Below are 56,240 nucleotides of genomic sequence, written 5' to 3'. Positions count from 1 at the left end.
CCGCCGTCCGCGCCCTGCGAGAGGCCCATCTCCAGGGCGTCGCGCCGGGCCTCCAGGGCGGCGAGGCCGCGCTGCGCCTCCTGGTCGGCCGCGCGGGCCGCGGCCACCGCCGACCTCGCCTCCGCGAGGGCCTTCCTCGGGGCCTCGACGGCCGCCCTGGCCTCCTGGACCGCGGCCCTGGCCTCCTCGACCACCACCTCGGACTCGGCGACGCCCTCCTGCGCCAGGGCCAGCTCCTCGGCCAGGCCGGGCTCGGCGGCGGGCTCGGCGAGGCGCTCGGCCTCGTGGTCCTCGCGGGCGCGCTCGCTGCGCTGCCGCGCCTCCGCCAGGGCCTTGCCGAGACGCCCGATCTCCTCCTCGGCGGCCCGCGCGCGACCGCGCACCGCGGCGACCTCGCCCCGCAGCCGGGCCAGGCTCTCCCGCCGGTCGGCCGCCGCCCGCGCCGCGGCGGCCAGGCGACGCTCCTCGCCCGCCAGCGCCTCCTCGGCCTCCGTACGCCGCCAGACGGCCTGTTCGAGGACGGCCTCGGCCTCCTCCAGCTCGGCCTTGAGCGTCTTCTCGCGCTCGCGGACCTCGGCGGCCTCGCGCTCGTAGTCCTCCGGGTCGCGCCCGCGCCGCTCGATCGACGCCGCCTCGACGGCGTGCCGCTGCCGTTCGCTCGCCAGCGTCTCGACGCTGTGGAAGCGCTCCTTCAGGGCGGCCAGGCGGTAGTAGGTCTCCTGGGCGGCGGCCAGGCGGGGCTGGGCGGTGCTCTCGGCGACCTCCAGCTCGGCCTCACGCGTCTGGCCGGTCTCCAGCTCGCCCTCGACCTCGGCGCGCCGGACGCGCACGACGGCCTCGTCGGCGGCCTCCTGGTCCAGGCGGGTGCGCAGCCGCACGACGTCGTCGGCGAGCAGGCGCAGCCGGGCGTCGCGCAGGTCGGCCTGGATCACCGCGGCCTTGCGCGCGATCTCGGCCTGGCGGCCCAGCGGCTTGAGCTGGCGGCGCAGTTCGTTCACCAGGTCCTGGACGCGGGTGAGGTTGGCCTGCATGGCGTCGAGCTTGCGCAGCGCCTTCTCTTTGCGCTTGCGGTGCTTCAGGACGCCCGCGGCCTCCTCGATGAAGGCCCGGCGCTCCTCGGGGCCGGCGTGCAGGACGGTGTCGAGCTGGCCCTGGCCCACGATGACGTGCATCTCACGGCCGATGCCGGAGTCCGACAGCAGCTCCTGGATGTCGAGGAGCCGGCAGGTGTCGCCGTTGATCGCGTACTCGCTCTGGCCCGACCGGAACATCAGCCGGCTGATCGTGACCTCGGTGTAGTCGATCGGGAGCGCGCCGTCGGTGTTGTCGATCGTCAGCGTGACCTCGGCGCGGCCGAGCGGCGGCCGGGAGGACGTGCCGGCGAAGATGACGTCCTCCATCTTGCCGCCGCGCAGCGACTTGGCGCTGTGCTCGCCCATCACCCAGGCGAGCGCGTCGACGACGTTGGACTTCCCCGACCCGTTGGGGCCGACCACGCAGGTGATGCCGGGCTCGAACCGCAGGGCGGTGGCCGAGGCGAAGGACTTGAAGCCGCGCAGCGTCAGGTTCTTCAGATACACCGCGCCGCCGACCTCCCCGCCGAATCCGATCCGCCGAGGTCACCCGTGACCTGGACGATCCATGCGGGGCACACTACTCGCTCGGGCCCACGTGTGTGCCTAAGGCGCCGTCTTCGTTCACGCGGTGTGCGGACGCGAACCGGGCCCCCGTGGGTGCGCCAGGGGTGCCGGGGAGAACTGGCTGTACAACACGAAGGGACGCCTTTGAGGGGCGTCCCTGACGGTGTGTTGCCGTACCGATCCTCAGGTGAGGGCCGGCTCGCGATCCTGCAGACGGGTGAACTCCTCGTCCCGCGACTGTGCCGCGAGAGCGTCGTTCTGCGCCTGGAGCCTTGTGAGCTCAGCCTCCAGATCCCGGATCCGCTGCTGAAGACGGCGCATTTCCGAGACCATCCGAGGGTCGAGACCGCCGACGTGGCCGAGTAGAGCCTTCGCCATGGTTAAGGGTCCTCCACGCTGAGTGACCAAACTGGGTCGCGCACTTGTAACCGCGGGAGGGGTGCGCGTGTTTCCTCTCAAGAGTCGCACCGGCGATGGAGGCGGTCAAGTTGAACGCTCCCCATGAATGCACCAATGGGCACTCCCGACATGTAAATATACCGCATTTAGGGGGTTTAAGGGAAGCGGCTACCGCTCCACAAATCCACCAAAACCACCTCGAACCGGCGTCCAGCGCTCCACCACTGCATCTACCCGCCCCGGCGTCGTACCACCCCTGAGCAGGGCGAGGAGCTTCTCACACACGTCGCGAGGACCCTCCGCGACGACCTCCACCCGGCCGTCGGCCAGGTTCGACGCCGACCCCACCAGGCCGAGCTCCAGGGCCCGCGCCCGCGTCCACCAGCGGAATCCGACCCCTTGGACGTGGCCCCGGACCCACGCATTGAGACGTACGTCACCCGAGTCCGAAATGCTCATTGAAGTGTCCTGGGTTGACATCGCGGGCAACTGTAGGAGGACCTGTTCATGAACGCTTCGCGCAGGACTGGCGCGCCGCAGCGTCCGCACGGCTCGCCCTCACGGCCGTAGACGTTGAGCGACCGGTCGAAGTAGCCGCTCTCGCCGTTCACGTTGACGTACAGGCTGTCGAACGACGTGCCGCCCTGGCCCAGGGCCTCCCCCATGACCTCGCGCACCACCGCGAGCAGCTCGGCCGCCTTGCGCGCGCCCAGCGCCCGGGTCGGCGTGCCACCGTGCAGCCGCACCCGCCACAACGCCTCGTCCGCGTAGATGTTGCCGACCCCGCTGATCAGCGACTGGTCGAGCAGCGCGCGCTTGATCTCGGTCTGCCGGACGGCCAGCTTCCGCGCGAACGCGTCGTCGTCGAAGGCGTCCTCCAGCGGATCCGCCGCGATGTGGACGATCGTCTGGGGCACCGAGCGCGCCAGAGGCACCAGCGGCGCCACCAGCAGGTGCCCGAACGTGCGCTGGTCGACGAACCGCAGCTCGGGGCCGCCGTCGTCGAAGCTCAGCCGCACCCGCAGGTGCTTCTCCACCGGAGAGCCCGGATCCACGACCAGGAGCTGGCCGCTCATGCCCAGGTGGGCGAGCAGGGAGTCGACGGCCTCGCCCGGCCGCCCCGCCTCGCCGAGGGGCATCCAGAGGTACTTGCCGCGGCGCTCGGCCGACAGCAGGGTGCGGCCCGCCAGCCTGCCGGCGAACTCGGCGGCGCCCGGCACGTGCCTGCGGATCGCGCGGGCGTGCAGGACCTCGGCCTCGACGATCGTGCGGCCCGCGACCCAGCGCGACAGGCCGCGCCGCACGACCTCGACCTCCGGCAGCTCGGGCATGATCTAGCTAGCCGCCTTCTCCAGCTTCTCGCGGGCCTCGCTGCGCGCGCGGATCGCCGTCCACGCGGCCTCGGCGGCCTGCTGCTCGGCTTCCTTCTTGCTGCGGCCCGCGCCCGAGCCGTACTCCTGGCCGCCCACCCGGACGACCGCGGTGAACGACTTGGCGTGGTCGGGACCGCTCTCGTCCACGTGGTACTCGGGGACGCCGAGCATCTCGGAGGCCGTCAGCTCCTGCAGCGAGGTCTTCCAGTCCAGGCCCGCGCCGAGCGACGCCGAGCGGACGATCAGCGGGTCGAACAGCAGGTGGACCACGCGGAACGCCTCGTCCAGGCCCTTGTCGACGTACACGGCGCCGATCAGCGCCTCCAGGGTGTCGGCGAGGATCGAGGACTTGTCACGGCCGCCCGTGCCCTCCTCGCCTCGGCCGAGGCGCATGAAGCGGCCGAGGTCCAGCGTGCGGGCGACGTCGGCGAGCGCGCGCATGTTGACCACCGCGGCCCGCAGCTTGGCGAGCTGCCCCTCGGGCAGGTCGGGGTGACCCCGGAACAGCGTGTCGGTGACCACCAGGCCCAGCACGGAGTCGCCCAGGAACTCCAGGCGCTCGTTGGTGGGCAGGCCACCGTTCTCGTAGGCGTACGAGCGGTGCGTCAGCGCCCGCTCCAAAAGGGAATCATCCAGCCGGACGGCGAGGACGTTGAACAGCTCGTCCCTCGCGATCTCTACGGCGACCGGCTTACCACCTGCGGCCACGTCTCCTCCTCGGACGGTTTCTCCGGCCGTCACGCAGCACGTCACGACCTTGGTCGCGATGGCGGATAACGCGGGAAGTGCCCGAAAACGTGGTGGACGCCGGGAGATTGCGGCAACCCCGGCGCCCACCACGGCCGCGGGCGAACCGCCACCGCACGCCTTCACGGCGGACGGTCATGGGCCGGATGACGTCGCATCCGGCCGCATCACCGGCCACCGCATGGGCGTGATCAGGCCGACGGTTCGATGACCTGACGGCGGTTGTAGGTGCCGCAGGTCGGGCAGACGACGTGCTGCAGCTTCGGCGACCGGCACTGGTTACAGCTCACGAGCGCGGGCGCGGCGGTCTTCCACTGCGCGCGGCGGGCGCGGGTGTTGCTGCGCGACATCTTCCGCTTGGGGACGGCCACGTCAACCCTCCTGGTTTTTCTGGTCGTTTCCGTTCTGACTTTGCAAACTCCGCAGCGCCGCCCAGCGGGCGTCGACCTTCTCATGCCCGTGGTCAAGGCCGGCCTCGGCCAGCTTGGCCCCGCACTCCACGCACAACCCGGGGCAGTCTTCACCGCACACCGGGCTCAGCGGCAGTGCGAGCACCACCGCGTCGCGGAACGTCGGTTCCAGGTCGAGAAGCTCGCCATCGAGGAGCAGGTCGTCCTCGGCGGCGTCCTCCGCGGAGTAGAAGAAGAGCTCCTGGAACCCGACCTCGATCTCCGAGTTCAGGGGATCCAGACAGCGCGAGCATTCTCCGCTGAGCGGAGCCGTCGCCGTGCCCGTCACGAGCACGCCTTCCATCACCGCCTCGAGCCGCATGCGCAGCTCGATCTCGGCGCCCTTGAGGACGCCGATCATGCCGACGGAAAGGTTCGCCGGTGCCGGGAGCGCACGGGAGATCTCACGCATAGATCCCGGTCGTCGCCCCAGATCGTGAGTGGAAATCACCCAAGGGGCTCGGGGGTCGAGGCTATGCAGCGTCTTCCTGCTCTCTTGAGGCATGGCGAATCCCCGCCGTCGTACAAGGCCGATTAGAAAGGATACCAGGACTCAGCCGCGTAGCCGCTCGACGAGCATCTTGCGAACGAGCTCGGGCACGAGCCCGGAGATGTCCCCGCCATAGCGGGCGATCTCCTTCAGCCTGCTCGACGACAGGAACGAGTATTCCGGATTGGTCGACATGAACAACGTCTCGACACCCGACATCCGGTAGTTGAGCTGGGCCATCTGCAACTCGTAGTCGAAGTCGCTGACCGCGCGCAGCCCCTTCACGATCGTCGGGATGCCCTGCTGCTTGCAGAAGTCGACCAGCAGCCCGTGGAACTTCTCCACCCGCACGTTGCCGTACTCGCGGGTGACCGCCTCCAGCGTCTGGATACGCTCGTCGACGGTGAACAGGCTCTTCTTCTCGACGTTGATCAACACCGCGACGACGACCTCGTCGTAGAGCCGGGACGTCCGGCCGATGATGTCGAGATGGCCGTTGGTGACGGGATCGAAGGACCCCGGGCAGACGACACGACGCAAGGCTTACCCCCCAGTTTCACTGGTTCCCGGCGGCGCGACCGTACCAAACGGACGCTTCACCATATCGACGGACCCTCTCCTCTTCGAACCCCGAAGGCCAGATCAGATCCTTCCCGCGTGACTCGCGCTCCACCGCGACCAGGGCGTCCTCGGCGAGCCATCCGTTGTCGCGCAGCCGCTCGAGAACCTCCTGGACGGCCTCGTCGGTGACCGCGTACGGAGGGTCGGCGAACACGAAGTCGTACGGCTCCGGGCACGCGCCGGCCACCACCCGCTCCACCTTGTCACCCGTCACCACGGCCCCGGTCATGCCCAGCGCCGCGATGTTCGCCCGGATCGTCCGGATCGCCTTGGTGTCGTTCTCCACCAGCAGCGCGTGCGCCGCCCCACGCGACAGCGCCTCCAGGCCGACCGCGCCCGACCCGGCGTACAGGTCGAGCACCCGCGCGCCGTCCAGCGGGCCCAGCAGCGAGCCTACGGTCGAGAACAGGCCCTCCCGGGCGCGGTCGCTGGTCGGCCGCGTGCCGCGCCCCGGCGGGACGGAGATGCGCCGCCCACCGGCGGTCCCTGCGATGACTCGGGTCACCTGCCCATTCTCTCCGCCCCACGCGTGCGGCGAGTCCTCAGGTCAAGAGTGGCCAAGTGTCGGCGACGAATGCGCAAGGGTCGTTCCCCCGGGCCCCCCGAGCCCACATGATGAGTTCTGCGGCCTTCATGGTGACCCAGGGGAAGGCCGACCGGCGTGATCGTGAGCCCTTCCGCGCGCCGGTGCCCTCGGCACCTGACCCGAGGGTGGGCCCAGCCGGGGACGGCATTCGGGGGGAGGCCGTCCCAAGGCTGGGCCCTGGGTCATTTTTCGTTTCGGGGCCCCGGCCCGTCCCGTTTCGGGTCCCCGGCCCTGCCCGCCAAGCCCGCGAAATCCGTCCTCGACCGCGAGGACGTGCGTGTCAGCACAGGACGGTCGGCTGGTCCCGCGCCTGTTCCGGGTCGATGATCATCGGGTCCACCTCAGGCGAGGAGGGCCTCAGGTCTTTTCGAGGTAGTCGGAGCGGGTGTCGGTGAGGAGGCGGTCCAGCTCGGTCTTCAGCGGTTCGTGGGCTTCGAGTGTCGGGTCGGCGGCGAGCAGGGCGGTGGCCTCCTCGCGGGCGGATCTGATGATCTCTTCGTCGCGCAGGAGCTGGAGCATCTTCAGGGAGGACCGGCGGCCGGACTGGGCCGCGCCGAGCACGTCGCCCTCGCGGCGCTGTTCCAGGTCGACGCGGGAGAGCTCGAAGCCGTCGAGGGTGGCGGCCACCGCCTCGAGCCGGCCGCGCGCGGGGGTGTCCGGCGGGAAGTCGGTGACGAGCAGGCACAGACCGGGCAGCCCGCCCCGGCCGACACGGCCGCGGAGCTGGTGGAGCTGGGAGACGCCGAACCGGTCGGCGTCCATGATGACCATGACCGAGGAGTTCGGGACGTCGACGCCGACCTCGATCACGGTGGTGGCCACCAGCACGTCGATCTCGCCCCGCGTGAACGCGCGCATGATCGCGTCCTTCTCTTCGGGGGCCAGCCGCCCGTGCAGGGCCTCGACGCGGAGCCCGGCCAGCGGGCCGCCGGCGAGCATGGGGGCGACCTCCATGACCGCGAGGGGCGGCCGCCGTTCGTCGCCCCCGCGCTCGTCGCCGCCGAAGTCGCCGTCGAGGTCTCCCTCGTCGCCTTCCAGGTCGCCGATGCGGGGACACACGATGTACGCCTGCCGCCCGAGGCCGACCTCCTCGCGGATGCGGCCCCACGTGCGGTCGAGGTAGTGAGGCTTGTCGGCGGCGGGCACGACGTGGGTGGTGATCGGCGCGCGCCCGGAGGGGAGCTGGCTGAGGGTCGAGACCTCCAGATCGCCGAACACCGTCATGGCGACCGTACGCGGGATCGGGGTGGCGGTCATGACCAGCACGTGGGGACGCCCTCCCCCGGCCTTCTCGCGCAGCGCGTCACGCTGCTCGACGCCGAAGCGGTGCTGCTCGTCGACGACGACCAGGCCGAGGTCGGCGAACTGGACGTGCTCCTGGAGCAGGGCGTGGGTGCCGACGATGATGCCGGCCGCTCCGGAGGCGGCGTCCAGCAGCGCCGCGCGCCGCCCGGCCGCGCCCATCGACCCGGTGAGCAGGGTGACGGCCGTGCCGCCGAACATGCCGCCGGTGGCGAGGTCGCCGAGCATGCGGGTGATCGACCGGTGGTGCTGCTGGGCGAGCACTTCGGTGGGGGCGAGCAGCACGGCCTGCCCGCCGGCGTCGACGACCTGGAGCATCGCGCGCAGGGCCACGACGGTCTTGCCCGCGCCGACCTCGCCCTGGAGCAGGCGGTGCATGGGGTGGGCGCGCGCGAGCTCGGCGGCGATCTGGTCGCCCACCTCGACCTGGCCGTCGGTGAGCTTGAACGGGAGACGCCCGTCGAAGTCGGCGAGCAGTCCGTCGTCGCGACGGGGCCTCGGGGTGGCGGGCCACGCGGCCGCCGCCAGCCGCCGCCGCGCGAGCACGGCCTGCAGGGTGAACGCCTCGTCGAACTTGAGCCGCTTGCGGGCCCGCGTCACGTCCTGCTGGTCGCGCGGCCGGTGGACGGCCTCCAGCGCGTCGGCGAGGCCGGCCAGGCGATGGCGGGCGCGGACCTCGGAGGGCAGCGGGTCGGGCAGGGGGCCGAGCGTGTCGAGCACGACGCCGATCGCGCGGCGGATCACCCAGGACGAGATGCCGCCCGCGGCCGGGTAGATGGGCACCGGCGCGGCGGCGAACTCGGCGGCGGAGGCCTCGGTCTCTTCGAACGGCTCGAACTCGGGGTGGTTGAGCTGCCACTTGCCGGTGTCGCCGCGCCCGAATCGCCCGACCTTGCCGGAGAACATCGCGCGGGTGCCCGGCTGCAGCCTGCCCTCGACGACGTGCGAGACCCTGCCGAAGAAGGACAGATAGATCTTGTTGCGCCTGCCGTCGACGACCTCGACCTCCAGCCACGTGCCGGAGCGGTTGCGCATGGGCTTGCGCATCAGGCGGGAGACCTCGCCCACCACGGTGACGTGCTCGTCCACCTCGAGGGCGTCGAGCGTGGTCAGCTCGCCCCGCTCGGCGTACCGCCGGGGGTAGTGGCGCAGCAGATCGCCGACCGTGGTGATGTTGAGCGAGCTTTCCAGGGGCTTGGCCGTCTTGGGGTCAAGCGCCTTGATGAGCGGCTCGTCGAAACGCGTCACGTCAACCAGTTCTACCGCCCCGGGCCGACAAGAACGGCCGTCCGGCGCCACGTGGTCCGTGGCCGGTCACTGGACTCCGATGAGCAGCGGATAGCGGCCCTGGCCGCCCTCGTAGACGGCCACCTCCACGGCCACCCAGACGTGCCCGTGGCGGGTGTGCCCGGCGGCGTCGGTCATCGCGACCGCGTCGTCGTCGAAGCGGCGCGGAGGGACGGGGCGGAAGGGCGGGCGGGGTGGCGGGTCTTGGGGGTTGCTCTGGCCGGGTTGTGGGGCGCGGGGATGGCGGGGATGCGCTACGGTTGGTGGTACGAGATTATCCCCGTTCGCCGCTTCCCTCGTTTCGCGTGCCGGTGGTGGCATCGGATACCCTCGTGTAGCTAGCCGGTTGTCCCGGCGTGCCCGACCACCGCTTCTACCTCGGTTTCGGGCCTATCGACTGATCTAAGGAGCGATGACCGTGGCTTCCGTCTGCGACGTTTGCGGCAAGGGGCCGATCTTCGGCAACAACATCTCGCACTCGCACCGCCGCACCCGCCGCCGCTGGAACCCCAACATCCAGCGTGTGCGCGCCATGGTGGGCAGCACGCCGAAGCGGCTGAACGTGTGCACCTCCTGCATCAAGGCCGGTAAGGTCACCCGCTGACCCTGGCTTTCCGCTCGGCCCGTCGTCCTCTCGCAGGCGGCGGGCCGTCGTCGTTCACGGCCGCCTCAGGGCGTGGCGCGGGACGGGATGGGTAGCTTCTCTCTCGTGCTGAATCCGCCCATTCGCCTGAGCGTGAACGCCTCCACAGGCCAGAAGGTCACCGTGTCGGTCATCGGGCTGATCTTCCTCGGCGTGCTCGGCGGCATCGCCGGCGTCGCGGCCCTCGCTCTCAGAACGACCGAGCCCGGCTTCGCCGCCGACGGGTTCACGGGGTCGCCGTTCGACCCCGACGGGAGCGGATTCCCCTCGACGGCGATCAAGGGGCTGTTCCTCGTGGCCGCCGCGCTGATCGTCGGCTGCCTGGTGACCATGGTGCTCGGCACGTACCGGCGGCAGGCGATCCTCAACGGCACCGTCCTGGAGGTCCGGGACCTGCTGGGCACGCGCAGGGCCGACCTCGCGAAGTCCCGGGTGTGGATCGACTCCGAGCCGGAGTACGTCAGGAACCCGCACGGCGAGGGGAACATCCCCACCGGGCGCCGAGTCCCCCACCTGATGGCCGAGGACCCGCTGAGCGGCCGAAAGGTGCGGCTGCGCCTGCACAGCATGGCCCGCACCCTGCTGCCGCCGCACGAGCTGAACGCCCTCGCCGAGGCCGTGGAGTCCGGGTCCGGCTCGCGTCCCGACGCGGACGCCTCGCAGGCGGCCAGGACGGCGACGATGCTGCGCCGCCTGGCCGACGACCCGATCGCCCGCCTGCTCTAGGAGCCGGCGGCCCGTTCCCGGCGCCAGCGCCAGGCGTGGTCGACGGGGCCTATGCCCGCGCCCAGCGGGAACCCGTGCGCGATCGCCCCGGTGACGTACTGCTTGGCCTTGCCCACCGCCCCGGGGACGTCCTCGCCGAGCGCGAGGTGGGAGGCGATGGCCGAGGCCAGCGTGCAGCCGGTGCCGTGGGTGTGCCGGTTGTCGTGCCGCTCGGCGCGGAACCGGAACTCGCGCGTGCCGTCGGTGAGCAGGTCGACCGGCGGGCCCGGCAGGTGGCCGCCCTTGATCAGCACCCACGCGGGCCCGAGCGCCAGCACGGCCTCGGCGGCGGGGCGCAGGCCGTCCTCGTCCTCGACCTTCACCGAGGTGAGCTGCTCGACCTCCCACAGGTTGGGGGTGACGACGGTGGCGACGGGCAACAGGCGGTCCTTGACGACGTCCACCGCCTCGGGGTCGAGGAGCGGGTCGCCGTGCTTGGAGACGCCCACGGGGTCGACGACGACGGGCGCGTCCACGCCGGCCAGCACCTCGGAGACCACCGTGACGAGCCGCGGGGACGCCAGCATGCCCGTCTTGACGGCCTGGGCGCCGATGTCGCCGAGCACGGAGTCGAGCTGGGCCCGCACGGCCTCGGGCGGCAGTTCCCAGTAACCCTGGACGCCGACGGAGTTCTGGGCGGTCACGGCGGCGATCACGCTCATGCCGTGGACGCCGAGCGCGAGCATCGTCTTCAGATCGGCCTGGATGCCCGCGCCTCCGCCGGAGTCGGACCCTGCGATCGTCAGCACACGGGGAGGAGTCACGCGTCCATCAAACCAGGCGCGCGGCAGCGGCACGTCCCGGGACCGCCGCCGGGCTCAGCGGCCGGTGTCCCGCCGGATCCGCGTGGTGCTCGCGTCCACGCTGATCTGGCACTTGCCCTCGGCGAGCCCGCAACTGGCGGGGAGGGTCGCGTCGCCGTCGGCGGTGAAGGAGATGACGGTGGACTCGTTCACGCCCAGCCGACCGGGCGAGGTGAGCACCAGCGTGGCGCCGTCCTGCTCCCAGGTGACGCCACGCGCGGCGGTGACGACCCCGCCGACGGGCACCCGCAGCGTCCAGCCGTCCAGCGCCGGGCCGGTGTTGACGACCGAGAGCCTGCCGGTGTAGCCGGTGTCGCTGAGGTCGTCGACGCCGAAGGCGACGGCGACGCGGCCGGGTGCCGTCTGGCTGCCGCCGTCGGACATCGGGCTCGCCTGGGGCGACTGCTGGGGCTGCGTGGGCTGCGCGGTGGTGGACGGCTCGGCGGAGCTCACGGGGTCGGGGTCGTGCGCCTGGGGGTTCTCCGGGCCTCCGTTCATGTTCTGCTTGGGGCTGGGGTCGGACTCGGGGGTGTTCCGGTTCGTCGCACTGGGCTTCGGGGTCGGGGTCGCGCGGGTGTGCCGGGGGGTGGGGCGCGCGGAGGGGGTGGCGCGCCGCCGCGTGTCCTGCGTCGCCGTCGGGTCCGCCGAGTCCTCCGGGGACGCCGTCTCGTCGGGCGGGGCCGAGTCCGTGGCGGACGGATCGGCCGAAGCCGCGTCTTCCTCGCCGGTCCCGCCGCCGGGCGTGGGGTCGGCCTGAGCCACGGACGCGCAGGTCCGGCCCTGGGGGCACCCCGGGGTGGTGGTCATGTTGATCTGGCTGGACGAGAGCTTCACGCCGATGACGGTGGCGGTGACGGCCATCACGACGGCGACGGCGGACAGGACGGCGACGGTGCGTCCCCGGCCTCCCTTTCGCTCCTCGGTGCCGGTGTGGCGGTCCGCCCGCCTCGCGCGCCGCCGGCCGGGCTCGGCGCCGCGACGCCCCGGCTCGTCCTCGGGGGCGCGGCCGACCCGCAGGATCGTGCCCGTGTGCGGGTACGTGCCGGTGTCGGCGGACGGCTCCGTCCGCGTCTCACCGGCCTCGGGGAACGGCCCGACGGCCCTCATCTGCCCGGTGTGCGGGAACGCCTCCCCCGCCTCAGGGTAGGTGCCCACGGCCCGCATCTGCCCCGTGTGGGGAAAGGCCTCGCCCGATTCGGGGAAGGACCCGACCGCCTGCATCTGACCCGTGTGCGGGAACGCGTCCGTGGGCTCGGGGAAGGACCCCACGGCCTGGAACTGGCCCGTGTGGGGAAAGGCCTCGCCCGCCTCGGGGAAGGACCCGACCGCCCGCATCTGACCCGTGTGCGGGAACGCGTCCGTGGGCTCGGGGAAGGACCCCACGGCCTGGAACTGGCCCGTGTGAGGGAAGGGGCCGGTGTCAGGTGGCGGAAACTGTGAGCCCGTGGGATCGGTGACCGGCGATGGGCGCTCCCAGGCGCGCGGCCAGGGAGCGGCGGCCGACTCGGCGGACGTCGCGGGCGGCGCGGGGTCCGCGGGAAGGGCGGGGTCGTTCAGCCACTCCTGGGTGCCGCGCTCGTCGTCCCAGCTCGAATCATCGTGCTCGTCCCACCCATCACCGGCCCCCCGGCCTCGGCGTCCGCGTCCCATGAAGCGCCTTCCTCGAAAAATAGCAGCGCCCCACTTCATAACACCTTTAACACTTCTATGTCACAATATTCACGATATTCGTGGCTCTCACCTGCGGTCACACGCCCCGGGGAGCGGCCCGTCACGACCGGAAGTGGTCCCACCCTCCGTACGCCTCCTCATGGCCCCTGACCTGCACGCCTTTCCCCTCGGCGATCCTTCCGACGACGCGCCACTCCGCGGGCAGCGGCACCTCGGCGGGGAAGACCGCCGCGAGCGCGTGATCTTCGCCACCCGTGAGGATCCACCGCAGCGGGTCCTCCCCCAGCTCGGCCGCGGCCGCGGCCAGCGGCTCGTCCAGGGGGAAGGCGTCCGGGTCGATCTCGACGCACACGCCGCTCGCCTCCGCGATATGGCCGACGTCCTGCAACAACCCGTCGCTGACGTCCAGCATCGCGGTGGCGCCGAGCGCGGCGGCGGCGGGACCGCAGGCGTACGGCGGGCTGGGGCGCCGGTGCGCGTCCTCCAGTTCGGCGAACCGCTCGGAGGTCCCCGCGCGGCCCGCGAGGAACAGCGCCAGGCCCGCCGCCGCGCGCCCGAGCCGCCCGGCCACGGCGAGCACCTGCCTCGGCTGCGCGCCCGACCGGGTGACGGGCGGGCGTCCGCCCAGGTCGCCGAGGGCGGTCACGGCGACCACGACCTGCTCGGAGCGGACGATGTCGCCCCCGGCGACGCTCACGCCGATGGGCGCGCACTCGTCCCTGAACCCGTCGGTCAGGCCGTCGAGCCACTCCGTCGGCAGGTCTCCGGGCAGTCCGAGACCCACGACCAGGGCGGTCGGGGCGGCGCCCATAGCGGCGACGTCGGCGAGGTTCTGCGCCGCCGCCTTCCTGCCGACGTCGTACGGGCTGGACCAATCGCGGCGGAAGTGCCTACCCTCGAGTAGGAGATCCGTCGTCACGACCATGCGCCCATCGGGAGCACGAACGACCGCGGCGTCATCGCCGGGACCGAGCAATACCGCCGGAAATTGAGGCAAGCGTCCGACAATACGTGCAATGATCCCGAATTCACCAAGATCTGCGACTGTGATAGCACACCTCCAGGTGTGTTCCATGTACGGTGGCGAGTCGGCACTGATCTAGATACGGCATTGACACGATAGACAGCAGCGAGCTTCGCCCCCGCCGGGAGGACGTGATGGTGCACGCTTACATCCTTATCCAGACAGAAGTTGGCAAGGCCGCCGAGGTCGCGGGGGCGATCAAGGTGATCCAGGGTGTGACCCAGGCGGAGGACGTCACCGGCCCATACGATGTGATCGTCCGCGCCGAGGCCAACAACGTGGACGAACTCGGCAAGCTCGTGGTCGCCCAGATTCAGGCGGTCGAGGGAATCACGCGTACTCTTACCTGTCCGATCGTCCATATCTGAGCGACTTCATCCGGGGGTGACCGTGGTACGAGCCGTCGCCGCCGTCGCGGCCCTGGCTCTGCTGCTGACGGGGCTGCTGGCGGGGTGCGGCGGAGCCGTCCGGGTCGACCCTCCGGCTCCCGAGGGGGAGACGGCCGTGGCCTGCGCCGCCATGGTGAAAGGCCTCCCCTCCACTCTGGACGGCGCGGAGCGCGTCCCGTCCGAGCCCGCCTCGCCGTACGTCGCGGTGTGGGGCTCGGGGGAGATCGCGCTCCGCTGCGGCGTCCCGCGGCCCGCCGCGATGGACCCGATGCAGCAGATCCCCGAGATCGACGGCGTGCCGTGGTTCGCCGACCCGGTCAGGCCGTCGCTGTTCACCGCCATCTCCCCCCGCGGCTACGTCGAGGTGACGATCTCCCGGGCGCACCAGGCGGCGGTGGTGCTGCTCGACCTGGCCTCCCCGGTCAAGACGGCCTTCCCGCCCGCCGGCACGGGCTCACCACCCACCTGAGCCGCCCACCTGAGCCCACCCCACCTGCGTCCGCCTCGCACGAGGAGCCGCCGGTGAGCCGGCCGTCCGAGCGTCACCGCAGGCCCGCGGGCCGGTCGAGCGCCAGCCGGATCAGCCGGTCGACCAGCTCGGGGTACGACACGCCGGAGGCCGCCCACAACTGCGGGGCCACAGACACCGCCGTGAACCCGGGCATCGTGTTGATCTCGTTGACGATCAGCCGCCCGTCCGGGGTGTAGAAGAAGTCGACGCGGGACAGCCCCTCGCAGCCGAGAGCCTCGAAGGCCCGGACGGCCATCTGCCGCAGCTCCTCGCTCGCCGCCGCCGGGATGTCGGCGGGCACCGCGAGCGACATGTCCGACCCGATGTACTTGGCCGAGAAATCGAAGAACTCGTGGTTCTCGTTGACCAGCACCTCGCCGGGCAGGCTCGCGGCGGGCGGCTCGTCCCCCAGGGACTCCAGGACGGCGCACTCGATCTCGCGCCCGACGATCGCGGCCTCCACCAGCACCTTCGGGTCGTGCTCGCGCGCGTACTCGACCGCCCGCTCCAGCTCGCCGGCGTCCCCGGCCCGCGAGATGCCCTGGCTGGACCCGGCGCGGGACGGCTTGACGAACACCGGCCAGCCGAGGTCCTCGACGTCCTTGAGGACACGGTCGCGGTCCAGCCGCCAGTCGCGGTCGCGCACCACGACGTACGGCCCGACGGGGAGCCCGGCGGCGGCCAGCAGCGTCTTCATGTACGCCTTGTCCATGCCGACCGCGCTCGCCAGCACGCCCGAGCCGACGTAGCGGACGCCGGCCATCTCCAGCAGGCCCTGGATGGTGCCGTCCTCGCCGTACGCGCCGTGCAGCATCGGGAAGACGACGTCGACCTCGCCGAGCGAGCCCGGGATCCGTCCCGGGTCGAGCGTCACGAGTTGCCCGGTGCCCGACGGCAGCGCGAGGGCCGTGCCGCCGCCGTCGACCGAGGGCAGTTCGCCGCCCTCGATCGCGAAGCTCTGGTCCTCCGAGGCCAGCACCCACCGGCCGTCCGGGGCGATGCCGATGGGCACGACGTCGTACTTGGACCGGTCGATGGCGTCGAGGACGCTGCCGGCGCCCATGAGGGACACCGCGTGCTCGGAGTTGCGACCGCCGAAGACGACCGCCACGCGCACGCGCGGCCGGGATGGCTGCTGGTGGTTCATGATTCCCGAATCTACCTTGCGCCCCTGTCGTCACCGCTTGTCAGGTACGCGTGGCGGCGTTCGAGCGCAGCGCGTCGAGGGCGTCGGTGACGTCCGCGATCAGGTCCTCGGCGTCCTCGAGGCCGACGGAGAAGCGCACGGCGCCCGCGTCCACCCCGGACGCGGTGAGCCCGGCCTCGTCGAGCCTGCCGCGGGTGGTGGAGGCGACGTGGGCCACCTTGGTCCGCGTGCCGCCGATGGAGGTCGCGATGAGCGCGAGCCGGAGCGTGTCCGCCAGCATGACCCCCGCCTCGTACCCGCCGTGCGGGGTGACGGTGACCGACGCGCCGAACCGCGTGCCCTCGGGGCCCGCGTCGAAGAGCTGGCGGGCGAGCTGGTGGCCGGGATGGGAGGGCAGGCCGGGGTAGTCCACGCGGCGGACGGCCGGGTGCTTGGCCACGGCCGCGGCGAAGACCATCGCGGTCGCGCACATGCGGCGCACGCGCAGCGGCAGAGTCTCCAGGCTGCGGCGCAGCAGGAAGGCCTCGTCCGGGGACAAGGTGGACCCGGTGTCGATGCGGACCTCACGGACCTTGCCGATCAGGTCGGGACGGCCCACCACGGCCCCGCCCGTGCAGTCGTCGTGCCCGCCGAGGTACTTGGTCGCGGAGTGGAGCACCAGGTCGGCGCCGTGCTCCAGGGGACGGCAGACCACGGGCGTGGCCAGCGTCGAGTCGACCACCAGCAGCGCGCCCGCGTCCCGGGCGATGCGGTAGAGGCCCCGGATGTCGGCGACGGCCATCGTCGGGTTGGTCAGCGTCTCCGCGTATATGATCTTGGTGCTGGTCTTCACGGCGGCGTGCACGCGGCGCAGGTCGGAGTAGTCCACGAAGTCCACCGACACGCCGAAACGCGCCAGCACGTTCGTCAGCAGCGAGTACGTGCCACCGTACACCGGTGCGGGGGCGACGACGTGGGAACCGGAGCGCAGGAAGGCCAGCAGCACGGCGTTCACGGCCGCCATGCCCGACGCGAACGCCTGCCCGGCGACCTCCTCGGGCGCCGCCGCGCCCTCCAGCGAGGCCACGCCCGAGGCGAACGCGGCCACCGTGGGGTTGTCGATCCTGCTGTAGGCGAAGCCGGGCGCCCGCTCGCCCAGCACGTCGGCGTACTCGGCCGAGTTCTCGAAGCTCCAGGACGCGCTGCGCCACACGGGCAGCCCGATCGGGAGCTGGCGGGGGGTGGGCGCGGGGGGCAGGTGGATCGCGCGGGTGTTCTCGCCGAGTCTCCTGCGCATGCGTCGGGAAGGGGTCACACGCCGTACCGTTCCGGCTTGGGAGTCCGCGACATGAGCAGCATCGCGGCCTCGCTGGGGGTCATTCCGTCGTGGACGACGCCGACCACCACCTCCGTGATGGGCATCTCGACATCGTGCTTCCTGGCCAGGTCGAGAACCGACTCGCAGGACTTGACCCCCTCCGCCGTCTGCCTGGTGGCGGCGATGGTCTCGGCGAGGGTCATGCCCCTGCCAAGATTCTCCCCGAAGGTGCGGTTTCTCGACAATGGGGACGTGCAGGTCGCGACGAGGTCCCCCATGCCGGCGAGCCCGGCGAAGGTGTGCTGGTCGGCCCCGAGCACCGCGCCCAGCCGGGCGATCTCGGCGAGGCCGCGCGTCATCAGCGTGGCCTTGACGTTGTCGCCGAGGCCCATGCCCGCCGCCACGCCCACGGCGAGCGCGATGACGTTCTTGACCGCGCCGCCGAGCTCCACCCCGACGACGTCGGCGTTGGTGTAGGCGCGGAACCACGGCAGGTGGCAGGCCTCCTGCAGCCGCGCGGTGACCTTCTCGTCCACGCCGGCGACCACGGCGGCGGCCGGCTCGCGGCGGATCAGCTCGCCGACCAGGTTCGGCCCCGACACGACCGCGACCCGCTCCTCGGGCACGCCCGCGACCTCGCAGATCACCTCGCTCATGCGCTTGGACGTGCGCAGCTCGATGCCCTTCATCAGGCTCACCAGCACGGAGTGGTCCGGGATGTGCGGGCGCCAGGCGGCGAGGTTGCCGCGCAGGGTCTGCGAGGGGACGGCGAGGACGACGAAGTCGGCCCCCTCCATCGCCTCGGCGGGGTCGGTGGTGGCGCGCAGCGACGAGGGCAGGGCGACCCCGGGCAGGTACTCGGGGTTCTCGTGCCTGCGGGCGATGGCCTCCACCACCTCGGCGCGCCGTCCCCAGAGCGTCGTGGAGGTGCCGGCCTCCGCCAAGATCATCGCGAAGGTCGTCCCCCACGAGCCTGTTCCGAAAACGACGGCCTTGGTCATCTACTCACCGTACGCCCAGCCCGGCGCTCCGGCGGACGGCCGACGGCGTCACCCGGCGCGGCTCTCGGACTCGTCGAAGGGAGTGTCCGGTGCCTTCTCGCCGCGCAGGTCGGAGAGCAGGCCGACGACGTCGGCCATGATGTCGGCGGTCGCGTCCTTCAGCACCTGGCCGCGCATCGGCAGACCCTGGTACTTCGAGAGGTCGACCGGCGGGCCGGCGATCACGCGGAAGGTCTTGCGGGGGAACAGCCGTGGCTTCTTCTGGCCGTACGGCAGCAGTTCCTGGGCGCCCCAGTGCGCGACGGGGATCACCGGCGCGCCGGTGGCCAGCGCCAGCCGCGCCACGCCGGTCTTGAACGCCATCGGCCAGTAGTCGGGATCGCGGGTGATCGTCCCCTCGGGGTAGAAGATCACGCACGAGCCCTCCTTGAGGGCCTCCTCGGCGTGCTTCAGCGAGCGCGCGGCGTCGGTGCTGCCCCGGAACACCGGGATCTGCCTGCAGGCGCGCACGACCTTGCCGATCAGAGGGATGTCGAAGACCCCGGATTTGGCCAGGTAGACCGGCCAGCGGCCGTTGTTGTACGTGAAGTGGGCGAGCAGCAGCGGGTCCGTCCACGACAGGTGGTTCGCCGCGATGATGACGCCGCCGGTGCGTGGCACGTTGGCGCGGCCGCGCCAGTCCCTTTTCGTGAAGAGCAGCAACACCGACTTGACGATCACCGTGACGAGGGCTTCCCAGAAGATGGGCGGGCGTCCGGGGCGGCTCAATTGACTCCTCCAGTCATGCCTGTGCGCCATCAGTCTCCCGGTTGGCTCCACGAGATGTCGAGGCGGGATGCTAAGGCTATGCGTACGGCAGACGGTTCGGCAGACGGTTCGGCAGACGGTCGGCACAGTCACGGCAGCGGACGTAGCGGACACGGCACGAAACCTCACTGGACCATCGTGGTCCCGGTGAAGACTCTGATCGCCGCCAAGACACGCCTGGCGGCGCACGCGGGGCCCCACCGCGCGGCGCTCGCCGTGGCCATCGCCTGCGACACGGTGTCGGCCGCGCTGGCCTGCCCGGACGTCGCCCGCGTCATCGTCGTCACCGGCGACCCGGTGCCCGCCGAGGCCCTGGCCGCGATCGGCGCGCACGTCGTCCCCGACCCGGAGGCCGGGCTCAACGCGGCGCTGCGGGCCGGCGGCGCCGAGGCCGTGCGGCTGGCGCCCGGGGGGCCGGTCGGCGCGCTCCAGGCCGACCTGCCGGCGCTGCGGCCCGCGGAGCTGAGCGTCGTGCTCGACTGCGCCACCGACTTCGACCAGGCGTTCCTGCCCGACGCCGCCGAGATCGGCACGACGTTCTACGGCGTGCGGCCCGGCGTGCCGTTCCGGCCGCGCTTCGGCGGCGAGTCCCGGGCCAGGCACCTCGGGAGCGGCGCCAAGGAGCTGACGCCCGACGGCGTCCCCTCGGTGCGGCGCGACGTCGACACGCCGTCCGACCTGGAGGAGGCGCTGGCCCTCGGCGTCGGCCGGTACACCGCCGAGGTGGTGACGACGATGAGGGGGCCCTCCGCGTAGGAGGACCCCCTCGGTGGCCCCGTGACGGCCCCCGTGTCCGGCGCCACGGGCGTTCGCCCCGGTCAGTGCCCGGCGGCCTCGCCCTCGCGGGCGTGCTTGGGCAGCAGGAAGGCGACGAGGAACGTCAACGCCAGCATGCCGTCCACGACCCAGAGGATCGTCTTCATCACCTCACTGAAACCGGTCTTGCCCGCCTCGGCCCCGGCGGACGCGAGCGCCTTCTGGACGGCGGCGCCTGCCTGCGGCGAGGTGACGGCGGCGCGGGCGTCGGCCTCCAGCCGGGCACAGGACGCGGGCACCGCCTCGGAGTCCTTGGCGACCGCGCGGTCGTGGCCGCAGGCGCGCAGGCCCTCGACGACGCGATCCTGCGCCGGGCCGGTGACCTGGACGGCGGCCAGCTCGGCGCGCAGCTTGGGCGTGACGTCATCGGCGGCCGAGGCGACGCTCGTGCCGAGCATGCCGAAGAACAGCGTGCCGAGCAGCGCCACGCCGAAGGCGCTGCCGAGCTGCTGGACCGCGGTCAGGGTGCCCGAGGCCGAGCCGTTCTCGTGGGGCTCGACACCGGCGAGCACGATGTCGAAGAAGGGCGCCATGAGCAGGCCCATGCCGGTGCCGGTCACGAGCAGGGCGGGGCTGAGCTGCCAGGGGTTCACGCCGATGCCGGCGAGGTTCAGCGTGAGGATGACGGCCAGCACGCCGGCCGCCATGAGCAGCGTGCCGCCGTGCAGCAGCTTGCGCCCGTACTTCTGCAGGGGCTGGGCGAAGCCGAAGCCGATCACCATGCCGATCGACCACGGCACCATCGACAGGCCGGCCTTCAGCGGCGAGTAGCCGAGCCCGATCTGCACGTACAGGTTGAATACCAGCGAGAAGCCGACCATGCCGGAGAAGAAGACCAGGCCGGTGACCAGGCCTCCGGTGAACGCGCGCTTGCGGAACAGGCTGGGAACGACGAGCGGGTCGCCGCCCTTGGCGCTCTTGCGCCCCTCGAACCAGCCGAAGCCCACGAAGACCAGCACGGCGGCGGCGATCATCAGGAAGGACCAGAGCGGCCAGTCGTGCTCGCGGCCCTGGACCAGCGGGAAGATGATCAGGAAGCCGGCCACCGAGACGAGGACGACGCCGGGGACGTCGAGCTTCAGCGGGTGCGGGGAGCGCGACTCGGGCAGGAACCGCATTCCGGCGAGGACGGCGGCGAGACCGAGGGGCAGGTTGATCAGGAAGATCATGCGCCAGCCGGTTCCGAAGAAGTCCGCGTCCACGAGCCATCCGGCCAGGATGGGGCCGGCCACGGTGGACAGGCCCATGATCGGCCCGAACAGGCCGAACGCCTTCTGTGTCTCGGCGGGCGGGAACATCTCCCTGATCATGCCGAGGCCCTGCGGCAGCATGACCGCGCCGAACAGGCCCTGGACCACGCGGGCGGCGATCAGCACCTCGGGCCCCTGTGCGACGGCGCACAGCAGCGAGCCCACGGTGAAGCCCACGGCTCCGATGACGAACATCCTCTTACGCCCGAAGATGTCGCCCAACCGGCCGCCCGTGATGAGGCCCACGGCCATCGACAAGGTGTAGCCGGCGCCGAGCCATTGGATGACGGCGGCGCTGCCGCCGAGTTCGGCGCGGATCGCGGGAGAGGCGATGTTGGTGACCATCGCGTCCAGCAGGTCCATGATCTCGGCGGCGAGGATCACGAAGAGCGCCGCCCAGCGCCACCGATAGGGCGTCGCCACGGTCGGCGACTGTTTCAGGGGGATTTCGAGCGATGTCATTGCGGTTCCTCCGGCCGCCCACCAGGGGCAGAACAGTGTTCAGCAGAAGCGAGCGCTGTTCTATCATTGAACTGCGTTCGTCGTGCAGTGAGACGTCCTCAAGATATGTCGCAAGTGCGGCAAAGACAAGATATATCGCGAAGCAGAGTGGTGTTCTGCTCAGACGAGCGGTGTTCTCCAGGCCGACTAGACTGCTCGGGATCCACGCGAGAACGCCTGAAGGCGGGGGTTACGCATGACAGGACAGGACAGCGACGACGCCGTGCCCGCGCCCCCCTGGGAGCGGTCGCGCAGGCGGCCGGCGCAGGTCCGCGTCCCGCTCACCCGCGAGCGCATCGTCGACGCCGCGTTCACCGTCCTGGACCGCGAGGGGTACGACAGGCTGAGCATGCGGCAGGTCGCCGGCGAGCTCGGCGTCGCCGTCTCGGCGCTCTACGCGCACGTGGCCGGCAAGAACGACCTGTTCCAGCTCATGTACATGCGGCTGTTCGACTCATGGGAGCTGCCCGAGCCCGATCCGGAGCGCTGGCAGGAGCAGGTCAAGGACTTCGCGCGGTTCGGCCGCGCCCGCCTGCTGGAACACCGCGACATGGCCCGCATCTCCATGGCCCAGATCCCGTTCCTCCCCGAGCTGCTCCCCCAGGTCGAGCGCATGATGGCCCTGTTCCGCGGGGCCGGGCTGCCCGACCCCGTCGCCGCCGCCGCGGGCGACATGCTGTCCACCTTCATCGACGGGTTCGCCTACGCCGAGGCGATGTGGGAGGAACGCCGCCGCAACACCGACGCCGGCTCCTGGGACGAGATGCGCGAGACGATCAAGGGGTACTTCGACGCGCTGCCGCCCGAGCGCTTCCCCCACCTGCTGGCCCTGTCGAGCATGATGTTCGAGGAGACCAACGACGAGCGGTTCGAGGTCGGCCTCGACATCATCGTCCGGGGCCTGGCCTCCTACATCGAGCCGAAGGACGCCTGAGTCGAAGGACGCCTGAGCGGAAGGCGCCGTCCCCGGCCCACCGGACGGCGCCGCTGTAGACTGGCGCGCGTGCAGGCGACGGTGCGGACCTTCGACCAGCGGACCCGGTCGGGGTCGGTGTTCCTCGACGACGGCACCGAGCTGCCGTTCGACGCCCCCGCCTTCGACGCCGGTCCCCTGCGCCTGCTGCGCTCCGGCCAGCGCGTGAACATCCGCGTCGAGGGCGCCGTCATCACCGCGATCACCCTGTCCACGTTCCCGCTGCCGGACTAGCGCACCGCTCGTGTCCGACGGGGCGGACACGCCCAGGCATACGGACGCCCGGGACCTGTGGTGGCCCCGGGCGCCGGTCGATCGTCGTCAGACGGTCGTCACTTCTTCTTGGCGGCCTTCTTGCCGGCCGCGTTGACCTGTTCCTTGAAGTCGGCACCGGCCCTGAACTTGGGCCCCCAGCTCTCGGACACCTTGATGGGCTCGCCGGTCGAAGGGTTCCTTGCCTGGCGGGCGGGCTTGTGAGCCATCTCGAAAGCACCGAACCCGGTGATCGAGACCTTCTCCCCGTTCGCGACAGCGTGCTGGATCGCCTCGATTATCGCGTTCACGGCCTCGGTGGCCGTCTTCCTGTCGCCGACCCGATCAACGATCGCGTCCACGAGTTCTCGCTTGTTCATCTCGGTTGTTCCCCCTGGTTACCGCTGTCTGAGGATGAGCGCCGGGGCCGACGGCCCGCGGCCGATCTCACCCGGTGTGGCCAAGCGCGGGGTTCCGGCACGCGCCCACCAGTCAGCGGTCAGAAACCCCTTACCCGCTTGAAATTAAGGTACACAGGGCTAGGACTCAATCACATCCGGCGATGTTTCGGCTACTCGGCGTGTCGGATTCTGCTTCCAGAGCGGCCAGGAAGTCGTCCAGGCGCGTGCAGGCGTGATCGACGTCTCGCTTGGCGAGGTCACAGATCGCCACGAAACGGCGCGCGATCCGCTGCTTCTCGTCCGGGGGAAGGCGTGCGGCGGCCACGCGACGATAGGCGTCGCGCAGCCGCCGCGCCAGCATGTCCTCGCGGCTCTCGGCCTGCGAGGCTCTCGTGTGCGGCCCGGCGGTCCCGGGCGTCGCGGCATCTGTCAAACGGTCGTCGGCAGCCATGGCTGCCGACCATTCTCGTACTCCGTTATGTCATCCGCGTGCGTCAGGGTCAGGCCGATGTCGTCGAGCCCTTCGAGCAGGCGCCAGCGGGTGTAGTCGTCGATCTCGAACCCGGCGACCTCGCCGCCCCAGCGGACCTGACGTTCGACCAGGTCGACGGTGACCTCGATGGACGTGTCGGCCTCGACGGCGTTCTGCAGGGCCTCGACCGTCTCGGCGGGCAGGACGATCGGCAGCAGCCCCATCTTGGTGGAGTTGTTGCGGAAGATGTCGCCGAAGCGCGCCGCGATGACGGCGCGGAAGCCGTACTGCTGGAGCGCCCAGACGGCGTGCTCACGCGAGGAGCCGGTGCCGAAGTCGGGCCCGGTCACCAGGATCGAGGCGCCCGCGTAGGCCGCGTCGTTGAGGACGAACTCCGGGTCCTCGCGCCAGGCGGCGAACAGGCCCTTCTCGAAGCCGGTACGGCTGACCTGCTTGAGCCAGACCGCCGGGATGATCTGGTCGGTGTCCACGTTGCTGCGGCGCAGCGGCACGGCCCGGCCGGTGTGGGTGGTGAAGGCTTCCATCTGTCCTGGCTCCTTACAGGTCGGCGGGCGCGGTGAGACGGCCGGTCACGGCGGTGGCGGCGGCGACCGCCGGGGACACCAGATGCGTGCGCCCGCCCTTGCCCTGACGGCCCTCGAAGTTGCGGTTGGAGGTGGAGGCGCTGCGCTCGCCCGGCGCGAGGGTGTCGGGGTTCATGCCGAGGCACATCGAGCAGCCGGCCTGGCGCCACTCGGCGCCCGCGGCCTGGAACACCTCGTGCAGCCCCTCGGCCTCGGCCTCCGCCTTGACCTGCATGGACCCGGGGACGATCAGCGTGCGCGTGGTGACCTTGCGTCCGCGCAGGATCTCGGCGGCGGCGCGCAGGTCCTCCAGCCGGCCGTTGGTGCAGGAGCCGACGAAGACGGTGTCGACCTGGACCTGGCTCAGCGGCGTGCCGGGTGTCAGGGCCATGTAGTCGAGCGCGCGGCGGGCGGCGGCGGGGTCCGAGGTCTCCTCGGGCGCGGGGATCGCGGTGTTCAGCGGCGCGCCCTGCCCCGGGTTGGTGCCCCAGGTGACGAACGGCGAGAGCGTCGAGGCGTCGATCTCGACGACCGTGTCGAAGACGGCGTCGTCGTCGGTGCGCAGCGACTTCCAGTACTCGACCGCGGCGTCCCAGGCCTCGCCGGACGGCGCGTGGGCCCGGCCCTTGAGGTAGGCGAGGGTGGTCTCGTCCGGGGCGATCATGCCCGCCCGGGCGCCGGCCTCGATCGACATGTTGCACACCGTCATGCGGCCCTCCATGGAGAGCTTGCGGACGGCCTCGCCGCGGTACTCGATGATGTGGCCCTGGCCGCCGCCGGTGCCGATCTTGGCGATGATGGCGAGGATCAGGTCCTTGGCGGTGACGCCGTAGGGCAGCTCGCCCGAGACCTCGATGGCCATCGTCTTCGGCCGGTACGCGGGCAGCGTCTGGGTGGCGAGCACGTGCTCGACCTCGGAGGTGCCGATGCCGAACGCGATGCCGCCGAACGCGCCGTGGGTGGAGGTGTGCGAGTCGCCGCAGACGATCGCCATGCCCGGCTGGGTGAGGCCGAACTGCGGGCCGATGATGTGCACCACGCCCTGCCCGGCGTCGCCCATGGGGTGCAGCCGGATGCCGAACTCGGCGGCGTTCTTGCGCAGGGTATCGACCTGGGCCTTGGACACGGGGTCGGCGATGGGGCCGAGGACGGTCGGCACGTTGTGGTCCTCGGTGGCGATGGTCAGCTCGGGACGGCGCACCTTGCGCCCCGCCATGCGCAGGCCGTCGAACGCCTGCGGGCTGGTCACCTCGTGGATGAGGTGGAGGTCGATGTAGAGCAGGTCCGGCTCGCCGTCGGCACGCCGGACGACGTGCCGCTCCCATACCTTTTCGGCCAGTGTGCGACCCATGTCGTGAACGCCTCCTTGCGTTTCAGGCCCCCGGCACGTCTCAGAAAATAAGACGGAAATTTCGGGATATGGACAGCCTACCGATCGTTCGCGTAGATACCCAGTTGCATCTCGGATAGCGAGACGGCAGTATCGGGGTATGGACAACTCTAGCGGAGTCGGCGTACTCGACAAGGCCGTGCTCGTGCTCAACGCCCTTGAAGCGGGCCCCGCGTCCCTGGCACAACTCGTCCAGGCCACCGGGCTGGCCCGCCCCACCGCCCACCGTCTCGCCGTCGCCCTGGAGCACCACCGCATCGTCTCCCGTGACACGCAGGGCCGCTTCATCCTCGGCCCCCGGCTCTCCGAGCTGTCCGCCGCCGCCGGCGAGGACCGCCTGCTCGCCGTCGCCTCCCCCGTCCTCACCCAGCTTCGCGACCAGACCGGCGAGAGCGCCCAGCTCTACCGCAGGCAGGGCGACGAGCGCGTGTGCGTGGCCGCCGCCGAGCGCGCGAGCGGCCTGCGCGACACCGTCCCCGTGGGCACGGCCCTGCCGATGACCGCCGGGTCCGCCGCCCAGGTGCTGCTGGCCTGGGAGGAGCCCGACCGCCTCCACCGCGGCCTGCGCGGCGCCAAGTTCACCGCCGCCACGCTGGCCAGCGTGCGCCGGCGCAGCTGGGCGCACAGCATCGGCGAGCGCGAGCAGGGCGTCGCCAGCGTCTCGGCGCCGATCCGCGGCGCGGGCGGCAAGGTGATCGCCGCGGTCTCCGTCTCCGGCCCGATCGAGCGCCTCACGCGCACCCCCGGCCGCATCCACGCCGCCCCCGTCGTGGCCGCCGCCGAGCGCATCACCGAGGCGATGCGCCGGGCCAACTGACCCGCTGTTCGCGCAGGGCAGAGGGCAGTACGGGCCGGTCGGCGACCCGCTCGCCGATTGAGTCCGGAAGCAGGGCCAACTGATTAGAGACGGCCGCCGCCAAGCACTAGCCTGGCGGAGTGACAGATCGCATCGAGGCAGCCGCATCGGAGCTGCGCCCCCTCCTTCAAGAGTTCATTCTCTGGGCACCCCAACACGCACCGGACAGTGATCCCGACATGGTGGGACCGGCCGCTCTCTGGCACCGCCTGATCGCCCGCGACGACGTCCACCTGTGGAAACGCGGCGACCTTCGCCCGGTCCTGGTGGAGCGCATGCCGCAGGTCGTGGAGGATCCCGACACGGCGGCAGACGGCATGATCCCGGCAGTCCGCGCCTATCTCACCTTCCTGTCCGAGACCGGCCGGCTGGCCAAGGACTCGGACGACCTCGACGACCTGCTCGACGGGCTCGACGCGATCGAGGACGACTTCGTCGAGGCCATGGAGGAGGTCATCGGCGAGCGCGAGTGGGACGAAGAAGACGAGGACGAAGATCTCGACGAGGAGGAGGTCGAGGGCCTCGGCGACTTCGAGCCCTTCGCCGACGAGCTCGCCGACCTGCCGACCATCCGCCTGCGCCCCGACGCCCAGCTGGCCGACGAGGCCCGCGCCGTCCCGCTCATCTCCAAGGCCCGCGATCTGGCCGCCTGGGTGGGCACCGCGCGCAAGGTCGGCGAAGAGACGCTGCTGAGCGACGACGAGATCTGCGAGGCGCTCGCCATCGTCGGCCTGCCCGAGCCCGCCGAACGCCCGCTGGCCCAGGCCGTCCCCGCGCTGTGGAACCTGTGGAACCTCGCGGTCGACCTGGAGTTCCTCACCCCCGACGGCGAGGACACCGTCAGCGTCGACGAGGACACCGCGGCGTGGCCGTTCGAGAACGACGAGGACGTCCTGGACGCCTGGATGCTCGGGCTCCACTCCGTCGACTACGGCGACCCCGAGCTGGACGACGACGATCTGACGCTCGCGCTGTCCGGGCTCACCCGCGCGCTGCTGGTCCGCCTGCTGCTGGCCGGCGGCGAGCGTCCGCTCGGCGAGCTCACCGAGGAGCTCTCCGAGGCCGCCGCCGAGTTCGACGACCTCGGCGCCACCGCCTGGGCCGAGGCGGGCGACCCGCTGGCCTCCGTCGTCGAGTGGCTCACCGGCTACGGCATGGTCACCGCAGACGCCGGGCGCGTGCGCCTGACGCCGCTCGGCACCGAGGGCGTGGTCCACCTGCTGGACGACGACGACATCGAGGTGGACGCGCGCCCCGCGATCGACGCGATGACCGCTCTCGACCTGCTGTCGCTCAGCGCCGACCTGCCCGAGGAGGAAGCCGACGCCGAGTTCGCCGCCTGGATGAAGCTGCGCGACCCCGCCACGGCCGCCGAGGAGCTCCTCGCCGCCGCCGCCGAGGACGAGGCCGACGCACTGATCCGCGTGCAGGCGGCCAGCCTGGTCGGCTCGCTCGGGCCCGTCGCCGTCCCCGCCTGGCAGGAGGCGCTCAAGGAGGCCTCGCTGCGCCCGTACGCCGCGACGCACCTCGCCCAGCTCGGCGTCGTCGGCGCGCCCGAGCCGAGCCAGAGCGACACCCACTGGCTGATCCTCGACATGTGGACGATCTCGGCGGGCCTCGGCACGCCGGAGTTCGTCAGCAGCCTGCACGACATCGGGCCGGCGCCCGTGCTGGGCAATCTGCTGGAAGTCATCTGGAAGGTGCCGCACCCGCACGTCGAGGAGCTGCTGGAGGCGATCGGCGAGGCCCACCCCGACCGGCAGGTCGCCAAGGCGGCCAAGCGGGCGCTGTTCAAGGCGCGCTCGCGCTCCGGGCAGGCCGATTAGCCGCCGGGCGCGCCGTTCACGCGGCCTGGGGGACGCCTCCCAGGCCGCGGCCGTGAGCGGGACCCCAGAAACGCCGTGGGCGGGACCCCGGGAACGCGAAAACCCCCGGAAATGCGTTTCCGAGGGTTTTCGACCTTGTAGCCCCGACCGGATTCGAACCGGCGCTACCGCCTTGAGAGGGCGGCGTCCTAGGCCACTAGACGACGGAGCCTGGCCTGCTTGATCTCGATCTCTCGACACCGCGGCGTGGTAGTCCCGACCGGATTCGAACCGGCGTTACCGCCTTGAGAGGGCGGCGTCCTAGGCCACTAGACGACGGGACCTCGCGCGCTGCGTATCTGGACCCAAATCTCTGGATCCGAGATCTCGAACCGAGGGAGGCGCCCTTCCGGACGCCTCGCAACGGGCGTAACTCTACCGCACCCGTGAGAGCACGGCCAAACCGATGGTCATGACCTGGCGACCCGCTCGGCCGGATCACCGGAAAACGAAAACGCCTATGTCTCTGAGAGACATAGGCGTCGTTGCGGATGACCGCTGGGGTACCAGGACTCGAACCTAGACTAGCTGAACCAGAATCAGCCGGGCTGCCAATTACCCCATACCCCATTGCTCGCGGGCCCTACTTGCCGTGGGCCTCGCTCGCGACTCCGAAAGAATAGCCCAGCTTGGGGGCCAAGACCAAAACGATTGCCGAACCGCCGGATTCCTCCTGGTGAGCCCGTCGTTCGGCCGCCCGGGCGCCCTCCGCCGCGCGCGGCCCTCACGTCTCCAGGCGCCCGAATCGGCGGTACCGAGCATGCCCAGGCTGTGTAACCCTTCAGGGAAGACATTTGCCACGTGAGGAGCAGGCGCGTTGACCGATAACCCGTTCTTCGTCCAGAGTGCCCTGCCGTACCGGCTGCCCCCGTACGCGGAGATCCGCGAGGAGCACTACGCGCCCGCGTTCGAGCGCGGCATGGCCGAGCAGCTCGCTGAGGTCGAGGCCATCGCGGCCAGCGCCGACCCGCCGACGTTCGAGAACACGATCGAGGCGCTCGAACGGTCCGGGGAGCTCCTCACCCGCGTCACCACGGTGTTCTTCAACCGCGCCTCCGCGGACACCAGCCCGGGGATCCAGGAGATCCAGAAGGAGATCACCCCGCGGCTGACCCAGCACAGCGACGCGATCCACCTGAACCCGCGGCTCTTCGCCCGGGTCCGCGCGGTCCCGGCCGACGGCCTGGACCCCGAACGCGCGTGGCTCCTCCACCGGTACGTCACCGACTTCGTCCGGGCGGGCGCCGAGCTCGGCCCCGAGGACCAGAAGCGGCTGAGAAGCCTGAACGAGGAGCTCTCCACCCTCTCGACGACGTTCGAGCAGAACCTGCTCGCCGACACGAACGCCTCCGCCATCGAGGTGGACGACGCGGCCCGGCTCGACGGCCTGTCCGACGACGCGATCAAGGCGGCGGCCGAGACCGCCAAGGCCCGGGGCCTCGACGGCAAGTACGTCATCTCGCTCGCGCTTCCCACCCTCCAGCCCGTCCTGGCCGAGCTGACCGACCGCGAGCTGCGCGAGCGGATCCACAAGGCGTCCGTCGAGCGGGGCGCCCGGGACAACGCCGCGCTCGTGCTCCGCCTGGCCGAGCTACGGGCCGAGCGGGCCGCCCTGCTCGGCTACGGCAACCACGCCGAGTACGTCGTGGCCGACCAGACCGCGCCCAGCACCCGGGCCGTCACCGAGATGCTCAGCAAGATGGTCCCCGCCGCCGTGAGCAACGCCCGCAGGGAGGCCGAGCAGCTCCGCGAACTGACCGGCTTCGACCTGGAGCCGTGGGACTGGTCGTTCTACGCCGAGAAGGTGCGCCAGGCCCGCTACGCCGTCGACAGCCGCCTGATGCGGCCGTACTTCGAGCTGAACCGCGTCCTGCGCGACGGCGTCTTCTACGCGGCCCACAAGCTGTACGGCCTCGACTTCGCCGAGCGGCCCGACCTGGTCGGCTACCACCCGGACGTGCGGGTCTTCGAGGTCTTCGACGAGGACGGCTCCGCGCTCGGCCTGTTCCTCGGCGACTACTACGCCCGCGCCTCCAAGCGGGGCGGCGCGTGGATGAACAGCCTGGTCAAGCAGTCGGCCCTGGAGGGCACCCGGCCGGTCGTGGTCAACAACCTCAACATCGTCAAGCCCCCGGAGGGCGAGCCGACGCTGCTGACGTGGGACCAGGTCAACACGATGTTCCACGAGTTCGGCCACGCCCTGCACGGGCTGTTCTCCGAGGTCGGCTTCCCGTACTTCTCCGGCACGGCCGTGCCGCGCGACTTCGTCGAGTACCCCTCGCAGGTCAACGAGATGTGGGCGGTCTGGCCGGAGGTGCTGGCGAACTACGCGCGCCACCACGAGACCGGCGAGCCCATGCCGCAGGACCTCGTCGACCGGATGCTGGAGTCGCAGAAGTTCGACCAGGGCCGCGGGACCGTGGAGTACCTCGCGGCGGCGCTGCTGGACTGGGCGTGGCACACGCTGGACGAGAAGCCCGCCGACGCCCTGGAGTTCGAGCGGCAGGCCCTGCGCAACGCGAACATCGATCTTCCGCTGGTGCCGCCGCGCTACCGCAGCACGTATTTCGCCCACATCTGGTCGGGCGGGTACAGCGCCGGCTACTACTCCTACATCTGGAGCGAGGTCCTGGACGCCGACACCGTCGAGTGGTTCAAGGAGAACGGCGGGCTCACCCGGCAGAACGGCGACACCTTCCGCCGTGAGCTGCTGTCCAAGGGCGGCAGCGTGGACCCGATGACGGGCTTCCGCGCCTTCCGCGGGCGCGACCCGCGCATCGAGCCGCTCCTGGAGCGCCGCGGCCTGCTCTGAGCGTCTCTGAGACGGCGGACGGCGGCCCGGAAACCACTCCCCGGCCGCCGTCCCGTGTCTCGGCCCTCAGACCGCGCTCAGGCGGGCGTCGTGGTCGGCGTCGCCCCGCTGCGCAGCAGGTGGAGGGCGGCGCGCAGCCGGTCGAGGGACTTCTCTCTGCCCAGCACCTCGATCGACTCGAACAGCGGCAGGCCGACCGAGCGCCCGGTGATCGCCACCCGCACCGGGGCCTGCGCCTTGCCGAGCTTGAGCCCGTGCTCGGCGCCGACCTCCTCCAGGGCGGTCTTCAGCGACTCGGGGTCGAACGAGACCGTCTCCAGCCGCGCGAGGTAGCCGGCGAGGATCTCCTCGGCGCCCGGCTTCATGGCCTTGGCCCAGCTCGCCGGGTCGAACACCGGCTCGTCCAGGAACAGGAAGTCGACGTTGGCCGTGATCTCCGAGAGCACCGCGATGCGGGTCTGCGCCAACGGGGCGACCTTGGCGAACGTCTCCCGGCCCCAGCTCGGGTCCAGCCACGGCTCGCACCGCCCGATGAACACCTCCAGCGGCAGCGCCCGGATGTACTCGCCGTTGAACGCCCGCAGCTTCTTCTCGTCGAAGAACGCCGGGGACGGGTTCACGTCCTCCAGCTTGAACAGCGGCACCATCTCGGACCAGGGCATGATCTCGCGGTCGTCCCCCGGGCCCCAGCCCAGCAGCATGAGGTAGTTGACCATCGCCTCGGCGAGGTAGCCCTCGTCGCGGTAGGACTCCAGCGCGACCTTGTCGCGGCGCTTGGAGAGCTTCTGCCGCTTCTCGTTGACGATGACCGGGACGTGCGCCCAGACGGGCGGCGCGACGCCGAGCGCGTCCCAGAGCATCTGCTGCTTCGGGGTGTTGGACAGGTGCTCCTCGGCGCGCACGACGTGCGTGATGCGCATCTCGATGTCGTCCACGACGTTGGCCAGGACGAACAGCGGCGAGCCGTCGCTGCGGGCGATGACGAAGTCCTCCATCGCCTGGTTGGGGAACTCCACCCGGCCCCGCACCAGGTCGTCGACGATCGTCACGCCGGAGTCGGGGGTGCGGAAGCGCACCGCTCCCTCGGCGAGCCCCCGGTCGCGGCAGAAGCCGTCGTACCCCTGGTGCTCGGAGCCCGTGCGCGCCTTCACGTCCTCGCGCGTGCAGGAGCAGTGGTACGCCCGGCCGTCCGCGACCAGCTTGGCGACGGCGGCGCGGTGCTGCTCCTCGTACGCGGACTGGAAGTACGGCCCCTCGAAGTGCGGCGAGTCGCCGTTGACGCCGATCCAGGCCAGGGCCGAGATGATGCCCTCGGTCCACTCCGGCCGGTTGCGGGCGGCGTCGGTGTCCTCGATGCGCAGGACGAAGCGGCCGCCCGACTGCTCGGCGAGCGCCCAGTTGAACAGCGCGGAACGGGCGCCGCCGACGTGGAACATGCCGGTCGGGGAGGGCGCGAATCGCACCCGCAACGTGGGCTCGGCGGAGCCCTGCTGATCAGTCACGCGGAACCACCCGGTTGGTGAGAGTGCCGATGCCTTCGATGCCCACGCTCACCTCGTCGCCGTCCTCCAGCGGGCCGACCCCCTCCGGCGTGCCGGTGAGGATGACGTCGCCGGGGATCAGCGTCATGACGTCGGTGATGTAGGCGATCAGCTTCGGGATGTCGTGGAGGAGCTGGGACGTGCGCCCGCTCTGCTTGAGATCGCCGTTCACGGTCGTGGTGATCGCCAGGTCGGCGGGGTCGAGCTCGGTCTGGATCCACGGGCCGAGGGGGCAGAACGTGTCGAAGCCCTTGGCGCGCGTCCACTGCCCGTCCTTGCGCTGCAGGTCGCGGGCGGTGACGTCGTTCGCGCAGGTGTACCCGAAGATCACCTCGTGGGCGCGCTCGACCGGCACCTCGCGGCAGAGGCGGCCGATGACCACGGCCAGCTCGCCCTCGAAGTCGACGCGCTCGGAGAGCTTGTGCGGGTAGACGATCGCCTCGCCGTGGCCGATCACCGAGGTGGACGGCTTGCCGAAGATCAGCGGCTCGGCCGGCGGCTCACCGCCCATCTCGCGGGCGTGCGCGGCGTAGTTCTTGCCGACCGCGATGACCTTGCTGGGGAGCATCGGCGCGACGAGGCGCACCTCCTGGAGCGGGTAGCGCTCGCCGGTGAACTGGATCGTGCCGAACGGGTGCCCGTCGACCCTGGAGATGAACTCCTCACCCTGAGCGCCTTCGACCACCCCGAACGCGACGCCTTCACCTGTGGAAAACCTTGCGATACGCACCCCACAAGGCTAGTGCCGCCACGCTCCCCCGAGCACATCGGCCGCTCCGCCGGACCGGCCGTCGGGAGGGCGGACGAGGCGGATCATAGGGTGGGCTCAGTGGGGCGGCCGCGCGGCCGCCCCAGGGATGGATCCGTCCGGCGAGGGAGTGGTCATGTCGGTTGTGAAGATCAACGTGCTGTCGGTTCCGGCCGAGATGCGGGAGGCGCTGGAGAGCCGGTTCGGCGGCCGCGCGGGCATGGTGGAGTCGTCGGACGGGTTCGAGTGGTTCGAGCTGCTGCGGCCGGTCGAGGGCACCGACAGGTACCTGGTGTACACCCGCTGGCGCAGCGAGGAGGACTTCCAGCGCTGGCAGCAGAGCGAGGCCTTCCAGGCGGGCCACGCCCGCGCCGCCGCCGAGGCCGCCGCGCAGGGCCAGGGTCACGGGCAGGGTCACGGGCAGGGACACGGGCACGGCCAGGGCGGTCCGGCCGCGACGGGCTCGGAGCTGTGGACGTTCGAGGTCGTCCAGTCGGCCGGGCGCAAGAAGGACTGACAGTTCGGGGCGCGGCGGTGTTCTGGAGGAGGAGGGAGGAAGGGGTGAGGAACGAACCCCTTCCGAGTGACGACGGAAGAACGCCGCCTAAAAGAGCGCCCCGAACCGCCGTGCCGGAGGCGCGGCCATGAGCACGGTTCGGGACGCGACGGAAGAACGCCGCCTGAAGTGCGCCCCGGACACGCCGTGCCGGAGGCGCGGCCGTAGGCACTGCCCTCGGGGCCGCGTCCCGGCGGGCGCCCACATTCACGCCTGGGCCCGCCGGGCCGACCGGCCGGTGCAGGATTCAGGGGATCTTCCCGGCCGCGGCACCGGGGCCCGTTTCAGGCGGTCTCGCCGGTGCTCCCGGTCCCGGTGCTCCCGGTGGAGCGCAGGAAGCGGGCCGACCACTCGCCCAGCCGGTCGGTGAGCTCGGGCGGGTGTACCACTTCGAAGTCGGCCCGAGTGACGCCCAGCGCGAACACCGGCCACTCCAGGTTCTCCGCGATCATCCGCAGGCGGCACCGCGTGGCGTCGATCTCGTCGATCGTCGCCCACTCCCCGAGCCGGCCGCGGAGCTCGCCGGCGGGCGCGTGCACGATCACCTCGACGCTCACCGGTGCGACGATCGTGTCGATGCCCGCGCGGACGAACGCGGCGGCGTCCTCGGCGGGCAGCTCGCGCGGCCGGAAGCGGTCCCGCGTGCCGCGCGGCTCGCTCAGGCGGTCGAGCCGGAAGCTACGCCAGTCGTGCCGGGTGAGGTCGTAGGCCACGAGGTACCAGCGGCGGCCGAGCGAGACGAGCCTGTGGGGTTCGACGTACCGCTCGGTGACCTCGCCCGCCCGCGCGGTGTAGGAGAACCGCAGCTGTTCCTCGTCGCGGCAGGCCTGGGCCACGGTGGTGAGCGTCCCGGCGTCGACGGTCGGGCCGGCGCCCCAGACGGTCGGCTGGGTGGCCGCGCGCAGCGCCTCGATCCTGCGCCGCAGCCGGGGCGGCATGACCTGCACGACCTTGGCGAGCGCGCGCACAGAGGCCTCCTCGATGCCGGCGACCGCTCCCTGGGCGGCCACGCGCAGGCCGATGGCGAGGGCGACGGCCTCCTCGTCGTCCACCACCAGCGGGGGCAGGGCGGCGCCCGCGGCGAGCTGGTAGCCGCCGTCGACGCCGCGGTGGGCCTCGACGGGGTAGCCCAGTTCGCGCAGCCGGTCGACGTCGCGGCGCAGGGTGCGGACGGAGATCTCCAGCCGCTCGGCGAGTTCGGCTCCCGGCCAGTAGCGGTGGGTCTGCAGGAGGGAGAGGAGCCGCAGCGTACGGGAGCTCGTGTTCGCCATGACTCCAGCGTGCCCGACATTGAGGCCGGAAACTGACCGCTGGTCCTCCCGGTACCTCTCGGGAGACGCCCGCGCCCCTAAGAGGCCCCGCCTACGGCCTCGGGACGGCCGCCGTACGCATCCGGTTGTTAACGATGTGACAGAAGTGATGCGCGCCACTTGACCATACCGGTGTGATTCGGACACCATGATCCGCCTCCACCCCTGGTCAAGGAAGGAAACTGGCGTGCGCCGCCGCACACGAGCCCTCGGTATTCTCACGACTCTCCTCCTGGCCGGTGGAGCGCTCTCCCTCGCCGCCCCGGCCGGCGCCGGAACCTCCGACGCCCGTACGACAGGGGCCGCCTCGGCCACGAAGGCGGCCGCGAGGACCACGGCCGAATGCCAGGGCGACTGGCTTCCCGCCACGCCGACCTCGGCCGACATCATGGCCGGTCAGGTGCAGTTCCTCGACCTCCCGCCGGTCAAGATCGGCAAGACGATCGACTGGAACTGGAGCCCGTACAAGAACCGCTCCTGGGACATGGTCTTCTCCTCGCTGCGCTGGATCGGCCGGCTCGTCGCCGACTACGAGACCTCCGGCGAGCAGGGCCTGCTGACCCGGGCCACCGAGCTGACCAAGAGCTGGGTGGAGAGCAACCCCCGGGGGAGCTCGCGCGCCAGCAAGTACGCCTGGGACGAGCACCCCATCGCGCTGCGCGCGCCCGTCCTGGTCTGCCTGAGCAGGCACGTCTCGGCGTCCTGGCTCACCGGCAGCCTCGCCGACCACGCCGTCATGCTGGCGAACCCGGCCCTGTACGAGAAGGGCCACAACCACGGCCTGGACCAGGACATCGCCCTACTGCGCATCGGCTGCCGCACCGGGCACAAGGAGTGGGCCGACCTCGCGATCCGCCGCATGATCGGGTCGGTGAAGCTCGACATCGACGCGCAGGGCGCGCTCCAGGAGCAGGCGCCGCGCTACGGCATCTACGTGCACGAGCGGCTCAAGGTCGGCATGGACGCGATCAAGGACTGCGGCCGCGCGATCCCCGCCGAGATTCAGAAGCGCTGGGAGTCGCTGCTCGGGTACATCACCCACGCCACCGAGCCCAGCGGGTTCATGGTGCCGATCGGCGACGGCGGCGCGGACGTCAAGCCGTCGGGGTACGAGCACCCGAAGAAGACCGTGCAGGTGTTCAGGGCCGGATACGTCTTCGGCCGCACGGCCTGGGACAAGCCCGAGTCGGCGTACTACTCGATCCGCTTCGGCCCGGGCCTGAAGTTCCACGGCCACGAGGACCACATGGGCGTGACCTACTACGCGCAGGGCCGCGACGTGCTGGTGGAGGCGGGCTTCCACTCCTACGAGCAGACGGCGTACCGGTACTGGACGATGTCCCCGGAGGCGCACAACGTGCCGGTCGTGGCCGGCAAGCCGTTCCGCGGCCGTACGGCGACCTCGCTGGTGCGCTCGTCGATCGGCGGCGACCGGCAGTCGTACAAGCTGGCCGACAAGGCGTACGGCGTGACCCGCACGCGGTCCGTGCTGGTCAATCACGGAGACGACGTGATGGCCGTACTGGACACGGTGCCCGCGGGCGCGAAGGCGCGGAGCTACTGGCACCTGGACCCCGCGCTGACCCCGGTGTCCACGAGCGGCGGGCGCGTCGTGGTGAAGGACAAGTCCGGCTGGAAGGCCACGGTCGTGCAGGTCGCGATGCCGTCGTGCAAGCCGGTCTCCGGCCAGTCGGTGGTGCGCGGCCGGACGAACCCGTACCAGGGCTGGATCTCCCCGTCCTACATGAGCAAGGTGCCCGCCTCGGTCGTCGTGTCACCGCCGGCCGGGTCCCTGCTGACCATCGTCGTCCCCGGCGCCGGCGACCCCGAGGTGACCTGCGCGGGCACCCGCGTCAAGGTCACAACCTCCGGCGGCACGGTCTCCTTCCGCGCCGCCTCGGGAAACCTGTCCTAGCGTCCCCGCTCGGGTGATCGCTCCACCGGATATAGCCAGATATGCGGGGTAATGCTCGCCTGACCGTGCGAGAAGCCGGCACGCCCCTCGCACGGTCTGTACCTTGCCGTAGGTTCCTGGTCAGGCGTTGTGGCCCACAGAGGTGGTCGCCGGGTCGGCGCCGTAGCCCGCGCGCAGGAGGCCGTAGGTGACGGCCTGCTCCAGGGCCTGCCAGGACGCTTCGATGATGTTCTCGCCGACGCCGACCGTCGCCCACTCGCCCGCCGCGTCGCTGGAGGCGATGAGCACGCGGGTGATCGCGTCCGTGCCGTGGGTGCCCTCCAGGATGCGGACCTTGAAGTCGATCAGCTCGACCTCGGCCAGCTCGGGGTACAGCTTCTCCAGCGCGACCCGCACCGCGCGGTCCAGGGCGTTGACGGGGCCGTTGCCCTCGCCGGTCGCGACGATGCGCTCGCCCTTGGCGTGCAGTTTGACGGTCGCCTCGCTGACGACGTCGCCGCCGGGGCGCCGCTCGACGATCACGCGCCAGGATTCGACGCCGAAGTACCGCCTGCGCTCGCCGGCGACCGTGTCGCGCAGCAGCAGCTCGAAGGACGCGTCGGCGGCCTCGAAGGTGTGCCCCCGGGACTCCAGCTCCTTGACGCGCTCGACCAGTTCGCGGGACTGCGCGGAGGTGAGGTCGTACCCGAGGGCCTTGCCCTTGAGCTCGACCGACGCCCGCCCGGCCATGTCCGAGACGAGCATGCGCATGTCGTTGCCGACCTTGGCGGGGTCGATGTGCTGGTACAGGTTCGGGTCGACCTTGATCGCGCTGGCGTGCAGGCCGGCCTTGTGGGCGAACGCCGAGACGCCGACGTAGGGCTGGTGGGAGTTCGGCGTGACGTTGGTGACCTCGCTGATCGCGTGCGCGATGCGGGTCATCTCGGCGAGCGACTGCTCGGGCACCAGGTCGAACCCGCGCTTGAGCTGCAGGTTCGCCACGACGCTGAACAGGTTGGCGTTGCCGGAGCGCTCGCCGTACCCGTTGGCGCACCCCTGGACGTGCGTGGCGCCGGCCTTGACGGCGGCCAGCGTGTTGGCGACGGCGCAACCGGTGTCGTCGTGGCAGTGGATGCCGATGCGCGCGCCCGTCCCCGCCGCCTCGTGGACGACGCCGGCCAGCTCGTCCGGCAGCATGCCGCCGTTGGTGTCGCACAGGACGATCACGGACGCCCCGGCCTCGGCGGCCGTGCGCAGGACCTCCAGCGCGTACGCCGAGTTGGACTTGTACCCGTCGAAGAAGTGCTCGGCGTCCAGGAAGACGCGCTGGCCCTCCGCGCGAAGGTGGGAGACCGTGTCGCGGATCATCGCGAGGTTCTCCTTGAGCGTCGTGCGGAGGGCCAGCTCCACGTGCCGGTCGTGGCTCTTGGCGACAAGAGTCACGACCGGCGCGCCGGATTCGCGCAGCGCGGCGACCAAGGGGTCGTCGGCCGCCTTCACCCCGGCCCGGCGGGTCGCGCCGAACGCGGCGAGCTGCGCGTGCTTCAGGTCGAGCTCTGTTCGAGCCCGCCGGAAGAACTCGGTGTCCTTCGGGTTGGCACCCGGCCATCCCCCCTCGATGAAACTGACGCCCAGATCGTCCAGATGGCGCGCGATGGCGAGCTTGTCGGCGACAGTGAGGGACAGCCCCTCCTGTTGCGCGCCGTCGCGCAGCGTCGAGTCATAGACGTGGAATCGGTCGTCAGCCATGGTTTTCTCGTCTCCTTCGCGGATGCGATCGTTTCGCCGCGCGCGGATCCTCGGGGCGGAGGTTCGTGCCCAAACAAAAAGACCCCTCACGGACGTGAGAGGTCTGCGCGCCGGCGGTGTCCCTGTGTCAGCCGGCGCGCCTGCTGATAATGAGCAGACCGTAGAGCATGGTGTTCCGAAGTCTGCCACAACTCCCCACCATGTGGCACATCGATCTCACCATCCGGGATCTAGGCCTGGTGAGGCACCCCGCTCGACCACACAGCACCTGGCCCTCCATCGCCGACGGCCTGAATTTCGTCAGGAAGATCTGACGATTTCCGGGCAGGCCGCAACCCTTTGCCATTACTTTGCGTGATAGCAAAACCACGTTACGGCAACCCGCCTGGAGGGGATGACGGCCTCATGGTCAAGGTCTTGGACAAGCCCGCCACCGCACCGAAGAGAGGAGAGCGGCGGATGTCACCCGTCGATCAGCGGCTCGATCCCGAGCCCGACATCGAGTCCGCCACGCGATCCGGCACCGGGCCGGACGAGCCTGCCACCGGGCACGAGGAGCCCGGCGCAGACGCCGCGGCCCTGGACCACGGCCTCGAATTGGAAGGGCTTTATCGCGATCTCGGCACTCGTCTGGAAGGCCGGTACAAGGTCGAGGTCATCGACGGCCGGGTCGTGGTGAGAGAGATGCCCACCGCCGACCACGCCAAGTTGGTGTACCACCTGCTGGTCCAGCTCATCCCCATCGTGGTGGAGCGCGGTTGGCAGTTGTGGCCCGACATCGCGCTCTTCCTAGGCCCTCAGATGGACCGCTACCGTCCGGACGTGACCGTCGTGCCCGCCGATCCCCCCATGTGGCAGCCCGACGAGGTGTACGGCCACGCGACCCGTCTGGTCGTGGAGGTCGTCTCCAAGAGCAGCGCGCATGACGACCACGTGGTCAAACCGGCTCAGTGCGCGCTCGCGGGCGTGCCGCTGTACCTCGTCATCGACGGGTTCGACGAGAAGGCCAGGCTGCTGAGCCGTCCGGTCGAGGGCAGGTACGACGTGGAGATCACCGTCGCGTTCGGCGAGCCTCTGCACCTTCCTGAGCCCTGGAACGTCGCCATCGACACCGGCAAGCTGATCGGTGGACCGGCCTGAGCCGATAGTGGTGCTGCCAGGAGGGAACCCGGCCGCGAGAGAGCGGCCGGGTTCTGCCTGGTGGGTCGGGGGTCAGCAGATCTTGTGGACCCAGCCGTGGGGGTCGGGGCGGGTGCCGTACTGGATGCCCATGAGTTCCTCGCGCAGGCGCATCGTGAGGGCGCCCGGGGTGCCCTCGCCGACCGTCCAGCCGCCCTCGACGCCCTTCACCGAGCCCACGGGGGTGATCACGGCGGCCGTGCCGCACGCGAAGACCTCGGTCAGCTCGCCGGAGGCGCAGCCCTCACGCCACTCGTCGATGGAGATCTTCCGCTCCTCGGCGGCGAACCCGAGGTCGGCGGCCATGGTGAGCAGCGAGTCGCGGGTGATGCCGGGGAGCAGCGTGCCGGTCAGGTCGGGGGTGACGAGGCGGTCGCCGAAGACGAAGAACAGGTTCATGCCGCCCATCTCCTCGATGTAGCGGTGCTCGAACGCGTCCAGCCAGACCACCTGGTCGCAGCCCTGGGCGACGGCCTGCCGCTGGGCGACGAACGCGGCGGCGTAGTTGCCTCCGCACTTGGCGAAACCGGTGCCGCCGGGGGCGGCGCGGGTGTAGTCCTGGGAGAGCCACACCGAGACGGGCTTCACACCGCCGGAGAAGTACGCGGCGGCGGGCGAGGCGATCACCATGTACTTGTAGGACTTCGAGGGGTAGTTCACGCCGAGCCCCGTCTGGGTGGCGATCATGAAGGGCCGTAGGTAGAGGCTGTGGCCCTCGGTGGTGGGCACCCAGTCGCGGTCGGTCTGCACGAGCAGTTCCAGCGACTCGACGAACGCCTCCTCGGGCAGCTCCGGCATGGCCATGCGCCGGGCCGAGGCGTTGAAGCGCGCCGCGTTGGCGTAAGGCCGGAAGGCGACGATCGACCCGTTCGCCTGCCGGTACGCCTTCAGGCCCTCGAACAGCTCCTGGGCGTAGTGGAAGACCGCGGTGGCCGGTTCGAGCGTGAGGGGACCGTACGGCTCGAGGCGGGCGTCGTGCCAGCCGCGGCCCTCGGTGTACTCGATCGTGATCATGTGATCGGTGAACGTCTGCCCGAATCCGGGATCGGCCAGTACCCGCTCGCGCTCGGCCGGGGTACGAGCTGCGTGGGAGAGCTGCGCGTCGAAGCTGAGCTTGGGAGCGGTGGTCATGTCGAAGATCCTTCTCTTCCGTGGTCTCGCCTGCATCCATTGTGCGACTGACCGGGTAACGGGAAACTACTGCATCATTTGGACACACGGGAGTGTGCGGGCGGGGTCTTCGACGCGAATGGTTGTACGGGCGGCCTCGGTACGCGAAAAACGCGCACGGCGGCCCGTCCGGGGGCCACCATGCGCGTCGGTCGGCGTCGGGAGGCCCCTAGCCGGTTACTCGTGCGGTGATGTCGTCGCCGATCTCGCGGGTCGAGCGCCTCGCCCAGGCCGTCTGGCGCCCGACGAGGTCGTCGGCGACGGCCTGCTCGACGCGGGCGGCCTCCTCGGCCAGCCCGAGGTGGTCCAGCAGCATGGCGGCGGACAGGATGGTCGCGGTCGGGTCGGCCTTGCCCTCGCCCGCGATGTCGGGCGCGCTGCCGTGCACGGGCTCGAACATGCTGGGCGCCCACGACTCCGAGCCCGGGGTGGCCGGGTTGACGTTGCCGCTGGCGGCGAGGCCGATGCCACCCGCGATGGCGGCGCCGAGGTCGGTCAGGATGTCGCCGAAGAGGTTGTCGGTGACGACGACGTCGAACCGCTGGGGCTGGGTGACGAAGAACATCGAGGCGGCGTCGATGTGGCAGTAGTCGGTGGCGACCTCGGGGTACTCGGCCGAGACGCGCTCGACGACGCGGGACCACAGGTCGCCGGCGTAGGTGAGGACGTTGGTCTTGTGGACCAGCGTGAGCTTCTTGCGGGGCCTGGCCGCCGCCTTCTCGAAGGCGTACCGCACGACGCGCTCGACGCCGAAGGCGGTGTTCAGGCTCTCTTGGGTGGCGATCTCCTGGGGAGTGCCGCGCCGCATGACGCCGCCGGCCCCCGCGTACAGGCCCTCGGTGCCCTCGCGGACGACGATCATGTCGATGTCCTCGTGGCGGGCCGTGGCGATGGGGGTCTCGACGCCGGGGAAGAGCTTGACCGGGCGCAGGTTGACGTAGTGATCGAGCTCGAAGCGCAGCTTGAGCAGCAGGTCGCGCTCCAGCACGCCGGGCGGCACGCTCGGATCCCCGACCGCGCCGAGCAGGATCGCGTCGAACCCGCGCAGCTCGGCGAGGGTCTCGTCGGGCAGCGTCTCGCCGGTGGCGTGGTAGCGCGCGGCGCCGAGGTCGTACGTCGTGGTCTCGAGCTTGAGGCCGACCGCGTCCAGGACCTTGAGCCCCTCGGTGACCACTTCACGGCCGATGCCGTCGCCCGGGATGACCGCCAGACGGATGTTGTGGGAATCCCGCATGCACGTACCTTACCGGCCCGTCTCGGTGGACGAACACACTATCTCAGCCACCGGACATCGAGCGCCCGCGTCAGCCGGGGGGCGCCTGGGCGACCGTGCGCTCGAAGACCAGGTCGCGGGCCGTGGTGAGGCCGACCGCCATGGCGCCGAGCAGCACGGCCTCGGTGCCGAGCGTGGAGGCCTTGATCATGGGGACGCGCAGGGCCACCAGGTCGCGTAGGACGTCGGTGACCGGGCCGATCAGCAGGTCACCCGCCTGGACGCCGATGCCGCCGCCGAGCACCACCATCTCGGGGTCCAGCACGGCGATCACGCCGGCCAGGGCGTGCGCGAGGTGGTCGGCCTCGGCCGCGACGACCCGGCCCGCGAGCTCGTCCCCGGCGCGGGCGGCGTCGAAGACGTCCTTGGCGCTGGTCACGCCGCGCATGCCGAGCCGCGTGGCGAGGGCGACGACCCCGTCGGCGGAGGCGACGGACTCCAGCATGCCGCGGCCCCGGTTGACGAGCGGGTCGCCCTCGCCGACGGGCATGTACGAGATCTCTCCGGCCGCCCCTTGGTAGCCGCGGTACAGCTTGCCGTCGATGACGATGCCCATGCCGATGCCCGTGCCGATCCAGACCAGGGCGAAGTGGGCGATGCCCTGGCCAAGGCCGTAGGCCCCCTCCCCCACGGCGGCGAGGTCGACGTCGTTCTCGACGAGGTAGGGCGCCTCGCCGGCGACTCCCGCCAGCAGCTCGATCGCGCCGGGCCGCTCCCACCCGGGGAGGTTCGGCGCGAGCTGCAGCGAGCACGTCTCCTTGTCGTGGATGCCGGGGGTGCCGAAGACCGTGAGCGTGATGTCGGCGAGGTCGACCCCGGCCTCGTCGACGAGCTCGCGGGCCAGCCCGGCGAGCCAGGAGACGAGCTCGCCGGGCGTCTCGCCGCCCTTGCGGTGCTCGTCCCTGCGCGCGGCGATGTCGCCCACGAGATCGGCGAGGGCGAGCCGGACGAACTCGCGGCCGACGTCCACGGCGAGCACCCAGCCCGCCTGCGGCCGGATCTCGTACAGCAGGGCGGCACGGCCGGCGTTGCCGGTGCGCAGGCCGATGGGACGGACGAGACGCGCGCGTTCGAGGTCGGCGAGGGCCATGGATATGGTCGGTTTGGACAGGCCCGTGGCCTGGGCCAGCTCGGGCCGGGAGACCTTTCCCAGCTTGAAGATCTCCGCGAACACAGCCCGTTCGTTCATGACACGGAGCACCGCTGTCGTGCTGGCCGTCCCGCCGATTCTCACCACGCCCCCAGACTGGCACATTTGCTCGGGCATGGACGACGCCCCTCTGTACGGGGCCCTGGCGCTCACGCCGACCGCGCGAGCCTGAAGGACGCCGTAACCGGCCGGAGCCTCTGAACCGGGCGCGGGGCGGCGTACACCGTCGTCCCGCGGCCCGGGGCTCCCGCCTGGGCGACTCAGCGGGCGGGGGCTCCGCCGTTGTCGCGCCGGTCCAGGGCCGTCTGGACGGCGTGCGGGGCCTCGTCCTCGTACTGGTGCTGCTCTTCGGGGGCGTCCCAGTGGTACATCTCGTACATTTTCGCCTCAATCCCTGAGAAGCGCACGCTGCGGCGTACGCGATGGTCGGGAACGTCGGATTCCGGTCGCGAATCCGGACCGGGGCTCCATCCCATCCGGGTCACGGATCGGGAGGGGGACTCACAGCCGACCAACGCCACAACGCCGCGGCGGGTCGTCGGCCTGCCCTGTCAGGCCCCGCCGCGGCAGGTAATGAGTACGAGAACCTGGCGCGTCATCGCTTTCACGCTACCTGGCGGTAGCCGTACTGTCTCGTAGGACGACCTACTATCTCACTATGTGAGATGAGGAAGGCCCGCGTCCCCCCGAGGGACGCGGGCCTTCCGGTCTATCCGCGGACGTGACGGTCCGTTCTATCCATGTCTACATGGACGAGACGGTCAGTCGCCGAGGTCGACCGTGCGGCCGCCTTCGGCGCCGATCTCCTGGCCGATCTGCTCCACGACCTCGGCCGGGATCGCCGAGTCGACCGTGAGGGCGATGAGCGCCTTGCCGCCCTTGGCGTCCCGGGAGACCTGCATGGAGGCGATGTTGACCTGACGCTCGCCGAGGATCTTGCCGACGATGCCGACGATGCCCGGCCGGTCGGTGTAGGTGAAGAACGCCAGGTGCTCGGTCGGCTCGATCTCCATCGCGTAGCCGTTGACCTCGACGATCTTGGTGATCTGGCGCGGCCCGGACAGCGTGCCCGACACCGAGACCGTACGGCCGTCGGCCAGCACGCCCTGGACGGTCACGACGTTGCGCCAGTCGGGGCTCTCGTCGCTGGTGACCAGCTCGACGGTGACGCCGCGGTCCTTGGCGAGCAGCGGCGCGTTGACGTAGGTGACGGTGTCCTCGACGACGTCGGTGAACACGCCCTTGAGGGCGGCGAGCTCCAGCACCCGGACGTCGTGGGCGGCGATCTCACCGCGGACCTCGACGTCCAGGCGGGTGGCGACCTCCCCGGCCAGCGCGGTGAAGACCCGGCCGAGCTTCTCGGCCAGCGGCAGGCCCGGCTTGACGTCCTCGGCCACCGCGCCGCCCTGGACGTTCACGGCGTCCGGCACGAACTCGCCCGCGAGCGCCAGCTTGACGCTGCGCGCGACCTGCGTCCCGGCCTTCTCCTGCGCCTCGTGTGTGGAGGCCCCCAGGTGCGGGGTCACCACGACGCTGTCCAGCTCGAACAGCGGGCTGTCGGTGATCGGCTCCTTGGAGAACACGTCGATGCCGGCGCCGGCGACCCGGCCCTCCTTGACCGCCGAGTACAGCGCGGCCTCGTCCACGATGCCGCCGCGCGCGACGTTGATCACCCGGGCCGTCGGCTTGACCATGTGCAGCTCGCGGTCGCCGATGAGACCGATCGTCTCCTTCGACTTCGGCAGGTGGACGGTGATGAAGTCCGCCTGCTGGAGCAGCTCGTCCAGGGACACCAGCCGCACGCCCATCTGAGCGGCGCGGGCGGGCTGGAGGTAGGGGTCGTAGGCGATCAGCTCGACGCCGAACGGCGCGAGGCGCTGGGCCACGAGCTGGCCGATGCGGCCGAGGCCGACGATGCCGATGACCTTCTCGTCCAGCTCGACGCCGGTGTACTTGGAGCGCTTCCACTCACCCGCCTTCAGCGCGGCGTGGCCCTGGGCGACGTTGCGGGCGCTGGCGAGGATCAGCGCGACGGTGTGCTCGGCGGCGCTGACGATGTTGGAGGTCGGCGCGTTCACGACCATGACACCGGCCTTGGTGGCCGCCTCTACGTCGACGTTGTCCAGGCCGACCCCGGCGCGGGCGATGACCCGCAGACGCGGCGCGTGGGACAGCGCCTCGGCGTCCACCTGGGTGGCGCTGCGGACGATGAGCGCGTCCACTTCGGCGAGAGCGGGCAGGAACTGCGAGCGGTCGGCGCCGTCGGTGTGACGGACCTCGAAGTCCGCCCCGAGCACGGCGAGACCTGCTTCGGAAAGCTCCTCTGCGACCAGGACGACGGGCTTGTTCACGGGTGGGTCCTTTGGGAAGTGCGGATGCACGGACAAGGTTCGAGTCTATCCGTGCTTGTGAAAGCACTCACTAGCGTCCGCCATGCGAGACAGTGCCCCTGACCCGACTGGGGGCGGCCGGGTACCCACGCCGCGCCGACTGAAGGCCGGGCCGGGTACCCACCTCATGCTGATTCCATCCGCAAGCCGCCATCTTGGTATTGATCGCAACATTTCTTCACGATTAGGCTCATAACCTGTGGCCCACTACCTATCGTGTGTCGTATGAGCATCGGGAACCCCTCTCTCGGAGAAGTGCTCGCGCAGCACGGCAGCCCACACCGGCTCCTGGCGGCGCTCGCCGAATGGGGCATCCTGGTGGCCGTACGGCCTGACCGCTCCGTCGTCCTCGGCACGACGCAGGCGGGTGAGCGCGTCCTCCTCGGGTACACGGGCCCGGGCACCTACGCCCGGCACCGCGGCAACCACTCGCTGTCGGCCTGCGACGCCGACACGATCCTGGACATCCAGCGCGTCACCGGCGTACGCGAGATCGTCATCGACGCCGCCGGGCCCGCCGCCGCGGCCGTCCCCATCGAGGACCTCCAACGCTACCTCGCCTCCACGCGCGGCGGCCGGGGCGCCCCCGCCGCGACCGCGATGTCGAGCGCGACGCCCACGGCCTACGCCACCGGAGCCATGGCGACGGTCTCCCAGCGGACGACCACACAGGGCTCGTACGAGAGCTCCTACGGCCGCAACGAGACGCTGACCGCCCCGGTGCCGCCCAGCGCGCCCGAGGCCCCGGCCATGCCGTGGATCCCCGCGCCGCGGCCCCACCTGTCCGGCCCGATGCAGCAGGTGGACCCCGGGTACAAGCGGTGCGCCCACCCGATCCTGCCCGCGCTGCGGGTGGCCATCGCCGAGCTGCTGCGCGACTTCCCGCTCGTGCACCACGTGTGGATCAGCGAGGCCCGCACCGTCTCCGGCTCCTCCGGAATCATGCTGCACGTCAAGGTGCACACCCGGGCCGCCGAGGACATCGTGCGGGACCTGCACCGCATGGTCCGCGCCCGCCTGCCGCAGCTCGCGGCGAGCGAGGCGCCGGTGCTGATGGCCCGCGTCGCCGACGCCTACACCGAGCGCCGGATGATCGAACTCGGCGCCCACGTCGTCTGCGCCGACGTCCGCGACCACTGACTGCGTTAATGGCCGCGCCTCCGGCACAGCGGGTCCGGGGCGCCTTTTAGGCGATGTTCTTCCACCGTCCCACGCGAGGGATCGTCCCTCACCCTCGCGCGTGCCGGCTCCAGAACACCGCCGCGCCCCGAACCGTGCCCATGGCCGCGCCCCGAACGGCCTATGACCGCGCCTCCGGCACAGCGGGTTCGGGTGCGTCCGATGGTTTCGATGTCGTGATCTGATTCGGCTGGCGACGGGGGGCGCGCTGGGCTGTAATGACCAAATGGTCCCCTCGACGGAGGCGCACGCGGTCCTCGGCGTCTCGCGCGGTGTGCGGCTCGGCTACGGCGTCGGATCGTTCTGCACGGCGACGTTCACCACGATCCCTGGCCTGCTCCTGCTGTTCTACCTGACCAACATCCTGGCCGTACCCGCATGGCTGGCCGGTGTGGTGGTCTTCGCGCCCAAGGCCTGGGACTTCGTCATCAACCCGCTGGTCGGCCAGTGGTCGGACCGCACGACCTCCCGCTGGGGGCCTCGCCGCCCGTGGCTGCTCGGCGGCGCAGCGATCCTCCCGGTCAGCTTCGCGCTCACCTTCATCGGCCCCTCACTGAAGGGCGTGCCCGCCGCCCTGTTCGTCGGCCTGTTCTTCCTGGTCTCCGCGACCGGGTACGCGCTGTACGAGGTGCCTTACAAGGCCATGCCCGCCGAGATGACCGACGGCTACCACGAGCGCACGTCGCTGCTCCAATGGCGCATGATCTTCGTGGCGCTCGCGATCGCGCTCGGCGGCGTCGTCGCCCCCATGATCGCCGGGGACTCCCTGGACGGCTACCGCCGGATGGGCCTGGTCATCGCCGCGGTCCTGCTGGTGTCGATGCTCGGGTCCTTCTTCGGGACGGCCCGCGCGCCGCTCACCGGCGTCTCCGAACCCGAGGCGAACCTGCGCGCGCAGCTCGCCGCTGCCGGCTCCAGCCGCCCGTTCCTGTGGCTGCTCGGCCTGTCGAGCGCGCAGACCCTCGCCGTCGGCGTGATGCTCGCCGGATCCCCGTACTTCGCGTCCTACATCATCGAGGACCCGAAGGCCACCAGCACGCTCTTCGCCGCGCTCGTGGGGCCGATGGCCGTCACGATGCCGTTGTGGGTATGGATCGCCCGCAAGATGGACAAGCGCGGCGCGATGATCCTGTCCAGCTCGCTGTTCATGACCGGCGCGCTGCTGACGTCGCTGACCCCCGCCCTCGGCGCCCTCTACGCCCACCTCGCGATCGTGCTCATCGGCATCGGGTACGCCGGGTTGCAGCTCCTGCAGTTCTCGATGCTCGCCGACGTGATCGCCCACGACTCGGCCGTCAGCGGCAAGCGCAGGGGCGGCGTGCTCACCGGCCTGTGGACGGCCGCCGAGAGCGCGGTCAGCGCCTTCGGCGCGCTGGTGTTCGGCTGGGTGATCGCGTCCGGCGGGTTCATCTCCTCCGACCCGAAAAACCCCGTCACCCAGCCGGACAGTGCGGTCACGGCGGTCCTGATCGCCGAGACCGTGATCCCGGCCTTCATCATCTTCTTCGGCATCCTGATGACCCTGAAGTACAGACTCACCGCCACCGACCTGGCCAAGGCGACCCCCACCCCGGCCAGGTGACCACCCCGGCACCGCCCACGTGACCGCCCTGATACGCCCCGCTCCACGTGACCGCCCTGATACGCCCCGCTCCGCGTGACCGCCGTACGCCCGGCTCTATGTGACCGCCCTACGCCCGGCCGCCGTCACTCCACGCGCCGCGCGAGCGGGACCCTCGTCCGGGCGAACACACCCGCGACCACGGCGGCGACCAACGGCAGAAGCAGCACCAGGGCGGCGATCGACGCCCATGGGATCACCACCAGCGGCACGTGGGTGGTGAACTGGTTCACGCCCTCCGGCAGGATCACGTTCGCCGCCTCCAACGTGGCGGCGACGCCTGGGACGAACCCCACCGCCGCGCCAAGGGTGACGCCGGTGGCCGCGATGAACCATGCCTGCCCCGCCGTGACGAACCGCCTGACGCGCGGCGGCGCCCCGATGGCGCCGAGCGTGGCGACGTCCGGCCGGGCGTCGGCGGCGGCGAGCCCGGTGGCCGCGAACGTCCCGCCGAGGACGAGGGTGATCGCAGCCGCCAGCAGGAGAACCGTGACGATCGACCCGGCCCGCTGCGGACCTCGCTCGACGCGGACCTGAGCGACGCGCGTGACGGCCGCCACCTGACGGACGACCCGATCCTCCTCGGCGAGGGTGACCCGGTGGACGGCCGGATCGATCAACAGCTCCGCCAGACGAGGCGCGAGTTTGAGGTCCGTGGCGAGGGAGACCGGCAGCAGTACATCGGTCCGCCGTCCCTTCGCGAGTGTCGCCGTCACCGCGGGCACCTCGGCCTGCCGGTATATCGCTCTCAGGTCCGTGGCGCCCATGGTCGAAATCTTCAGCGACGCCCTCCCGTCCTCGACGGCGGCGGGCTGGAACACCACGGCCTTTCCGCTCGCCAGGGCCGCGGCCAACGCCGGATCGTCGCGGCCCAGCAGGTAGCGGAGAACGTCGGGGCCGCCGATCACCGTGAGGCTGTACAAGCTGCCGCAGTCGGCGTCACCGCCGCACGAAGCCCCGACGAGGGCGACGCTGTACTCTCTGCTCCCCTCGTAGAACGGTCGCAGCACCGGGACCACCGGCACTCCGGGGAGCGCCCGCTCCACGGCCTCGCGGACCAGCGGCATCTCCTCGCCCGTGCCGCTCAGCCCTTTGACGGTCAGGGAACCCTCGGCCTTGACCGGCACCTGGTAGCCGCGAAGAACCTCCTGGTCATGGGCCGTCGAGGTGATCAGCACCGTCACCAGCCCGGCTGTGGCGGCCATCACGGCGGCCACCGCCGGAGCGGTACGCCCGCGGCTGCGGGCGGCGTCACGCGCGGCGATCTTGAAGGGCAGTGGCAGGCGGACGGCAAGGCGCGCGGCCACCCCCACGAGGAACGGTGTCACGGCCACCAGCCCCAGCATCGTGAGCAGCGACCCGGCGATGACGCCGAGGAAACGGGGCAAGGGGTCGCGCACGATCCCGTCCCCGCCGGGGAACCAGGTCAGGCCCGCCCTCGTGCCGGCGAACGTGAGCGTCACGCCGAGGGCCGTCATCACCAGCCCCGCGAGCGGCCAGCCCCTGCGGGCAGGCGCGGCGCCACGACGTCCCGAAAGGGTGGCCACGACATCGGTGCGCGCGGCCTGGCGCGCGGGGACCACCGCGGCCAGCACCGCGCTGACCAGGCCCAGCGCGGCCACCCCCACGACCTGCCCCCAGGGCACCTCGAACGGGCCCATGGTCGGTGCGAGGCCGAACCATGACAGCAGCGGGTCCGCGGCCCATGCCAGCGCGAGCCCGCCGCCGACGCCGAGCACCGCGGCGAGACCGCCCAGCACGAGTCCGTCGGCGAGCACGACGTGGCGAAGCTGCGGCGCGGAGGCGCCCTGGACGGCGACCAGCGCCAGTTCCCGGCGCCGGCGCCTGATGCCCACGGCGAACGCGGGCCCGGCCAGCAGCACGACCTCCAGGACGATCATGGTGATGGACAATCCGTAGACCAGTGCCTGCGACTCCTGCCCCGAAGTATCTTCACCCGCCCGCAGGGCCTCCGAGGGCGGATCCAGGAGCAGCGCGCGGGACATGACGACCAGCCCGCGCACGTTGAGCCGTTCGACGTCGTCCCAGCTCACCGGCCCTGGCGTGTCGACGAGCCACTCCGTCGACGGCTCGGTGGCGGCGGCGAGGCCGGAGCCGGGGAGGCCCACGACGAGCTGCCGGCCGTCCCGCTGGGGATCGGCGACGATTCCCACCACGCGGTAGGTACGGGCCTCGCCCGTCAGCGTCAGCGTCGACCCGAGCGTGACACCGTACTGGGCGAAGTTGCGCGAGACGGCGACCTCGTCCTTCGCGGCAGCGAAACGACCGCTCACGAGCCGGTAGGCGCCGCGCGCGATGGGGTCGCGCGCGTCGATCTCGCTGACGAGGGTGTCCGCGAACCACCGGTCTGTCCGGTAGTACTCGACGGTCTCCGTCCTCGGAATCAGCCTGCTCCCGGCGGGCAGCAGCGCGGTGATCTCCTCGGCGGTCCAGGGCCGCGCGGGCTTCGCGCCGGGAGGCGATTCGCCGAAGTTCACCCCCACACCGGTGTAGTCCTGCGTCACCGGGACGCGGTCCCACCACCACCGTCCGGGAGCGTAGATGAGCGCGTCCGCCGCGCCCAGACGCTCACTCATGTTCTCGCGCGGGGACAGGTCGAAGGTCACGATCAAGGTGGCCAGGGCCGTGACGACCATGACGGGCAGGCCCACCATGAGCACGACCAGCGAGCTTCGCCCCTTGGAGCGCCAGGCGTCCCTGCGCGAGACCCGCAGGACAGCGCGCAGCCCGCTCATCCGGCGCCCCCCGGACGTCCGGCGACGATCGAACCCTCGCCTGGACCATCGCCCGCGGCCTCGCCGGACCCTCCGCCGAGGCCGCGACTCGAACCCTCGCCTGGGCCGCCGTCGGTACGGTCGACGATCGCGCCGTCTCGTAGGAAGATCACCTTGTCGGCCCAGGCGGCGTGGCGGGGCTCGTGGGTGACCAGCAGGACGGCCGCGCCCGCGTCGCATCTGGCCCTGAGCAGCGCCAGGATGTCCTCTCCTGCGGCGGTGTCCAGCGCGCCGGTGGGCTCGTCCGCGAGCAGTAATCGCCGCTCCCCCACCAGCGCCCGCGCGATGGCCACCCGCTGCCGCTGTCCCCCGGACATCTCATCCGGAAAGCGGCCGGCCACCTCGACGACCCCGACCTCCCCCAGCACCTCGCGCGCCTCCCGCCGGGCCCGCCGGGTGCGGACGCCGTCCAGTTCACGCGGGAGCATGACGTTCTCCTCGCCCGTCAGCGAGGGGATCAGGTTCAGGTCCTGGAAGACGTACCCGACGTGCCTGCGCCGCAGCCGCGCCAGCGCCTTCGCCGACAGCGGCCCGAGGTCCACGCCCTCGACGGCGACCGTGCCGGTGGTGGGCCGGTCGAGCCCTCCGGCGATGTTCAGCAGCGTGGACTTCCCCGACCCCGACGGGCCCATGACGGCCACCAGTTCCCCGGCGGCCACCTCCAAGCTCACCCCGTCGAGCGCCCGCACGGCCTGCGCCCCGTCCCCGTGCACGCGGGTCACGTCCGCGAGCCGGACGACCCGATCACTCGTCATCGTTGGTCTCCTGTGAAGTCTGATTTGTGAACGGCGAAACGGTCTGCGAGCTGTGCGAATCGCCTGGACGCTCCGCCTTCCGCGTATCGGAGGGCCGCGGAGTTCGGCCCCCTGGCGCATCGGCGAGTACCGCCTCGCAGTGGTCCAGCCAGCGCTGCTCGGCCTCGGCGTGGAAGATCATGGAATCGAGCACCAGCCGCTGCGCGGCCCCGGCTTCGGCGCGCTTGGACCGTGTCAGCTCCTGCAACCCGCGCATCGTGGCCGTTCGCTGGGCCTGGACGACCTGACGCACGTCGACGTCCCCGGCGGTGACGGCCATGGCGAGCTTGATCACCAGCTCGTCCCGGGGCCGGTCGGACTGGACGATGGGGGTGCCGAACCATCGCCGCAGCTCCGACCGGCCCTTCTCCGTGATGGCGTACACGACACGGCCCTGCTCGTCCTGCTCGCCGGGCGCCACCAGCCCGTCCCGCTCCATGCGCGACAACGTCGTGTACACCTGCCCGATGTTCAGCGGCCAGGTCGCCCCCGTCGACGCCTCGAACTCGACACGAAGCTGATAGCCGTAACGCGGCCCCTGCGTGAGCAGCGCGAGCAACCCATGACGGATCGACATGGATACTGAGTATGCATACTCGGTATGCTGATCACAAGTGGATGCCCCGAATCGGTCCCGGACCAACGGAGCGAACCCGAGGTACGTCGAACACAGACAGCCGACGATCCCCCACCGATGACGCAGAAGTAAGGGGCCAGTGCGAGGAGAGTCGCGTGCATAGGGATGGAAAGAGTCAGCGCCGGGCTCGAAATGTCAGAATGCCACCTATTGCAGGAACAGGGTCTCCTGCCAGACCACCGCGGGGCGGATCACCTCGACGCCGTCGATCACCGTACCGATGGGGAATCCCTCGTCGTGCGTCATGAAGTAATGCGCGCGGGCTCGTAAGGCGGCGGCGAGGTGGAGAGCGTCCGCCGACTTGAACGGCTTCGGCCCGACATGGCTCTTTCCGTACTCCTCGCGCAATCGAACGGCGTCTCTGACGAGAAACCGATCGATGTCAACCCAAAGGGTCCTCGGGGAGGCGAACCAGGTTGCCAGCAGCTCGGCCACACGTTTGGACGACTTACTACGTTCCAACGTGGCGCCATTGACCATCACCTCGGCCTCTATCAGAGGTGATGCGGCCAGGCGCGCGTGCCCGGCGGCCACCGCCTCGAAGACCACACGCGCGGATTCCCAGCGAGCGACCTTGGTCGCCTTGTTGAGCACTTCGTTGCGCGTGACGAGATCGAGGTAAACGTCCGAGTCGACATAGAGCAGCGGGCCTTCAGGCACGACGTTCCTCATGCAGGTAGGCGTCGACGTCCTGGCCGCCCAGCCAATCCGGGTCGGCGCCCAGCAACTCGGACACCGCGGCGCGCTTGTCGTCGTCCTGCGGAAGCGGCTCGATGTGGTCGATCCTGATACGGACGATCTGGCCCCGTTTGTTTCTCGTGATCAGGCCACGCGCCAGCACCCGCTGACGCCAGAACCGCTGCATGGCCGCTTCCATGTCCGGAGCCAGTACGCCCGTGACGGCCCGGCGAGTGAGAGGGTCATAAAGACCGACGCGAAGTACCCCTTTGGCCACCCGGCGTGCGTTCATCTCATCGAGCCAGCCCGCCACCGAACCGAGCGAGTCGTACGCGCCCGCGACGGCTTGCCGCGCGTTCTGGCGTACCGGCTCGGATATCGGGAAATGATGTCCGACCGTACCGTTCACCGTGGCCAAAGACACTTCTTGGACTCCCGCGCCCGGCTCTCCGATCTTCAGCAGCCGTTCCAGCGTCGACTCGGTGTAGTACTGCGGCAGCTCGGGTTCCCGCTGCAGGGTCTCTACCCCGGCGACGAGCGCGTTGAGCGGCGCGACCAGGGAAGGCCACTCCCGCCCTCGAGACTCTCTGGCGGTAAGCCTGACCAGCAGATCGTGCCCCTGCTGGGCCAATTGCTGGACCACCCATTCGGGCCTGGGAGTACGGCTGTACAAGTACACCCGGTCAATTTCTTCAAGCGCCACTTTGACCTGGGTCAACGTCTCCGTGAGGCGCGTGACGCCGATGCGCTCCGCGCCTTCACGAAGGCGGACTTCCAGCGCATGCGTGCTCATGACTTCACCGTAACTCGACGGGACCGGCATGGATGCGAGCCGGACCGTACGGATGGACGGTGTCATGGGCCTCACCAGCGTTCGCGGCAGGGATGCCGATAGGGCACCTGTGGTCGTCATGCCTCACCGTCTGTTTGCGGTCCAACCTTGCGGCGAAGATGACTCACCGTGTAAGTGCGATCACCCTATCGGACATCACCTGACGCGCCCCACCGATCACCGAGGGCTACGTGTCCGCATCCGGCCACCCATGCCCCGGGGTAGTAGCCGTCAGAGCGCCTCTCGTACGGCCCGTGGGGGGATCCGCGTCGACCGCCTCACCGCCTCGCCCTGACACCAGGTGTTCTCCGGCGCGGGGTCACGAGTCCGGCCGGCCGGGGTCCTGAACCCATCGATCGACGCCGTCCGATCCGCCTTGTCGCCACGTGTCCATGGATCCCTCGCCGCTCCTACACTGGGCTCTTGCGAGATGAGCGCAGGTCCTGGGCGGATGGGGAGTGACGGTGGCGACGAGTGGCGGTGACTTCCAGGATCCGCCCGTCGAGGTGCTGGCTGAGGCCGCCGCGACATTCGGCCTGCTCGCGTCGTCCGCGCGGCTGCACATCGTCTGGGCACTGGCGCAGCGCGAGAGTGACGTGAGCGGGCTCGCGGAGCGCGTGGGGGGCGCCTTGCCGGCTGTGAGCCAGCATCTGACGAAATTGAAGCTGGCAGGCTTGGTGCGGTCGCGGCGGGAGGGCCGCCGGGTGGTCTACCTGGTCGACGACCCCGATGTGGTGGCCATGGTCCAGTGGTTGGTGGGCCGGTTCGCCGACCGCGCCGACCGGGCCGATCACGGCGGGACACCAGGGCGCGCCCGTGGTCTGGGCGCCTGACGCTCCGGCGGTCTGCCCGGACCTCGCTTCGCCGATCCAGCGTCCCACCGCCGCCACCATGGCGCCGCTCACGCGGTTCGAGGTGCTCAGGCGGCTTGATACGGGGTTGCGCGGGCTGGTGGAGGCGCACGCCGAGGAGCGCCTGTTGCGCCACGGCGAGAACACGATACCGACGGCACTTCCCGTGTCGTGGCCGCGGCGCTTGGTGCGGAGCGTCCGCGATCCCTTCACGCTGGTGCTGCTGTGCCTGGGACTGGTGTCGGCGGCCATCGCGTCATGGGGCACCGCCGGCGTCATCGTGGTGCTGGTCGCGATCAGCTGCGTGCTGAGGTCCAGCGGCGAGTATCGCGCCGATCGCTCGACCGCCGCTCTTCGGCGGCTGCTTCCCACAACGGCGACCGTTCAGCGACGGGTACACGTGGGCGGGATGCCGGTGTCGCGGGAGATCCCGGTAGAGCAGCTGGTGCCGGGTGATGTCATCAAGCTGGGTCCGGGTGACCTGGTGCCCGCGGACGTGCGGCTGTTGCGCTGCAGCGGGCTGACCGTCCACCAGGCCGCCCTGACGGGGGAATCCGGCCCCGTCGCGAAGCATGCCTCGGACGCGCCGACACCTGGCGGTGACCTGCTCGCCCTGCCCCATCTCTGCTTTCAGGGCACCAGCGTCGTCTCCGGCAGTGCTCTGGCGGTCGTCGTCGCCACCGGCGCCGACACGCGACTCGCCGGAGCCGGGCGGCCCGTAGGCAGGCGGGCGGCGTCGGCCTTCGATCGGTCGGTCAACGGGATCTCC

53 protein-coding genes and 3 tRNA genes (2 of these 56 running past the window's edge) are annotated in these 56,240 nt (G+C 71.0%); 18 read left to right on the top strand and 38 right to left on the bottom strand.

Annotated elements, in window-relative coordinates; genetic code table 11:
• The 10 genes from smc to recG form a co-directional block, all read right to left on the bottom strand.
• Positions 1–1,580, bottom strand: the 5' end (the start) of a protein-coding gene (gene smc, locus AB0H21_RS05190) for a chromosome segregation protein SMC (RefSeq protein WP_358511960.1). The gene continues 2,101 nt to the left of window position 1, outside the view; 1,580 of the gene's 3,681 nt are visible here — the first part of the coding sequence; the start codon lies at positions 1,578–1,580; its stop codon lies beyond the left edge, outside the window.
• Between the two features lie 243 nt (positions 1,581–1,823).
• On the bottom strand, positions 1,824–2,018 hold the full coding sequence (locus AB0H21_RS05185; protein ID WP_114027795.1) for a hypothetical protein: 195 nt from the start codon (positions 2,016–2,018) through the stop codon (positions 1,824–1,826).
• A gap of 189 nt (positions 2,019–2,207) precedes the next feature.
• Positions 2,208–2,498: an acylphosphatase gene (locus tag AB0H21_RS05180; protein ID WP_358511957.1), complete on the bottom strand. Its 291-nt coding sequence runs from the start codon at positions 2,496–2,498 to the stop codon at positions 2,208–2,210.
• Complete coding sequence (mutM, locus tag AB0H21_RS05175; RefSeq protein WP_358511954.1) at positions 2,495–3,370, bottom strand: bifunctional DNA-formamidopyrimidine glycosylase/DNA-(apurinic or apyrimidinic site) lyase; 876 nt, start codon at positions 3,368–3,370, stop codon at positions 2,495–2,497. Before mutM ends, AB0H21_RS05180 begins: the two co-directional genes overlap by 4 nt.
• Positions 3,371–3,373: 3 nt before the next feature.
• The gene (rnc, locus tag AB0H21_RS05170; RefSeq protein ID WP_358513019.1) at positions 3,374–4,087 is read right to left on the bottom strand and encodes a ribonuclease III; all 714 of its coding nucleotides are present in this window, start codon (positions 4,085–4,087) and stop codon (positions 3,374–3,376) included.
• A gap of 263 nt (positions 4,088–4,350) precedes the next feature.
• Positions 4,351–4,530: a 50S ribosomal protein L32 gene (rpmF, locus tag AB0H21_RS05165; RefSeq protein ID WP_358511951.1), complete on the bottom strand. Its 180-nt coding sequence runs from the start codon at positions 4,528–4,530 to the stop codon at positions 4,351–4,353.
• 1 nt (position 4,531) lies between these two features.
• Positions 4,532–5,113, bottom strand: a complete 582-nt coding sequence (locus tag AB0H21_RS05160; RefSeq protein ID WP_358511948.1) for a DUF177 domain-containing protein — start codon at positions 5,111–5,113, stop codon at positions 4,532–4,534.
• Positions 5,114–5,161: 48 nt separating this feature from the next.
• Complete coding sequence (gene coaD / locus AB0H21_RS05155; RefSeq protein WP_358511945.1) at positions 5,162–5,638, bottom strand: pantetheine-phosphate adenylyltransferase; 477 nt, start codon at positions 5,636–5,638, stop codon at positions 5,162–5,164.
• A gap of 16 nt (positions 5,639–5,654) precedes the next feature.
• A complete protein-coding gene (gene rsmD, locus AB0H21_RS05150; RefSeq protein WP_358511942.1) occupies positions 5,655–6,224 on the bottom strand; it encodes a 16S rRNA (guanine(966)-N(2))-methyltransferase RsmD in 570 nt (189 codons plus the stop codon).
• A 438-nt stretch (positions 6,225–6,662) separates the two neighbouring features.
• Complete coding sequence (recG, locus tag AB0H21_RS05145) at positions 6,663–8,855, bottom strand: ATP-dependent DNA helicase RecG (protein ID WP_358511939.1); 2,193 nt, start codon at positions 8,853–8,855, stop codon at positions 6,663–6,665.
• A 457-nt stretch (positions 8,856–9,312) separates the two neighbouring features.
• Here recG and rpmB point away from each other — a divergent pair, with 457 nt between their 5' ends.
• Both rpmB and AB0H21_RS05135 read left to right on the top strand, forming a co-directional pair.
• Entirely contained in the window at positions 9,313–9,498 is a 186-nt protein-coding gene (gene rpmB, locus AB0H21_RS05140) for a 50S ribosomal protein L28 (protein ID WP_114028028.1), read from the top strand.
• Between the two features lie 105 nt (positions 9,499–9,603).
• Positions 9,604–10,263 (top strand): hypothetical protein, encoded by a 660-nt coding sequence (locus tag AB0H21_RS05135; protein ID WP_358511936.1) that lies wholly within the window; start codon positions 9,604–9,606, stop codon positions 10,261–10,263.
• Here the strand turns inward: AB0H21_RS05135 and thiD are convergent.
• The 3 genes from thiD to AB0H21_RS05120 all read right to left on the bottom strand — a co-directional run bounded on the left by thiD (position 10,260) and on the right by AB0H21_RS05120 (position 13,851).
• Complete coding sequence (gene thiD, locus AB0H21_RS05130) at positions 10,260–11,066, bottom strand: bifunctional hydroxymethylpyrimidine kinase/phosphomethylpyrimidine kinase (RefSeq protein WP_358511933.1); 807 nt, start codon at positions 11,064–11,066, stop codon at positions 10,260–10,262. The genes AB0H21_RS05135 and thiD overlap by 4 nt on opposite strands.
• 54 nt (positions 11,067–11,120) lie before the next feature.
• A complete protein-coding gene (locus AB0H21_RS05125) occupies positions 11,121–12,755 on the bottom strand; it encodes a hypothetical protein (RefSeq protein WP_358511930.1) in 1,635 nt (544 codons plus the stop codon).
• A 121-nt stretch (positions 12,756–12,876) separates the two neighbouring features.
• Entirely contained in the window at positions 12,877–13,851 is a 975-nt protein-coding gene (locus AB0H21_RS05120; RefSeq protein WP_358511927.1) for a thiamine-phosphate kinase, read from the bottom strand.
• A gap of 83 nt (positions 13,852–13,934) precedes the next feature.
• Between AB0H21_RS05120 and AB0H21_RS05115 the strand changes: the two genes are divergently transcribed.
• Both AB0H21_RS05115 and AB0H21_RS05110 read left to right on the top strand, forming a co-directional pair.
• On the top strand, positions 13,935–14,168 hold the full coding sequence (locus AB0H21_RS05115) for an Lrp/AsnC ligand binding domain-containing protein (protein WP_114028029.1): 234 nt from the start codon (positions 13,935–13,937) through the stop codon (positions 14,166–14,168).
• Between the two features lie 16 nt (positions 14,169–14,184).
• Complete coding sequence (locus AB0H21_RS05110; RefSeq protein WP_358511923.1) at positions 14,185–14,658, top strand: DUF3515 family protein; 474 nt, start codon at positions 14,185–14,187, stop codon at positions 14,656–14,658.
• Positions 14,659–14,731: 73 nt separating this feature from the next.
• Here the strand turns inward: AB0H21_RS05110 and AB0H21_RS05105 are convergent, their stop codons facing one another.
• The 4 genes from AB0H21_RS05105 to AB0H21_RS05090 are packed head-to-tail and all read right to left on the bottom strand — an operon-like array spanning position 14,732 to position 18,913.
• Complete coding sequence (locus AB0H21_RS05105) at positions 14,732–15,847, bottom strand: D-alanine--D-alanine ligase family protein (RefSeq protein WP_358511921.1); 1,116 nt, start codon at positions 15,845–15,847, stop codon at positions 14,732–14,734.
• A 40-nt stretch (positions 15,848–15,887) separates the two neighbouring features.
• Entirely contained in the window at positions 15,888–17,123 is a 1,236-nt protein-coding gene (locus AB0H21_RS05100) for an aminotransferase class I/II-fold pyridoxal phosphate-dependent enzyme (protein ID WP_358513017.1), read from the bottom strand.
• 14 nt (positions 17,124–17,137) lie between these two features.
• Positions 17,138–18,145 carry an NAD(P)H-dependent glycerol-3-phosphate dehydrogenase gene (locus AB0H21_RS05095; protein ID WP_358511918.1) on the bottom strand — a complete coding sequence of 336 codons (1,008 nt, stop codon included), beginning with the start codon at positions 18,143–18,145 and terminating at the stop codon, positions 17,138–17,140.
• A 48-nt stretch (positions 18,146–18,193) separates the two neighbouring features.
• Positions 18,194–18,913, bottom strand: a complete 720-nt coding sequence (locus tag AB0H21_RS05090) for a lysophospholipid acyltransferase family protein (RefSeq protein ID WP_358511915.1) — start codon at positions 18,911–18,913, stop codon at positions 18,194–18,196.
• Between the two features lie 174 nt (positions 18,914–19,087).
• On the opposite strand from AB0H21_RS05090, the gene cofC reads away from it, so the two are divergent.
• A complete protein-coding gene (cofC, locus tag AB0H21_RS05085) occupies positions 19,088–19,708 on the top strand; it encodes a 2-phospho-L-lactate guanylyltransferase (protein ID WP_358513015.1) in 621 nt (206 codons plus the stop codon).
• Between the two features lie 62 nt (positions 19,709–19,770).
• On the opposite strand, the gene AB0H21_RS05080 is transcribed toward cofC, so the two are convergent.
• Positions 19,771–21,480: an MFS transporter gene (locus AB0H21_RS05080; protein WP_358511912.1), complete on the bottom strand. Its 1,710-nt coding sequence runs from the start codon at positions 21,478–21,480 to the stop codon at positions 19,771–19,773.
• A gap of 235 nt (positions 21,481–21,715) precedes the next feature.
• Between AB0H21_RS05080 and AB0H21_RS05075 the strand changes: the two genes are divergently transcribed.
• A complete protein-coding gene (locus tag AB0H21_RS05075; protein WP_358511909.1) occupies positions 21,716–22,453 on the top strand; it encodes a TetR/AcrR family transcriptional regulator in 738 nt (245 codons plus the stop codon).
• Between the two features lie 69 nt (positions 22,454–22,522).
• Complete coding sequence (locus tag AB0H21_RS05070) at positions 22,523–22,726, top strand: hypothetical protein (protein WP_358511906.1); 204 nt, start codon at positions 22,523–22,525, stop codon at positions 22,724–22,726.
• A 98-nt stretch (positions 22,727–22,824) separates the two neighbouring features.
• Here AB0H21_RS05070 and AB0H21_RS05065 read toward each other — a convergent pair whose 3' ends face one another.
• The 4 genes from AB0H21_RS05065 to leuC all read right to left on the bottom strand — a co-directional run bounded on the left by AB0H21_RS05065 (position 22,825) and on the right by leuC (position 25,552).
• Positions 22,825–23,124: an HU family DNA-binding protein gene (locus AB0H21_RS05065; protein ID WP_358511903.1), complete on the bottom strand. Its 300-nt coding sequence runs from the start codon at positions 23,122–23,124 to the stop codon at positions 22,825–22,827.
• A 166-nt stretch (positions 23,125–23,290) separates the two neighbouring features.
• Positions 23,291–23,596 (bottom strand): hypothetical protein, encoded by a 306-nt coding sequence (locus AB0H21_RS05060; RefSeq protein ID WP_358511900.1) that lies wholly within the window; start codon positions 23,594–23,596, stop codon positions 23,291–23,293.
• The gene (gene leuD / locus AB0H21_RS05055; protein WP_358511897.1) at positions 23,575–24,162 is read right to left on the bottom strand and encodes a 3-isopropylmalate dehydratase small subunit; all 588 of its coding nucleotides are present in this window, start codon (positions 24,160–24,162) and stop codon (positions 23,575–23,577) included. The genes AB0H21_RS05060 and leuD overlap by 22 nt, the downstream gene beginning before the upstream one ends.
• Positions 24,163–24,175: 13 nt before the next feature.
• Positions 24,176–25,552 carry a 3-isopropylmalate dehydratase large subunit gene (gene leuC, locus AB0H21_RS05050; RefSeq protein ID WP_358511894.1) on the bottom strand — a complete coding sequence of 459 codons (1,377 nt, stop codon included), beginning with the start codon at positions 25,550–25,552 and terminating at the stop codon, positions 24,176–24,178.
• A 139-nt stretch (positions 25,553–25,691) separates the two neighbouring features.
• On the opposite strand from leuC, the gene AB0H21_RS05045 reads away from it, so the two are divergent.
• Together AB0H21_RS05045 and AB0H21_RS05040 are read left to right on the top strand one after the other, a co-directional pair.
• Positions 25,692–26,408, top strand: a complete 717-nt coding sequence (locus tag AB0H21_RS05045) for an IclR family transcriptional regulator (protein WP_358511891.1) — start codon at positions 25,692–25,694, stop codon at positions 26,406–26,408.
• Positions 26,409–26,626: 218 nt separating this feature from the next.
• The gene (locus AB0H21_RS05040) at positions 26,627–28,273 is read left to right on the top strand and encodes a hypothetical protein (RefSeq protein WP_358511888.1); all 1,647 of its coding nucleotides are present in this window, start codon (positions 26,627–26,629) and stop codon (positions 28,271–28,273) included.
• 138 nt (positions 28,274–28,411) lie between these two features.
• Here the strand turns inward: AB0H21_RS05040 and AB0H21_RS05035 are convergent.
• The 3 genes from AB0H21_RS05035 to AB0H21_RS05025 form a co-directional block, all read right to left on the bottom strand.
• Positions 28,412–28,484 (bottom strand) — tRNA-Glu (locus tag AB0H21_RS05035).
• Between the two features lie 36 nt (positions 28,485–28,520).
• A tRNA-Glu gene (locus tag AB0H21_RS05030) sits at positions 28,521–28,596 on the bottom strand.
• A 214-nt stretch (positions 28,597–28,810) separates the two neighbouring features.
• Positions 28,811–28,882: transfer RNA gene (locus AB0H21_RS05025), tRNA-Gln, on the bottom strand.
• Between the two features lie 247 nt (positions 28,883–29,129).
• Between AB0H21_RS05025 and AB0H21_RS05020 the strand changes: the two genes are divergently transcribed.
• Positions 29,130–31,124: a M3 family metallopeptidase gene (locus tag AB0H21_RS05020; RefSeq protein WP_358511886.1), complete on the top strand. Its 1,995-nt coding sequence runs from the start codon at positions 29,130–29,132 to the stop codon at positions 31,122–31,124.
• A gap of 77 nt (positions 31,125–31,201) precedes the next feature.
• On the opposite strand, the gene gltX is transcribed toward AB0H21_RS05020, so the two are convergent.
• A complete protein-coding gene (gltX, locus tag AB0H21_RS05015; protein WP_358513013.1) occupies positions 31,202–32,587 on the bottom strand; it encodes a glutamate--tRNA ligase in 1,386 nt (461 codons plus the stop codon).
• Between the two features lie 31 nt (positions 32,588–32,618).
• Positions 32,619–33,395, bottom strand: coding sequence for a fumarylacetoacetate hydrolase family protein (locus AB0H21_RS05010; protein WP_358511883.1), 777 nt, complete (start codon positions 33,393–33,395; stop codon positions 32,619–32,621).
• Positions 33,396–33,549: 154 nt separating this feature from the next.
• Here AB0H21_RS05010 and AB0H21_RS05005 point away from each other — a divergent pair, with 154 nt between their 5' ends.
• Entirely contained in the window at positions 33,550–33,930 is a 381-nt protein-coding gene (locus AB0H21_RS05005) for an antibiotic biosynthesis monooxygenase (RefSeq protein ID WP_358511880.1), read from the top strand.
• Between the two features lie 323 nt (positions 33,931–34,253).
• Here AB0H21_RS05005 and AB0H21_RS05000 read toward each other — a convergent pair whose 3' ends face one another.
• Positions 34,254–35,240 (bottom strand): YafY family protein, encoded by a 987-nt coding sequence (locus tag AB0H21_RS05000; RefSeq protein ID WP_358511877.1) that lies wholly within the window; start codon positions 35,238–35,240, stop codon positions 34,254–34,256.
• A 226-nt stretch (positions 35,241–35,466) separates the two neighbouring features.
• Here AB0H21_RS05000 and AB0H21_RS04995 point away from each other — a divergent pair, with 226 nt between their 5' ends.
• On the top strand, positions 35,467–37,194 hold the full coding sequence (locus AB0H21_RS04995; protein ID WP_358511874.1) for a heparinase II/III family protein: 1,728 nt from the start codon (positions 35,467–35,469) through the stop codon (positions 37,192–37,194).
• Positions 37,195–37,314: 120 nt separating this feature from the next.
• Here the strand turns inward: AB0H21_RS04995 and cimA are convergent, their stop codons facing one another.
• Positions 37,315–38,922 carry a citramalate synthase gene (gene cimA, locus AB0H21_RS04990; protein WP_358511872.1) on the bottom strand — a complete coding sequence of 536 codons (1,608 nt, stop codon included), beginning with the start codon at positions 38,920–38,922 and terminating at the stop codon, positions 37,315–37,317.
• Positions 38,923–39,381: 459 nt separating this feature from the next.
• On the opposite strand from cimA, the gene AB0H21_RS04985 reads away from it, so the two are divergent.
• Positions 39,382–40,062, top strand: a complete 681-nt coding sequence (locus tag AB0H21_RS04985) for a Uma2 family endonuclease (RefSeq protein ID WP_358511869.1) — start codon at positions 39,382–39,384, stop codon at positions 40,060–40,062.
• Positions 40,063–40,134: 72 nt separating this feature from the next.
• Here AB0H21_RS04985 and AB0H21_RS04980 read toward each other — a convergent pair whose 3' ends face one another.
• From AB0H21_RS04980 to AB0H21_RS04970, 3 genes are all read right to left on the bottom strand, one after another.
• On the bottom strand, positions 40,135–41,232 hold the full coding sequence (locus AB0H21_RS04980; protein WP_358511866.1) for a branched-chain amino acid aminotransferase: 1,098 nt from the start codon (positions 41,230–41,232) through the stop codon (positions 40,135–40,137).
• A 208-nt stretch (positions 41,233–41,440) separates the two neighbouring features.
• Positions 41,441–42,505, bottom strand: a complete 1,065-nt coding sequence (locus AB0H21_RS04975; protein WP_358511863.1) for a 3-isopropylmalate dehydrogenase — start codon at positions 42,503–42,505, stop codon at positions 41,441–41,443.
• Between the two features lie 70 nt (positions 42,506–42,575).
• Positions 42,576–43,733 (bottom strand): ROK family transcriptional regulator, encoded by a 1,158-nt coding sequence (locus AB0H21_RS04970; RefSeq protein ID WP_358511860.1) that lies wholly within the window; start codon positions 43,731–43,733, stop codon positions 42,576–42,578.
• Here AB0H21_RS04970 and AB0H21_RS04965 point away from each other — a divergent pair.
• Positions 43,732–43,866 (top strand): hypothetical protein, encoded by a 135-nt coding sequence (locus AB0H21_RS04965; protein ID WP_358511857.1) that lies wholly within the window; start codon positions 43,732–43,734, stop codon positions 43,864–43,866. The genes AB0H21_RS04970 and AB0H21_RS04965 overlap by 2 nt on opposite strands.
• Positions 43,867–44,455: 589 nt before the next feature.
• On the opposite strand, the gene serA is transcribed toward AB0H21_RS04965, so the two are convergent.
• Positions 44,456–46,045, bottom strand: a complete 1,590-nt coding sequence (gene serA, locus AB0H21_RS04960) for a phosphoglycerate dehydrogenase (protein ID WP_358511855.1) — start codon at positions 46,043–46,045, stop codon at positions 44,456–44,458.
• A gap of 264 nt (positions 46,046–46,309) precedes the next feature.
• Here serA and AB0H21_RS04955 point away from each other — a divergent pair, with 264 nt between their 5' ends.
• A complete protein-coding gene (locus AB0H21_RS04955; RefSeq protein ID WP_358511852.1) occupies positions 46,310–47,224 on the top strand; it encodes a hypothetical protein in 915 nt (304 codons plus the stop codon).
• Between the two features lie 265 nt (positions 47,225–47,489).
• Positions 47,490–48,845 (top strand): MFS transporter, encoded by a 1,356-nt coding sequence (locus tag AB0H21_RS04950; protein WP_358511849.1) that lies wholly within the window; start codon positions 47,490–47,492, stop codon positions 48,843–48,845.
• Positions 48,846–48,970: 125 nt separating this feature from the next.
• Here AB0H21_RS04950 and AB0H21_RS04945 read toward each other — a convergent pair whose 3' ends face one another.
• The 5 genes from AB0H21_RS04945 to AB0H21_RS04925 form a co-directional block, all read right to left on the bottom strand.
• Complete coding sequence (locus AB0H21_RS04945; RefSeq protein WP_358511846.1) at positions 48,971–51,640, bottom strand: FtsX-like permease family protein; 2,670 nt, start codon at positions 51,638–51,640, stop codon at positions 48,971–48,973.
• A complete protein-coding gene (locus tag AB0H21_RS04940) occupies positions 51,637–52,434 on the bottom strand; it encodes an ABC transporter ATP-binding protein (RefSeq protein ID WP_358511843.1) in 798 nt (265 codons plus the stop codon). Before AB0H21_RS04940 ends, AB0H21_RS04945 begins: the two co-directional genes overlap by 4 nt.
• Entirely contained in the window at positions 52,424–53,050 is a 627-nt protein-coding gene (locus AB0H21_RS04935; RefSeq protein WP_358511840.1) for a PadR family transcriptional regulator, read from the bottom strand. Before AB0H21_RS04935 ends, AB0H21_RS04940 begins: the two co-directional genes overlap by 11 nt.
• 207 nt (positions 53,051–53,257) lie before the next feature.
• Positions 53,258–53,782: a PIN domain-containing protein gene (locus tag AB0H21_RS04930; RefSeq protein ID WP_358511837.1), complete on the bottom strand. Its 525-nt coding sequence runs from the start codon at positions 53,780–53,782 to the stop codon at positions 53,258–53,260.
• Positions 53,763–54,581, bottom strand: coding sequence for a hypothetical protein (locus AB0H21_RS04925; protein ID WP_358511834.1), 819 nt, complete (start codon positions 54,579–54,581; stop codon positions 53,763–53,765). The genes AB0H21_RS04930 and AB0H21_RS04925 overlap by 20 nt, the downstream gene beginning before the upstream one ends.
• Positions 54,582–55,084: 503 nt before the next feature.
• Here AB0H21_RS04925 and AB0H21_RS04920 point away from each other — a divergent pair.
• Both AB0H21_RS04920 and mgtA read left to right on the top strand, forming a co-directional pair.
• Positions 55,085–55,453, top strand: coding sequence for a metalloregulator ArsR/SmtB family transcription factor (locus tag AB0H21_RS04920; protein ID WP_358511831.1), 369 nt, complete (start codon positions 55,085–55,087; stop codon positions 55,451–55,453).
• Positions 55,437–56,240: the beginning of a magnesium-translocating P-type ATPase gene (gene mgtA, locus AB0H21_RS04915; protein ID WP_358511828.1), read on the top strand. The gene runs 1,848 nt beyond the window's last position; the window shows 804 of its 2,652 coding nt (coding positions 1–804); it begins with the start codon at positions 55,437–55,439; the stop codon falls past the right edge of the window. The genes AB0H21_RS04920 and mgtA overlap by 17 nt, the downstream gene beginning before the upstream one ends.

Origin of the sequence: Sphaerisporangium sp. NPDC051011, from assembly GCF_040653595.1 — a bacterium.
Classification (GTDB): Bacteria; Actinomycetota; Actinomycetes; order Streptosporangiales; family Streptosporangiaceae; genus Sphaerisporangium.
The sequence above is the reverse complement of the archived record's forward strand: the minus strand, read 5'-3'. Positions and strand labels throughout refer to the sequence as shown.

Bases quoted from the DNA above. Each gene is read 5' to 3' on its own strand.
- AB0H21_RS05105 (WP_358511921.1), bottom strand. From the start codon at position 15,847: ATGAACCACCAGCAGCCATCCCGGCCGCGCGTGCGCGTGGCGGTCGTC.
- AB0H21_RS04950 (WP_358511849.1), top strand. From the start codon at position 47,490: ATGGTCCCCTCGACGGAGGCGCACGCGGTCCTCGGCGTCTCGCGCGGT.
- AB0H21_RS05075 (WP_358511909.1), top strand. From the start codon at position 21,716: ATGACAGGACAGGACAGCGACGACGCCGTGCCCGCGCCCCCCTGGGAG.
- AB0H21_RS05065 (WP_358511903.1), bottom strand. From the start codon at position 23,124: ATGAACAAGCGAGAACTCGTGGACGCGATCGTTGATCGGGTCGGCGAC.
- AB0H21_RS05115 (WP_114028029.1), top strand. From the start codon at position 13,935: ATGGTGCACGCTTACATCCTTATCCAGACAGAAGTTGGCAAGGCCGCC.
- AB0H21_RS05125 (WP_358511930.1), bottom strand. From the start codon at position 12,755: ATGGGACGCGGACGCCGAGGCCGGGGGGCCGGTGATGGGTGGGACGAG.
- AB0H21_RS05040 (WP_358511888.1), top strand. From the start codon at position 26,627: ATGGTGGGACCGGCCGCTCTCTGGCACCGCCTGATCGCCCGCGACGAC.
- AB0H21_RS04940 (WP_358511843.1), bottom strand. From the start codon at position 52,434: ATGACGAGTGATCGGGTCGTCCGGCTCGCGGACGTGACCCGCGTGCAC.
- AB0H21_RS04980 (WP_358511866.1), bottom strand. From the start codon at position 41,232: ATGACCACCGCTCCCAAGCTCAGCTTCGACGCGCAGCTCTCCCACGCA.
- AB0H21_RS05060 (WP_358511900.1), bottom strand. From the start codon at position 23,596: ATGGCTGCCGACGACCGTTTGACAGATGCCGCGACGCCCGGGACCGCC.
- AB0H21_RS05045 (WP_358511891.1), top strand. From the start codon at position 25,692: ATGGACAACTCTAGCGGAGTCGGCGTACTCGACAAGGCCGTGCTCGTG.
- AB0H21_RS04985 (WP_358511869.1), top strand. From the start codon at position 39,382: ATGTCACCCGTCGATCAGCGGCTCGATCCCGAGCCCGACATCGAGTCC.
- leuC (WP_358511894.1), bottom strand. From the start codon at position 25,552: ATGGGTCGCACACTGGCCGAAAAGGTATGGGAGCGGCACGTCGTCCGG.
- AB0H21_RS04965 (WP_358511857.1), top strand. From the start codon at position 43,732: ATGACACGGAGCACCGCTGTCGTGCTGGCCGTCCCGCCGATTCTCACC.
- AB0H21_RS05160 (WP_358511948.1), bottom strand. From the start codon at position 5,113: ATGCCTCAAGAGAGCAGGAAGACGCTGCATAGCCTCGACCCCCGAGCC.
- AB0H21_RS05005 (WP_358511880.1), top strand. From the start codon at position 33,550: ATGTCGGTTGTGAAGATCAACGTGCTGTCGGTTCCGGCCGAGATGCGG.
- AB0H21_RS04975 (WP_358511863.1), bottom strand. From the start codon at position 42,505: ATGCGGGATTCCCACAACATCCGTCTGGCGGTCATCCCGGGCGACGGC.
- AB0H21_RS05080 (WP_358511912.1), bottom strand. From the start codon at position 21,480: ATGACATCGCTCGAAATCCCCCTGAAACAGTCGCCGACCGTGGCGACG.
- cimA (WP_358511872.1), bottom strand. From the start codon at position 38,922: ATGGCTGACGACCGATTCCACGTCTATGACTCGACGCTGCGCGACGGC.
- AB0H21_RS05095 (WP_358511918.1), bottom strand. From the start codon at position 18,145: ATGACCAAGGCCGTCGTTTTCGGAACAGGCTCGTGGGGGACGACCTTC.
- mutM (WP_358511954.1), bottom strand. From the start codon at position 3,370: ATGCCCGAGCTGCCGGAGGTCGAGGTCGTGCGGCGCGGCCTGTCGCGC.
- AB0H21_RS05100 (WP_358513017.1), bottom strand. From the start codon at position 17,123: ATGCGCAGGAGACTCGGCGAGAACACCCGCGCGATCCACCTGCCCCCC.
- AB0H21_RS04935 (WP_358511840.1), bottom strand. From the start codon at position 53,050: ATGTCGATCCGTCATGGGTTGCTCGCGCTGCTCACGCAGGGGCCGCGT.
- AB0H21_RS04945 (WP_358511846.1), bottom strand. From the start codon at position 51,640: ATGAGCGGGCTGCGCGCTGTCCTGCGGGTCTCGCGCAGGGACGCCTGG.
- leuD (WP_358511897.1), bottom strand. From the start codon at position 24,162: ATGGAAGCCTTCACCACCCACACCGGCCGGGCCGTGCCGCTGCGCCGC.
- AB0H21_RS04970 (WP_358511860.1), bottom strand. From the start codon at position 43,733: ATGAACGAACGGGCTGTGTTCGCGGAGATCTTCAAGCTGGGAAAGGTC.
- AB0H21_RS04930 (WP_358511837.1), bottom strand. From the start codon at position 53,782: ATGAGGAACGTCGTGCCTGAAGGCCCGCTGCTCTATGTCGACTCGGAC.
- AB0H21_RS05185 (WP_114027795.1), bottom strand. From the start codon at position 2,018: ATGGCGAAGGCTCTACTCGGCCACGTCGGCGGTCTCGACCCTCGGATG.
- AB0H21_RS04955 (WP_358511852.1), top strand. From the start codon at position 46,310: ATGAGCATCGGGAACCCCTCTCTCGGAGAAGTGCTCGCGCAGCACGGC.
- AB0H21_RS05180 (WP_358511957.1), bottom strand. From the start codon at position 2,498: ATGAGCATTTCGGACTCGGGTGACGTACGTCTCAATGCGTGGGTCCGG.
- AB0H21_RS05000 (WP_358511877.1), bottom strand. From the start codon at position 35,240: ATGGCGAACACGAGCTCCCGTACGCTGCGGCTCCTCTCCCTCCTGCAG.
- AB0H21_RS05120 (WP_358511927.1), bottom strand. From the start codon at position 13,851: ATGGAACACACCTGGAGGTGTGCTATCACAGTCGCAGATCTTGGTGAA.
- AB0H21_RS04925 (WP_358511834.1), bottom strand. From the start codon at position 54,581: ATGAGCACGCATGCGCTGGAAGTCCGCCTTCGTGAAGGCGCGGAGCGC.